This window comes from Thermoplasma sp. Kam2015 (assembly GCF_003205235.1).
GTDB lineage: Archaea > Thermoplasmatota > Thermoplasmata > Thermoplasmatales > Thermoplasmataceae > Thermoplasma.
This window is the reverse complement of sequence record NZ_QJSM01000020.1, coordinates 1-57,671: the sequence shown is the minus strand read 5'-3', so window position 1 is coordinate 57,671 and position 57,671 is coordinate 1. Positions and strand designations below refer to the sequence as shown.

Here is a 57,671-nt window from a genome sequence, read left to right as displayed (position 1 = left end):
GATTGAGATCTTGCCTTCCTCATATCCATATTTGTCGAAGAAGGCTACTGCCGCAGCGGTTGATATCGATTCGCAGATTCTGTCTGGATAGCTTATTATCGCAACCTTCTTGAATCCCTGAAACTCATAGATCCCCACGAGCCTTCCCGTCAATGACCGCAGATACACTTCCTGCTCCAGAGATGCCCTGGATGATGCCATTTCATTTGCCATAGATAAGAATAACTATCATGAATAAAACATTATCTCTTCATAAATATTCAAAATGACATAGACTCACATTTATGATTATGAAAAATCTAGATGAGCCTATGCATTACAGCATATCACTGTGCCATCTTCTTATATTGCTGACTTTACAGGTTGACATAACGTAAGATGGACATTCAAATAATTTAAAAACTCCGTATGTATAATACATCTATGAATACAGAAGTTCTCAGAAAGGAGCTGGAAGAATACAATGAAGAACTCATAAAGATGAGACGCTATCTGCACGAAAATCCAGAACTATCATATCAGGAGATCAATACGGCCAAATACGTTGCTGACAAACTTAGATCCTTTGGAGTGGAGGTCAGGGAACATGTTGGAGGTACCGGCGTTGTTGGTCTCATAAGAGGAAAGACGGGTCGAATAACAATAGGGCTCAGAGCTGATATGGACGCCCTGCCTGTAGAAGAACAGACCGGCCTTCCATTTGCCTCCAAGAATAAGGGGGTCATGCATGCCTGCGGCCATGATTCTCATACAGCAATGCTGCTGGCCGCTGCCTATATTCTTTCCAAGCACAGGGACGAACTTGATGGAAACATAAAATTCCTGTTCCAGCCGGCCGAAGAGGACGGTGGGAGAGGTGGAGCGCTGCCCATGATAGAGGACGGAGCACTTGAAAACCCGCATGTCGATCATGTGTTCGGTCTTCATGTCCTAGGAGATTTTCCAGCGGGTACCTTTGCCATCAGGGGCGGTGCAATAATGGCAGCACCAGATGGATTCAAAATAACTGTGCACGGAAAGGGTGGCCATGGATCCGCGCCTGCAGACGCGATCGACCCAATTTACATCGGATCCAACATAATCAATGCACTCTACGGCGTAAGATCCAGATTCATAGACCAGAGAAAACCAGTCACGATATCGGTCTGTTCAGTCCATTCAGGAACAAAGGACAACATCATACCGGATAATCTGGAGATGCTCGGTACTCTGCGCACTCTTGATGAGGATCTTCGCGCCTTCATAAAGAAGAAGATAGGAGATACTGCCGCTGGCGTGGCAGAAGCATTCGGTGCCAGAGCCGAAACAGAATTTATAGAAAATGCCTATCCGGTGACTTATAACGATCCGAAGATAACAGAAGAGGTCAGGAGCGTCCTTGAAAGTATAAAGGGAATGAAGGTCATAGAAACGGAACCGCTCATGGGAGGCGAGGATGTTTCAAGATTCCTGCAGAAGGCGCCTGGCACCTATTACTTCCTTGGAACAAGGAACGAGAAGAAGGGTATAATTTACCCGAATCACAGCCCAAGATTCACCGTGGATGAGGATTATCTGAAATATGGAGCACTATCTCATGTCTTGGTGGCCATGCATTTTGCGGGAAAGAAATGAAAGAACCGAATGCGTCAGCATTGACCTATGTACAGATGCATGTGCATTCCAAATTTTCCATCAATCCTCTTAGCGGGGAAGGAGCATTTCATCCTTTCCTATGGCCATTGGAAAGACTGGTAATGAAGAAGGCAATGCTGACGCCGAGACAGATTGTACATCTGGCAATGAGGGATGGTATAGACATAGTTGATATAACGGATCACAATACAGTCCAAGAGTTATAGAGGGGTTAGGAGTTAGAGGAAAGCAGTAAAACTCTTTCTTCGGACAGGAGATGCACGGACTTCCCTCAATGGAAATATTTGTAAGCAATTTACCGTATCTATAGATAGTGATAACAGCTGCCAGAGTGAAGCTATATCCAAACGAAGGACCGAAAATATTATTGGAGAAACACTTTGGCAGCTGCAGATTCGTGTACAATCATTTCTTAGCGAAGAGGGACGAGTATTACATAACGCATAAAAATAATGAAAAATCTTCTCTGAACTATTTCGACACAGCGAACATGCTCATCGAACTCAAGAAGGAAAAACCATGGCTGTATGAAATAAACTCACAATCTTTACAGATGTCATTACGCTTTCTTGATAATGCATTCAGGAACTTCTTTCATAAGAACGCAGAACATCCTAAGTTCAGGATCAAGGGAAGGAACGAATACTTCGCAGTACCACAGCACATCAAAATTCAAGGAAACAGGATCTATTTCCCAAAGTTCTCTGAAGGCATATACTTCATGGGATCTAAGGAAAAGTTATCTGAAATCAAAGACATCAATCAAATAATAATAACAAAGGATTCAGGATACTATTACTGCTCTATTATATATGAAAATGAGGAAGAACTACCAGAGAAGAAACCATTATCTGAAGATAACTCCGTTGGCATCGATCTAGGCATCGAGAAATTTGCAACCTTATCGAATGGTATAGCGATAGAGAATCCAGGATTCATAAAGAAGGTAGAGAAAAGGATAAAGCGTCTTCAAAAACAGCTATCGAAAAAGGAAAATGGATCGAAGAATAGAAGGAAGCATATACTTAAATTACAGAAGGAGTACATGAAGCTGAGAAACATGCGTGAGGACTTCGATGATAAAATATCGACTGCGATAGCCAAGCGGTACAATACCATAGTCATCGAAGACCTCAACGTACATGGAATGATGCAGAACCATCATATATCGAAGAGTCTGAACGATGTTTCCTTCTATTCCTTCAAGCAGAAACTTCTCTATAAGTCCGATAAATACGGAAAGAACATGATCGAAATAGGAAGGTTCGATCCATCATCTAAGATATGTCCATCATGCGGTAACATAAAGCATGATCTGAAGTTATCAGATCGCATATATCATTGCAATGTATGCGGATTAACTATAGACAGGGATCACAACGCATCAAAAAATATAAGGAAGATTGGACTTATAAAAGTAGGGCTGGTGCGGTCCGAACTTACGCCTGTGGAGATCGCAACATCGGGCTTGTACGGAATATATCCGTACAGGCAGAGGTCTCTTCGATGGAAGGAAGCTCCGATGCTTTAGCTTAGGAGTAGCTCATCGGAAGATCTTCTGGAATATGTGATACCTGGCGAGGAATGGGAAAATTTCAAGAGACACGCGGATATGATAGGCCTATACAGACCCATAGCTCCGGAAGTAGGGTGTTTCAAGAAATATACTCTAAAGGAGCCCAAAACCTTCTTCGAGGCCTCGAGGATAGCTCATGATGAAGGCGCGTTTGTAACGATCAATCATCCCTTCAAGAGCGATTCTTGGATGTGGGGATCAGAGTCGTATGAAAATGCAGACGCAATTGAAATCTGGAATGGCCCATTGAATGAAGAAGATGAGCTGGCATTGAAAGCCTGGAAGGATCTTCTAATCGCTGGGCTTCATATTCGCTGTATGGCCGGATCGGACTTTCATGGTGAGCTACTTCTCGGCTGAAGCCTAGGAGCTTCCTGCTTCATAAACCGGTCTCTGCCTAAATACAACGTTTCCCATCGTATCGAAAACATATGCCGTGTTGTATATACGCGGTGTTTCTGTTTCCTCAGGAATATTACCGCAGGCCAAAGCATAGACCTGATACTTTCTCGACATTTCGGAGAAAAATGATAAAAAGCTATTCCTCGTTTCTTCTCCGACGGATAAAAAGATAGATCTGAATGTTTCTGCATCGGATGACTTAGGAAATTCTCCTGCATCGGCATTCTCGTCTATTTTCACTCCAAACTTATCGATTACATGTCCCAGGGATATGGGCAGCCCCGTTTCCTCAGGAAAGATCAGGAAATCGCCAGGTTGAGAACGCTTGAAAATATCCTCCAAATGGTTCCGGTATGTTTCCAGATCGAGGTCTCTCGATCCTATCCTGAGCTGAATTGCAAGAATACGCATGATAATATATTGGAATACCTAACTTAATTTTATTCCTGCTTTTCCAAACATGAGCATCCGATTTTAAGATTAGTTATATATGATCTAGATTGATATATATAATTGACAAGGTTTAAGTATGTGATTTATGATATACTAATAGCAGTTAGTATATAACTGTTGGAGACTGTAAAATGGATAAGAAAGCAATAATAGCAATCATTGTTGTTGTGGTCGCAGTAGCTGCTATAGCTGGAGGCATAGAGTATCATAATCTTACTTCTGGACCGGCAAAAACTTCCATAGTCTTTTCTGGCTGGGTCTCTAGCGGTGAGGAGTACACATTCGATGTACAGATGGTGAATGAATTCAATGCCATGCATTCTAACATCTCCGTCAAATTCGTGCCAATAACGAGCAATTATTATGGAACACTGGAGACTGAACTCGCATCCAATTCCGGGCCTGCAGTGTTCTATATGGAGAATGATGTTCTGCCGGAATTCGTCAAGGGAGGCTATCTGCTGAATCTCACACCCGTACTGAGCTCCAACACTACCTACAATCTGACCGGCTTCGCCCCACAGATACTGGATACATTCATGCAGCACAACCAGCTCTACGCTGCGCCTAAGGACTGGAGCCCACTGTTCGTCCTGTTTAACAAGAACATATTCAATGCGGAGCATGTCCCGTATCCCACCAATTACAGTGCATGGAACTGGACAGCTTTACAGCACACGCTGGTCATGCTTAAGCAGAACGAGAGCAAGCTATCCAACGGTGGAACCGGGTACTATCCAATGGTTGTCGGGCCACAGTTCGCAAGGATATTGGCGTTCATGCATGAAGCTGGTGGGCAGTGGATAAACCAGACAGGCACCGGAGCTTCGCCCAACAGCGCTGGCCTGAAGACAGCTATCAACTTCTGGTATGGTCTTTACTCAAGTGGTCTGGCCGGCCTCAACTCCAATCTGAGCGCCGGATGGAACGGCGGTGACTTCGCGTCAGGAAAGGTCGGCATGGTCGTAACCGGCACATGGACGGTACCTGTGCTGCTTGCAAACGGTTCATACTTCAAGAACGATACCTCGGCCATAGGATACGCCTTCATGCCTTACGATGTCCAGAATGCAACCATGATGTTCAACGTGGGCCTTGCGGTCAACAGCCATCTGACGCCCGCTCAGACATGGGCTGCTGAGCAGTTCGTCATGTTCTTCACCGGACCATCTGGAGAGAAGCAGTGGGTATCCAAGGGCCTCGCTCTGCCTTCAAGAACCGCGATACTCGAGAGCAGCTGGTACAAGACGAACTTCCCAATACAGAGCTTTGCCGGAGAGCAGTTCCCGCATGCATACGGATGGAACTACAACACAACCAATTTCCAGGCCACTGAGAGCGCTGCACACAGCATAATAGTCGATCTGTTTGCAGGGAAGATCACACCGAACCAGGCATACGATGAGATCATAAATGAAACGAACACAAACCTTAAAGGTACTTCCACACTCTGACCCCGGTGAGGTCTGTGGAATCAAATATATACAATAAGGAAAACATAAAAGTGGGAGAGAGGAAAAAACGCAAGGACCCGGAGGAGATGACCGGGATCATATTCGTGATCCCGCTCATGATCTTCATAACGGTCTTCACCTTTTTCCCGGCGATATATTCTTTTGCCATAAGCCTGTTTCATTATGATCCGTTCTTCCACAGCATATATTTTGTTGGTATCAACAATTACGTTGATGTAGTAAGAGATCCAGCTTTTTTGATCGCATTGATAAATGTTCTGATATACACCGCAGTGGTAGTCACGATTCAGACCTTCTTGGCCTTCGGTTATGCTCTGCTGTTCAATACGGCATCGAGAATAAGCAGAATCGCAAGAGCCATCGTTTTCATTCCGGCCGTCGTCTCGCCGGTATCAATGTCGATCATATTCATATGGGTATTCTCCAACACGGGGCTGGTAAACTACATATTATCGTTCTTTGGAATCCCTCCGCATAACTGGCTCTTCAGCACCAGATATGCATTTCCAGCCATAATGGCCATGAATATATTCACAACCGCACCCTATTTCATGATCGTATACTCTGCAGGGCTGCAGTCCATACCGCAGGAGGTCATGGACGCGGCCAAGATAGACGGCCTCAAGTCAGGACTCAGGAGGTTCAGATACATATACTTCCCATTGATGAGATTTTCCACCATACTTGTGGTGATCCTTGGGTTGACCGGGGCGATGCAGCTCTTCGATCAGATATACGTTATAACGGATGGCGGACCTGCCAGGGCAACCTACGTGCCGCTCATGTACATATACAACAGAACCTTCGTTTACATAGGCGACATAGGGCTTGCAGCTGCCGCATCCTTTGTCCTTTTCGTGATCATACTCGTGCTGACGATCACCCAGAGAAGAGTCATAACCGAGAGGAGGTGGTGATGTGTTCAGAAGCGAACGAAGAAAAAGGAATATGAACGTTGGTGAAACCGCAAAGACCTATCTTATATATGCCATTTCCATAATTCTTGCCATTGTCTACCTTGTTCCCTTTTACTGGACAGTGATAAAGGCGTTCAGAAACAGCATATTTGCCAATTTCCCGCCCAATATGGATCCGCTGAGCCAGACGAGCATATCGTATTTCATAACAAATCTTAGAACTGTGTGGGGATTTGGCGACTTCCCACTGTGGTATTTCAACAGCGTCTTCGTTTCCATATGCGTTGTAGCTGGAAGCGTATTCGTGGGAATGCTTGCTGGATATGCCTTTGCGAGGCTCAGATTTCCTGGAAGGGATTATCTTTTTTACGCAGTCCTGGCTACACTGATGATACCGTTCCCAGTTATATCCATTGCGTCCTACGTGTTCATGCTTGACCTGAACTGGCTCAGCACGTATCAGGGTCTGATCCTTCCGCAGATTGCCTCTGCTCTGGATGTCTTCATAATGAGGCAGTATTTCCTCACCATACCGGAGGAGGTGGAGCTGGCTGCGAAGATCGACGGCATGAGGCCATGGCAGATATTCTTCAGGGTGAGCGCGCCAATGGCAAAACCGGCAATAGCGGCAGCAACCATATTCTCGTTCATAGGATCATGGAACAATTTCCTGTGGCCTCTCATGGAGGTTCACAGCCTCAACATGTTCACGCTTCCTCTGGTTCTCAACTTTTTCAAGGGTGCTAATGGAACGCAGATATACTGGAATCAGATGATGACTGTAAACATTCTCACCATGATACCTACTATAGTCATATTCGTCGTATTCGAGAAGTACTTCATAAGTGGCATATCCATGAATTATTACAGGTGAATTTATGAGCGTCATAATTCAGAATCTAAGCGTAAGATATGGGGATAAAGAGATATTGAGCAATTTCAATCTCAAGGTGGATGACGGCGAATTCTTCGTCATCCTTGGATCGTCCGGAAGCGGGAAAACAACTCTCCTGAGGAGCATAGCCGGTCTGATACCTGTGGATTCTGGGCGAATATACATCGATGACAGCGACGTAACGGATCTGTATCCTTCGGATCGCAACATAGCCATGGTCTTTCAGAACTTCGCGCTCTATCCACACATGACGGTATTCGATAATATATCCCTCAATCTGAAGATAAAGCACGTACCAAAGGAAGAGATAAGGAAGAAGGTGGAGGAAGTTGCGGAGATCCTGCACATAAGCCAGCATCTTGACAAATATCCAAGGCAGCTCTCCGGCGGTGAACAGCAGAGGGTTGGGATAGCCAGAGCGATGGTCAGAGACCCATCAGTATTTTTGATGGACGAACCGCTGTCCAACCTCGATGCAAAACTACGCCGCGAGATGCTGGGTGAACTTCGTTCGTTTCACGAGAAGGTCAAGAAGACGATCATCTACGTGTGCCACGATCAGGATGAGGCCATGGCCCTTGCGGACAGAATACTGGTCCTGAACCAGGGAAAGATCATGCAGATGGGCACTCCTGACGATCTCTATGATCATCCCGCAAACGTATTCGTCGCAGGATTCATCGGAAACCCACCTATGAATATATTGGAATGTGATCTTGAGCATAAAGACGAGGGGACAAGGATAGGCATCTCCAATGCGGGATACATCGATATTGATGAGATAGTCCCTGACGGCAAGGCATATATTGGCCTCAGACCTGAGATACTGGGTATGTCTGAAAAGGACGGATTGTCCGCAATTTTCGATTATTCCATAAATTCTGGACTCAACGTTGAGGTCCATGCTAAGATAGGAGAGACGCCCATCAGAGCCGTTATTCCAAAGGATGAAGTATCTTCGGAGCTTAGAGATCTGAAGAACGGTGAAATGTTTCACGTAAAGGTAAAGCCAGGCAGAGTGTATCTGTTCGATCGCATGAGCGGTTCGCTGATAAGGGAGGTTGACTATGGTACTTCCAGGAAGGTCAAGGAAGCTGATTGAGGAGGCCAGAGGCCTGAATAATGAAGATAACTACAGGGACATGCGACACTGGGTCTTTACGCCGCATGAATACTTGCAGTCCTATAATTACAGCATGATCAAGGGAACCAAGGCGCATTTCATAGCATATCTGAACGGCACCATAGTTCGATCGGATATGCACAGATCCAGGGTAGGTTACTGGAAGGGGAGTCTAAACCACATTGCTTCAATGGATGGGTATCTGAAAGGGAAACCGCTGTCATCAGTCTTTTCTAAATATGTGAGAGGGCTCGGATACATATACAGGCAGTATAGCGGGATGGAAAGGATAGATTACATATCCGAGGCGGACGGATCACTGCACATACAGATGCTATCTTCCGACAGACAGAATCTATCGCTCTCCTTCCAGATAGGGCACTCGGCAGCGTGGCCTTCCAGATCGACGGCGGAGACCTTTGATTTTGTCATTGATGATAAGCGAGTTTCCGTTTCGTCCGATATCGCTCATACATCGATCACAATAAATTCTCCTGATCGCATCGAAATAACGGCGTCAGATGATACCGTGTTTGTATCGTTTCATGACCTAACTGAGGCTGAGATAATCATATCAGACACAGATAGTGAGGGCAGCGGGGATATGGATGAAACGCTGAAGTACCATGAACAAGTTGCAGATATAGCTGTGCTGGAAACACCGGATCCCAAATTCAACAAACTTTTCCTTTGGGCAAAGCACGATCTCCTTGAGTTCTATTCCATTACCGAGAAGGGAAGCGGTTGGTTTGCAGGGTTTCCGGTGTATTCATGGTTCTTCGGCAGGGATGGCCTCTGGATGGCGCTAGCTGCGAATATGGTTGGCCTATCGGATCTGACGGCCAATCACATGTCCACGCTCTTCAGATATTCCGATCATGGAAGGATTCCGCACGAAATAGGGCTTGGAGATGGCGGCGATCAAGGCTACAGCATAGGTGATGTTCGATTCAACACCATGTACATGTCCATAGACAGCAGTCCGCTCTGGCTAATGGTCAACGCATCGCTTGAGAACTGGAGCCGAAGGTTCTTTTCATCGCAGGACGCGAAAGTAGTTTTTGACTTCTGCAAGACATGCGATGTGGATAATGACGGCCTGCTGGAGAACGATTTCAAGAGGGGGCTGATAGGATGGCCTGAGACATGGGCCAACATCAGAAATGGTAAAACGGTTGATGTGAACGCACTCTGGCTGGAGGTACTCAGGCTGTATGGAAAAAAATTCGGCGGTACAGAGTATGTGAAGGCCAGAGACAGATACATGTCCACCTTCTTCTCAGATGCACAGTCTGTGGATTTTGTTGACGAAGGATCGCATATAATAAGGAGTGCCATGCAATTTGTACCAGGCATATTCATGAAGGATGAGTCCGTCAAGCAGAGGATACTGGACATTTCGCGTGGCGTCATGACGCCATGGGGCATCAGATCAATGTCCGTCTACGATCCCATGTATGATGGCGGATACCATACAGGTACCGTCTGGCCACTGATGACCGGATGGTTCGTCATGGCCGCATACAACAATGGCGCTCCTGATCTGGCATTCGAACAACTTAGATCGTTCGTGGATCTGGCATTTTCAGCCGCAGATCCAGGTAGAATAAATGAGACCTACGACGCCATGTCTCCAACCCCCACTGGACAGTTTGCGCAGGGCTGGTCATCATCCATGTTCGTAATGTCCGTCATGCGCGGCATGCTTAACATGGATCCGATGGAGTTCGATCCGTCCAGATACAGCGGAGGCCATCAGCTCCCCGATAACTGGGATCGGGTTAGAGTATACAACATTCCATGGCGGGATAGGATCTTCGATATGACTTTCACAAGAGATTCATTCTCGTTCAGAGAGATAACGCAGACTGCGTCAGAGGGTGCAAGCAGATGAAGGGCCTGATCAGAGTCGAGAAGGCTGATCATCGGCCATTCACCATATCATGTCCCTATGGATACTTCATCAGCTACCTAGATCTCATACCAGACAGTATGGGATATCACAAGAAGGGTGAGATGAATGGGCTTTGGTATCCGCCTGTCCGATTGCTGAAGAATATTCACCTCAGGGGGCCAGATGGTATCTCTGCGCCATCAAAAACCGTGATAGAGAGCGGATCGGCAAAATTCTTCTATGAAGGATCGACACTGACCCTAGGATTCAACAGGGATCATGATTTCATCATTGCACTTGAAAACCACGACGGATCCGATCGCGATCTTGTCATAGATCTCCTCCCCGAGACCATCTGGTTCAGTATCAACTATACAGCAATCTATGTCAGAAAACGATCAGTGTCTGTGCATAGCCACATGTTTCCAGAAAGCTCCATCATAGTGTCCACGCGGAACGACTTCACGCTGAACGGAAATACATTGATCGTCAGCACAGGAAGACATGCACTTTTGAGAATATACAGTAATACCGTACATGGAAAGAAACCTTTCATTAAGATAAATTCATATGCTGACATATACAGATATTCTAAACTCAGATCCAGCAAGGAAGATATAACCAGAAATTTCTGTATGGCCAAGGAAAACATGATCAGACTTTCGCTTATAGTGCCTGGAATCGGATACGGCATCACCGGTGGGCATCCTGATTTTCCATGGTATTTCGGAATAGACACGCTGCTCTCAATGAATGGGATGATGGATGCTGGCTTCTTCGATCTGGCTTATGGTTCCCTCAACGTACTCGCCAGATTCAGCAGGTCTGGTCGTATACCGCATGAGATCATAACCAGCGGAAAGGTTTACAACGAGGGGGATCTTGAAGAAACCGCACTTTTCCCATATTCTGTCCTAAGATATGTGGAATGGTCGGGTAATCTTGCAGGTTCGACCCATCTCATAGAAACGTCGTATCTATCGATCAGATATCTTCTTGAATCTGGATATCGTGGAAGAGGCATAATGGAAGATGCCAATGCTGGACAGGGTATAGATATTGATACGATAACCTTCGCCTTATTATCGCTCTCCAAACTCAAAGAATTCAGAGATAATGGCTCTGAAACGGCAGCTGAGTTCGCAGACGATATCGAACTCGATGCTAAGATAAAAGATATTAAGAATATGCTTGATTCATTCTGGCTACCAGAACGAAATACATATGCAAACAGGATTGCGGATGGTGTACCCATGGATATGGGTTTCTGGACATCGATCGTACCATTCTATGCCGGATTATCTGATGCCGATACTTACAAAAAATTCACATCTGAAGAGGGGGGGCTCAAACGACTTTCAGGGGAATACGGTATAACGGTAGACGAACACGGAAACTCCATGCCAATAAATACGGGAATGTTTGCCATAGCGGCAGCCAAATATAAGGACGTTGAGAACGCAGCAGAATACTTCAGGAAGCTGAATGCGAGTTTCGGTGCCTTCTCCCCATTCTCCTTCCCGGAGATCGCAAACAATTCACAGGGCTGCTATCTTCAAGCCTGGTCAGCAGCAATATACGTTGAATCTATAGTGGAAGGCCTTTTGGGAATACACGCATCTGGCGACGGACTCGCCTCAGACAGACGATCGCTTGACACCCTGATCGGAACAGGAGAATTGAGGAATCTCAGGTTCAGAGAAAGGGAGTACATGTTCAAATTCTAAAGGCCCGCTTCCAGCATAAACGAGGTTAGCAAGCAAGTGGAGGTATCCCTGATCCGAATGCCGAATTCATCGTTTCGCGTCCTCTATGGACATAACCGTGAACGACTTCATCACTATGTCCTCTATCTGTGAATCATAGCCGCCCACCTTATACTGCCCTTTCTCTGTTTTAAACGTGAAGTTGATGATCTCCGTGTCAGAATCTATCCCTATCACCTCTCCCTCCGACCTGAAATGATCACCGGTTGATCTGAACGTTCCATCAAGCACGCCTTTCATCCTTTTACCACTCCTGAACAGCCTCTTCAGATCATTCACAAGCACCCTCTGGGAATAATAGGTATATGAAGGCCTAACAGGGTGACTCCTTATCTCCTCTCCGCGATACCATCCCACAAAGAAATTATGCGTGATGAACCATGACATGTCCTTGTCCCTTATAACGTATCCATACCTTTCGATCTCCATGTTCATCGCGACGCTTCTCGGCATGAAAACAGAGTTCTTCTCATCCGATATTACGGTGTAGAACTGGCCAGGTGCAACATATTTTATGTCTATATCCAGATCCATGAATTCATTCTCAAGATCAGATTCATGGATATCCGCACCGAAGAAGAGAAGTTCAACGCGGCATCCCTCCCTCACTTTTCTTGCTATTGAGCTGCCTAGGTATCCATAGAGTTCCCACGTCGTCTCTATCTCCAGAGTCCTGCTCGCTTCATTGATAAGTTCTATAGAGTTGTTTATCACACTCCTGATGTTCTTTGCATTGATCAATGCTGTGGTCTCCCTCCTTGTCTCCATTGCACGGTTGGCCCAGTTGAGGAAATATCTTCTGTTCCTGCTTATTATCTGTTCCCTGGCTTCAACGACAGCCTCTGGATCGACAGCCTCGTATTTTTTCGGACGGCCCAGCAGTATGTTTATGAAACCTTTCCTCTCCAGACTCGACGTGATATCGTACAGTTGAGGCTGTCTGAGCGGGAGATATCTAAGTATATCCTGAGCGGCCATGCTGCCATACTCCAGCAGCAGTATATAGACCCTCGATTCATTCTCTGTGAGCCCCAGATCCTGTAATATCGATATTATGTTGGCATGATCTGGATTGCTTCCGAGTTCATTGTCCGTCATGACGTTCCAGATATGACAAGTTTTGATATAATTTTATACTAATAGCAGATTGTATAACTGATACTACAGGACGAGCTGACATACTCTCCTCGCTAAAGCGACGGAGGTTCTGAGGTCTCCGTCGTTCTCGGAGTTGCCCCTCTGGGGGTATCAGTGCTCCCCTTGCACGCATCCCTGTCTGTGTGCAATTGACCTGCGTCTTCCACTAAAGGTGGACGCAACGCTATATTGAACGAAGCGTTGGCGTCGGCGTGGTCAACGTGTCCACAATTAGGACACTTAAATGATTTGTCCTCCCTAATCCCTATGCTTCCACACCGAGAACACTCTTTCGATGTGTATCTCGGCTCAACATAGGTTATGGGAATACCGTCAAGCTTTGCCTTGTACTCAATGAATTTCTGGAGCTGATAGAAAGACCATGAGTTCAGGCCATAGTTGAATGATTTGGTGTGTCTCTTGTTATTCCTTATGCCATCAAGTTTTTCAAGTTTCACTCCAGAGTTCTGTTCTTTGGCTATTTCTATAATCTTCCTTGATACCTTATGGTTCAAATCCCTTATTATCCTGCTTTCCCTGTTCTTAATCTTCTTCAACAGTCTGTATTTCTTTGCTTTCTGAAGCTTCCTCCTAATTTCCCTGTATTTCCTGTGTATGTGTTCCGCACGCTTTCCAAGCTTCCACACCTTCCCTGTTTGAGGTTCGGCAACGACAGCAATGTGTCCTGTTGTATTCCTGTCAATCCCAAGCCATACCTGTGGCTCAATTAATCGTTTATCAGGCACGGTCACAGATACATAAGCGTACACATCGCCTATCTCAATCTGATTAATTTTTTCGAAATCATTTCTGAAGATGTATGGAAAAGTTAGTTTCAAAGAGGGTATGTATATTTCATGCTTCTCCTTATCCACATGAATCCCTTGGTTAGGTATCGTCAGTTTCACGCTCTTAACATTTTTTATCTTCTTGTTCCTCGAATACTTTCTCAATATCTGGTTTGCTATGATGCTCTTCAGACCGAATTGTTTGACGTCCTTCGAAGAAAGAGTATGCGTTTTTATCGCAAAATTAGCAATCAGCTTAGCTTTTTTTAATTCGATGGAGAAATCCCTATTATGCTTGATTTTAAATGTTAAGATCATACACCTTTCTGCTCCTCTATATATTTCTTCACAATCTCAAGTGTCACTGCGCCTACAGAAGAAATGAATTTTGAATGTGTCCACAGGGTTGGAAGCTTTCTCTTCAGTTCTGGAAACTCTTCCCTAAGTACATGCGAAGTATATCCCTTAATTCTGTTCACAACATAATACACACCTCTCTTCGGATTCACGTCTATAAGAAGATGCACATGATCTGGCATCACCTCCATCTCAAGCACCTTGTATCTATAATCATCCTGCTTTTCAAGGATTAACTGTTTCAACCGACCATCAATTGGTGGGTTAAGCACACTTCTCCTATATTTCGGGCAAAATATTACATGGTACTGACAGCTGTACACCATATGATCTTCATAATGGTATTCCTTTTCCTTGTTGGCTATTTCCATCTTCCAAATACGTTATACCTTTATTATTCATATACCTTTCGCAATTCATCTCCTCCCTGAAGGTCGGAGCTTTCTTGCCCATTTTTGTGTAAGAAGAAAAAAATTGAAAACTAAATTGTCGAGTATCAGGCCTTCTTCATTGCGAGCATCTCCTCAAAGAGCTTCCTTGTTCCGCTCATGCCTATCCTCAGCCTCTCAGGATCGATCGGTCTACCACTGGCGTCTATTATCCTTTCCACCTCACTGTACGTGTGGATGCCGCCTGCGGCCTTTATACCGATATCTGATCCAAGTTCGCTGGCCTTGCTAGCCATCAGCCTCACGTTTTCTGGATCTGCACCAGAGACATTTCCCAGAGATCTACAGTACTCCTTATCTGCAAAGCCGGTGCTTGTTTTTATGAAATCCGGGTTCGATCTTATCACCGAATCGTAGATCCTGTCCTTCTCTTCGCGAGTCAGATAACCGTCCTCAGTTATGATCTTTATGACAAGACCCATGTCCTTTGCAGTTCTAACGATACCCTTAAGATCCTGATCGACAAGATCCCAGCGGTGGGATTTCACATACCCCATAGGAACGACGATGTCAACCTCATCGGCGTAATCCATGTCCTCTATGATCTTCTTCCTTGAAGTTGTAGAAAGCGATCCGAATGGGAAATCTAACGTGACGTCAAGCTTTATATGGTACTTCTTGGACTTTATGAGATCAAGAGCTAACTTGCCGTATATGGGCTCGATGCAGACTGCATAATTGCCCATCATATGGGCCTCCTCCACGAGGTTTCTTATGTCGTCCTCGGTCAGATACGGCTTAAGCCCGCTGTGATCAACCAGCCGCATGATCTGTTCTACAGTGTATTTCAAAGATTCACCCCTTGAGGTATGAGTAAGCCTCTTTTGAAAGTTGCTCCTTGTACTCCATCGCCCTTTCCCACGTCTTCTTCCTTATGAGACCAAGATAACCCCCAAGGAACATCAGCATGAATATGATAGAGCTGGTGAATGCAAGGACAGGACCATACTTGATGAACAGTGCACCTTCGATTATGGAGTTGAAAGCGCCGACAAAATTGAGCGAACCGTTGTATATTCCGTATACGGTAGCGGAGGTTCCAGCTGGCGCTAGATCCACCGCATTCACAGCCCATGATCCTACCGTGAGATTCATGAGCCCGCTTCCTATGCCAAGGAATATTGCCGTTCCGACAAGGTTATGCGCTTTCCCGGTGAAGTAGGACATGCCCACCATTATGATCATGAGAACCATGGGTATTATAGCGCCTAGCCTTCTTGCCAGCGGCTTGTTGTCAGGAAATCTCTTCAGAAGACCGTCGTTGAACGGCCCGGAACCGAGGAATCCTGCGATTAGAGCCACATCTATGGCTGCGGAATAGAGCCCGCTTTTTTCAACCGTATGTGCGAAGGTAGAGAACATCAGTGGTGGAAGCCAGTACAGGAAGGTGAAAAGGACATAACCAAATGAGAGAAAAACAAGGAATGTGCCCCAACCTGCCTGCGTTCCGAATATCATCTTGGCTGAGATCTTCCAGCTGATCCTCGATGGCAGAACCTTTTCTTCCTTCTCCTCCTCGCTCTTGCCCTCCCTGATGTACGCTAGCTCCTCGCTGTTGACCTTCGAGTCCTCCGCCGGTCTATCTCGTACGTAGAAATACCAGATGCCGGCAAAGATAAGCCCCAGAACACCGAACAGTATGAAGGCTGCCTGCCAACCAAAGAGCGTGACGAGTATGCCTCCGGCAACAAGGCCGATGACTGGCCCAACCGCCTGTCCAGCACCGGCCAGCGTAAACGACTTTGATTCGTCGTATCTGTTCGCCCAGCCCTTCACCACTTTTGAGTTTATGGGCCAGACAGGCCCCTCACCAGCACCCATTATGACCCTGACGATGGCCATGCTGATGAAATTGAATGTCGCCGCTGTTAGAGCCGTGAAAACTGACCAGATTGCAAACATGGTCGTCATGGATTTTCTCAGACCAAGCTTATCCACTATCCAGCCACCAGGAAAATTGAATATTGCGTATGAAAGAGACCAGAAAAACAGTATCAGGGAAATATTGTGTATTGCAGTGGCAGTGAGAGCCGTTGCTGAATGAGACCACCCAAATGCATAGGCAAAGGCAGGCTCTGACACGATCCATATCTCTCTGTCAGCGTAGTTGAACAGAATGGCCGTGAACAGCAGAGAAACTATGACCCATCTCACCTGACTTCTCTTAACTTCGGTTTTATGAACAACAGAAACCTTTTCTTCGTCCACGGTAGATAAACTCAATGGATATATTTATTAATTTCGTATAAAATATTTTCAATGTCATTCCTATATTTATTATAAACATTGTATATAACGATGGAGGGAATGTCAGAATGATCAGAGGCATCTAAAAATGAGAAATATTATACGCCTCTTTGAAATGCGATATCTATGAATGCTCAGGCGGTGGTCATAGCTTCCACGATATTGATATTCATACTTTCAGCCATTTTATCTATATTTCTCACACTCAACTATGTCAGAAATCACAGAAGATCTTCGCTCTTCTGGTCCATAGGAATGTGGCTCTTTGCCTTCTCCGTTCTGCTGGAAACAGTTTTTGCCTATGGTATATTCAATCAGTCCTTGATAAAGATTTATCTTTTTGCGGTTGCGGAACTTGTCCTCTTTTTATCGTTTGGTTCGGCAAACATTTCCGGCGGAAAATGGTTGAGCTATTATTACGTTTATTCCATGATTGTATCAATTTATCTCATAATATCGCTTATACTGTTTCCTGTGGAGAGAATAGTACTCAATTATGTGGTATTTGGTCCACTGCCATTGAATGATACCATCGCCTCTTCACTGATAACATTTCCAGCAGCGGTGGTCATAATAGCCGTGGCTGTTCTCAGTTACAGAAGAAAGAGGGATTTCAGGCTGTTCTCCATAATTCTGGGGGTCGTAATAGTCAGCATCGCCGGCACCCTATACATAGCGAAATTTCCTGCCTTTCTTTATTATGCAGAATTCATCGGCATCGTTCTCCTTTGGATAGGATTCTTCGACAGGAACGCTGTGTTTAGTAGAACTTCGGTTAAGGCTTGATACTTACGCTGAAATGACTATTTCAAAAGTAATATGTAATGCCATAATCTTATATTATTATGAACGTACTTGTGGTTGGAGCCGGAAAGATCGGCGCAGGCATAGCTCTGAATCTGATTGATGATGGCTACGAAGTTGACATCGCAGACAGAAGCAGGGATTCTCTAAACAAGATAAGGGACAGAATGCCTAAAATTAGGACAATGGAATTCGATGCAATGGATCATACTTCATACGGCATTCTGGGGAATTACGATCTTATAATGAGCGCGCTGCCTGGCAGAATCGGCATGACATTTCTGAAGAATGCCGTGAAAACCAGCAGAAAGATTGTGGACGTTTCATATACGCCAGAGGATCCATATCAGCTTAACAGTATTGCGGAAAACTCTGGTTCTATCATAATACCGGATATGGGATTTGCTCCCGGTCTTACAAATGCCACAGTTGGTTACTTCGCGAGAGATCTGGATATCGTTGAAAATGTACGCATATATGTAGGCGGGATACCGGATCGTCCAGTTCCGCCGATAGACTACACTATTACATGGTCAATAGAGGGGCTTATTGATGAATATACCCGGCCCGTTAATATAGTTAAAGATGGTAAGAAAACACAGGTGCCTCCGCTCTCCGGCATCGATCTGTTGAGTATAGGAACATACGAAAATCTCGAATCATTTTACACTGATGGACTTAGAAGCCTGATCAGGAACATTGCATGCACCGGAGAAATGTTCGAAAAAACCGTCAGATATAAGGGCCACGCAGAAAAGATGGCTACAATCAGAGATCTTGGCTACTTCTCCAGCGAAAGAATACCCGGATGCAATCTCAGCATGTTCGAGATCTCTGAACGTCTTCTGTCAAATACCCTATTCAGACCAGACGTACGTGATGTAGTGCTGATGCGCGTTGAGGTGGACGGTGAGCGATCCGGCCGAAAACTGAAACGAACTGCGGAGATGGAGCTGCACTATTCAGACGAATTGAAGAGAACAGCCATGGATCTTGCCACCTCTTTGCCGGCCAGCATAACTGGAGAATACCTCATGAACAGAAACGTATCCATGTCAGGAGTGATCTTTCCAGAAGTGCTGTCAAGAACGCAGGGCTACTTCGATCAACTAATAAAGAATCTGATCAGAAACAAGATCAATCTCAGGATTACGGAATCATAATCTGAATATACACATAAGCATCCTTTTACCGTGCTCACAGATCAAATATTATTTTTGCATAGCCTTCTTCTGGCTTGACGGCAAGATCACTGTATGTTACAGCCTTTATCACATTCCTGTATTCAATGCCTTCCGGTACCTCAGATCCATAGAAATATACATCAAGCTCCCCATCACTGTATTTCGAGGTTATACGATAATACAGAATGTAATATGTATCCAGATAGAAGAGTACGCGCGATAGAAGATTCACCATTATATCCTCTGGAGTTTTACCGGATATTACCTCATGCATCCTCTTGTTTTCCTTCAATCTGGAAACATCAAGTATTAGATCGGCCATTGCATACACTGCATTCGAGAATAATTCCTCATAACTCTTTCCGTAGACAATCACGCCGATATCGCTCTCATGATCCACAACTTCGTAGCTCAACATACTGGCATCATCAGAATACATAAAAAATTTTCATCATTGGGTCGAAATGCGTTAATTTCGAATGATCCCTTCCAAGTTCAGCCCCGGATCTCAGCCCTTGAAGCGATATAAAGGGATCTTTCTCACTATGGGGATCAAATTGCATTATGGATTTTCATTTTCACGCAGCTTCGAACATGCCGAAGCAATAAAACAGGGAGTAATTTAAATACAGATAGTCTTTGTATACAGCATCATGTGTGATACCATTATTTCTATGCCAAAGAATAACGGAGAGAAGGATGTAGCGTATTTTGGAAAGAATAGCGATAGGGAACCAGGAGAAATTCAGGTTGTAGAATATTATCCTCATAATGAGCGGAAAGGATCGATCAGGGCCACATATACTGAGGTCGAGTATAATGGTGATGTAAATGCCGTGGTTATATCAAGGCCGATCTGGATGTGGGGAGCAGAGATGGGGTTCAATGAATTTGGAGTTGCCATCGGAAATGAGGCCATATTCACGAAGAGGAAATTCGGTGAGCTACTCCTCAGCTAAAGCTTCGGAGCTTCCTGCTTCACCGACCGACCTCTGCCTGTACGGATATATTCCGTACAAGCCCGATGTTGCGATCTCCACAGGCGTAAATTCGGACCGCACCGATCCTACTTTTATAAGTCCAATCTTCCTTATATTTTTTGATGCGTTGTGATCCCTGTCTATGATAAGACCACATACATCACAACGATATATGCGATCTGATAACTTCAGATCATGCTTTATGTTACCGCATCTTGAACATATCTTAGATGATGGATCGAACCTTCCTATTTCGATCATGTTCTTTCCATATTTTTCCGCTTTCCATTCCAGTTTCTGCTTGAAGTAATAGAAAGAAACATCACTTAGACTCTTCGATATATGATGGTTCTGCATCATTCCATGTACGTTCAGATCTTCGATGACTATGGTATCGTACTGCTTGGCTATCGCAGTCGATATTTTATCATCGAAGTCTTCACGCATGTTTCTCAGCTTCATGTACTCCTTCTGTGATTTAAGTATATGCTTCCTTCTATTGTTCGATGTCTTCTCCTTCTTCGATAGCTGTTTTTGAAGACGCTTTATTCTTTTTTCTATCTTCTTTATGAATCCTGGATTCTCTATTGCTATACCATTCGATAAGGTTGCAAATTTCTCGATGCCTAGATCTATGCCAACGGAGTTCTCTGAGGATAACGGTTTCTTCTCTGGGAACTCTTCTGGTATCTCATATATTATGGAACAGTAGTAGTATCCTGAATCCTTTGTTATTATTATCTCGTTGACGTCTTTGATCTTTGAAAGTTTCTCTCTAGATCCCTTGAAGTATATGCCTTCAGAGAACTTTGGGAAATAGATCCTGTTTCCTTGAATTTTTATGTGCTGTGGTACTGCAAAGTATTCGTTAATACCTTTCCTTTTGAATCTTGGATGATCTGCGTTCTTATGGAAGAAGTTTTTGAATGCATTGTCTAAAAAGCGTAGAGACATCTGTAAGGATTGCGAATTAACTTCGTACAACCATGGATACTTCTCTTTAAGTTCGATAAGCATGTTCGCTGTGTCTAAATAGTTTAAAGAGGATTTTTTAGCATTCTTATGCGTTATATAGTATTCATCCCTCTTCGCTAAGAAGTAATTGTATACGAATCTACAGCTGCCAAAGTGCTTCTCCAGTAAAATTTTCTGTCCTTCGTTTGGATACAGCTTCACTCTGGCAGCTGTTATCATTGATTATAGATATGATGAGATTATTTATAGATCTTTCTATGTATTGGGGGGAAGTCCGTGTATCTCCTGTCCGAAGAGAGAGTTTTACTGCTTCCCTCAAACTCCTAACTTTTCTATAAACCTCGATTTGTCTGTTGGGAAATGCCCAATGGCTTTCCTAAATATGGTAATGGACTATAACCCAGATTATAAATTTTCCTTGACATCTTTAATACTCGAATCCCAAGATGGAATAATTTTCCTCACTTTGGATAAATAACAATAGCTGAAAAATGAATCGAAGATTAAAAGAGGGTTAAAAATATTATGAAATTATAATCGCAGTTATACTATTATTCAATTAATGTTTTGACACATTACTGTAATTCCTCTTTCCCAGCGAATATCGATATGTACCAACACCGATGAATGCTCCGGCAACTGCCATAAGCATATCCAGAAGGAATGATATCAGTATCAGCATGCTACCGCTTATTCCTGCTATGGATCCGACATAATACATCAGTCTAAAGAGTCCATGAGAGATCTCAGGTATTTCGAAGATGATTAGGCCGATCAATGAGGCCACTGTAGATACCGGTATTGATAAATATGGCTTCAGATCAAAAAATACGGTAGATAGGAAACCGGCAACTATCACACCGTACCAGAATCCAGAGATAAGGAATACAATCGTGAACACGATGCTCAGAACCGCGACCAGTACAAGCTCATAGTATCTATTCATCCGATCACCTCCAAAGTGGTTACATCAAGGACATGCGCCTTAGGGAATGATGATGAGCTAGGATAGAAGAGCAATGGCAGATACTCTCCGTTTATCCAGTAATCAACGTAATTGGAGTAAAACGGACTCGCTGGATTTTCGCTCTGGCCGCCCGGATAGACGCCGTATGAATCAGAAAGATTCGAGAAGTTGAGTATCATAGTGAAGCTCTGACCGCCGCTTGGCCAGTTGTATGGTCCAACTCCAGATGCATCGTTCGGAGTGTTGTAGTCACCACCTCTTGGTAAAGGCCCAATGCTAAGCTGACTCACGCCAAGGAGACTTGGAAATACGAAGCCATAGAAATGGCCCCATGTGTAGTTTCCGGTGGGATACTGACTTGAAAGATAATTCATGGCCTCTGTGATTGCGTTCGCTATCAGGCTTGTAATGCTTTCATTTGAAAATGGCCTCGCGCTTCCATTTATGAGTATGTATGCAAGATCAAGGTCAAATGAGGCAATACCAATGCTGTTTGGGAAGCTTCCGCCCATTCCCGTGACGTTCAACACACTTCTGTATTCTGGAAATACGCCATGATCTTTCAGGAATGTGTGGAATATCTCATTGAAGAGATACATATAGGTGAAGAACCAGACACTCGCTGCCCTTGAGTTCTCATCCATGCTGTAGTTCCATGCTTTCAGCATGGTTATAGCTTCCTGAACCGTGGAATTGCTGTACGTGGACATGTACTTCAGGATGTACGGCACGGTAAGAAACGCCTCATAGTCCGTATAGTTATGATCCTGCAGGTTCATCATATCCTCAACTGTTAAATTGCTGTGAGATCTTAGGTAGGATTCCTCTAGCATGGCTCTGAAGCCTGGAGATGGAGTCATGGTGTCTCCGAACCAGTATGGATATGCCGGTCCGACCTGCCTCTGATTGGAGCTAACTATGAAGCCGTCAGAAGGGTTCACCGAATGCGGCACCATCGAGTATGGAATGGAACCGATTATGAACTGGGTGCCATTGCCAGGCATTATAGCGTTCGGGTTGTATGGAATTGGATCGCTGGAGGAAAATATCGGATAATAGGCTGGTGAGATGTCGGCAATTGTTCCGTTCACATCAGCAAAGGCAAAGTTCTGATAGGGTGCCTTCCATATCTCAAGGTCTGATGAGAACCGTTTCCAGTCTGTTGCATTCATTACCTCCAGGAGCGCCCCTATATCATTGGAGAATCTGTTACCCATCCAGTCCATGACCAGTGCAGTTGTTCCATTGGTGGCCATGATCGGGCCAAGATTCGTCCAGTTAACCTTGAAGCCATTCATTTCATACGAGGTCACAGGATAATACGTTCCATTCCACAGATATTTTCCATTCATGACGGTCTGCGTGAAGAAGAATGTGCCCCACGATATGGCCTGAGTATCCGTGAGAGTCCATCCTATGTGTTCGTTATATCCTATGACTATTATGGGAGCGCCGGGTAGCACAACTCCGTAAACGTCAAAGGATGGATCAACCAGCTGCACTTGGAACCAGATCGAAGGCAGGGAGAACCCCAGAACCGGACCTCCCACCAGTATGGGTTTTCCTGTGGAAGTTCTGTTGCCAGATACGACCCATTCATTACTGTGATCTGTAGGATTTGGCGGGAATATGTGAAGCGGATCCCAGATCTTCGCAACACTGAAGGCCAGTGAAGCCATCGTGGCGTTGACCGGATAGGTATTTTCTGACATCTTCATCACGTATTGGTTCGGTGTACCGTTATATCCACCATAATAGTACTGCGGAATCGGCGAGAATGGCGTGATCAGATCATTCGTTAGGTTTCCTAGCTTGTAGAAGAGAAGCGAATATAACAGCGGATCGTCGCTGAACTCAAGGGTCTGTATCATGTATTCCTGAACCGCGAATGTATCTACGGGACTCCAGTACCCTGGGGTATATCCCAGAAGTTTGAATTCAAAGGGGAGGACGTGATGAGATATTGAATAGTTTATGTAATCATTTATGCCCTCGGAGTAAGCCGTCACTGCTTCATAAGTCAGACGATCAGTGGCGTTGACGCTCGCATTTCCGGAGATGATGTTCCAGTCCTTTTCGGCCGTTAAGGGAGCACCTGTCATCGTCTGGAACCTATCGTAGTTGCTGTACCCAGAACCAAGCATCTTTGCAAGCTGACCCATGGACGTCAACTTGAAGAGCTGCATCTCAAAGAGCCTGTTCTTAGCCTGAATGAAGCCCAGGGCCAGGAAAAGGTCATGGTTATCCTGAGCGTATATGTGGTACACGCCGTAATTATCCTGTATTATCGTTACTTCGTGCTGAAGTCCTGGTATCGAGATCGTTTCGTTCCCGATTATGAGGTTGGACGTGTTTCTTGGAACTCCTGTCCCTGGATTCAGTATCGATATCAGAGGCGTTATCGTTCCGATTATAACTATGAGAACGACAATAATTGCTCCTACTATTATGTATATTGAATTTTTCATATTTATTGATTACAAAGTTAAGATATAAAAATTTGGTTAAAATGTTAGGATAAAATAGATTATAACAACACTTATGAATCCTTGAATTATTCATACTAGCCGTTCAGATAGGACATTGCAAGCTTGCGCTGCGCCTCTCTCAGATATTGATCCACAGATACCACTGAAACTCCCATTTTCTCAGCTATCTCCTTAAGATGCACATCCTTGGGATAGTTAAAGAACCCCATCTCCAGAGCCTTGCCAAGAACCTTCTCCTGCATTGCTGTCAACCTGGGCTTCCCGTTTATGGATGCGGGATCTAGGCTCTGTATCTGAATCTTCATGATCTTTCCGTAGTTTGATAAATTATCCCTTATCAGATCGAAGTTGTCCGAAGCGGTAACAATTGTTATGACGTCTCCGTCCGCCATCGTGTATTCATCGTACGATACCATTCCTATCCTGTTGCTCAGGAAGAATGGAGAATTATCCGTCCATTCAAGATAACCCACCGTTAAAGTGCGACCTTTCAGAGATCTGTCGAATACGGAGAGAGTCTTTGGGTTACCACGAACCTTGTTTATTATCGACTTTGCCATGATATGAGATTCAGTAGGATACACGCTTTCATAGGTAATCATCCTATCTCCCTTATACGGCATGCTCCACAGCAACTTGACGCTGAGCCCTTCATCGATGAAGTTGAACGTACAATTGTCATGCAAGTAAATAAATCGAGCCTTAATTAATTCTATATCCTTCAATCCCCTTGACACCGAACTCATATATGATCAACATAATCATATACTTAAATTCTCAGCATAACACTAATGGACTGTTATCAAAAATGTGAGGTTCTCCCAGACTAAAGATTTGGATATTCATCTTCCAAAAGCGTATAGCTGAAACACGACGTTCTAATATACCTTCATGAGCGTCTTCACACACGTGCATTAGTACAACACAAGGTCTATTTTTATCGATCCTGCAAACTTTTTGTTGAACTTTATCATTGAGGAAGTTCTTGCATCCCATCGCTGACTATGGGATTTTACAGCTTTCCCAGCCCATAACCTTTCAATAAGCCCCATATCTCAATTTCGACATATTTCGATATAAGCTTTAGATCCCCCTAGCCTCGATGTCAAAACCGCAGATGAACGTTTCACCTGGTTTCAATCTGATCAGACCGATACCATTGTTGAAAGCATCCGGTGATCCCGTCATCGGCTCAACCGCTACTGAGACACCATCTGCATAAACTCCGTCGTACACCTCAAAGAACCGCATCGATCTTCTCCTTATTTGAATTAACCTATCTCTGGTGACAAGTTCGATCTCGCCGCCTCCCATGAAGGCATCGTCATAATAACCGTCGGTCTTCTTTGGAATAAAACTGATATTCCTGCTATGCGCATCTGAATCACTCCTGTCAGCGAATACAGATCTAACTTGGTCATTGAAGTACATGATCCAGAAATCCTCGTAAAGAAAGTATGGATGCGAACCGCAAAGAAGAGGAGCGCTTCTTCTGCCAGTGTTTTCGATCGATATCATGGTGTTCAAAGCTTCACGTGAAAGCGAATAATGGACATGAACATCCAGAGTCGAGGGGTATCCGCTGTGGAACAGAGAATACTTCAGATGAATTGAATCCTCATCATTGTAAACTACAGAGAATGGTGCAGATTTCACTAGCCCATGTATGCTGTCTACATGATTGTTCTCATAGGCCGCGTTCCTTGGAAGAAAGTATCGTTGACCGTCCCACACGTAGGATGCGCCTTTCACTATGTCAGCATATGGTACTAGTATTGACATTCCTCCATGCGTAACATATCCATCAGATGCGGGTTTCAGAATTTGCATTCCTTGCAGGGTGAGGGAGGAGACGAATGCACCCCTTCTCGATACACGGCAGGAAGACTGGCCGGATCTCAGTTCCTCCATCCAGTCTCCTCCTTTTCAGAGTGCAGAGCGTGTGATAGGCCTTCTATGATCAATGGTATATCGTCATCTTCAAGGCACTGCGGATTGATGTACAGCTTGTCCTCCATACAGTAGGTGTATATGGGTATTCTGAACTTCCTTAACCTGAAAGAAACCTCCTTCGCCACTATTCCCTGAGGAAAACTAACCTGTACTCTTGGTATGTTAACAGGCCTGGGATGGTTCCACTGTGGCATAACGACCCTGGCAGATATATCAGGATCAATCCCGGATATCATCTCCGCAATGGTATCCGCCATCTTTATGATCCTTGAGAGCCATGCATCTTCATCGATCCTGAGAAAGTTCTCTATCGCAGCCACCGTAGAAACGATCGTTTCCTTGCTGACTTTCATGGGCCGGCCGATGAATATCCTGGTTCCCTCATCTGTATTCTCCTCGTTCAGCGGCCCAATCTCGTGCACAGCATCGATTATTTCCTTCCTACCTATCATCAGGCCAGAGTTGCTGAGACCCCCCAGCATCTTCCCACCGCTGAAGAGAACAATATCCGATCCCATTTTGTAATATCGCGTTAAACTCTCCTTCGGTGGCAGTTCGGCTGCCGCATCCACGATCACAGGAATCCCGTATGAGTGGGCTATTCTCAGGACTGATTCCAGAGGCAGCGTACCTGGCATAGGCTCAAAGGCATAGTGCATTATCGCCAGTATCCTTCCAGGGTTATCCTCAATAACCTTCCTCATGGATTCCTCCGTTACAATATCCGTATCTCCGAACTCCCTCAGCTCCGGTCCGGCAATGTATATCAGATCCCTGAACTCTGTACGATGGGGCTTCTGAACCGCAATCAGCATTTTTCTGCCCTGTTCCAGTATGTCCCTGGTGTATTTTCCACCCCCTCTGAGGTATATCAATGCGGCTATGCCAAGAACGGTGCCAGAGGCAGCCCCTGCCGTTATGCAGGCTGCATCGACGCCAATCCTCCTGGCAATATACTCCCCAGCCGTCCTTGATAGATCCTGCATGTTCAGAAAAATGTCGTTAACATACTTCATCGATTCAATGACTTCATCCGATACCCTGTTTCCTCCTAGAAATGTCATAGTGCCGATGCCGTTTATGACCCTCATCGATCGTACCAATTTGAGAAAATCTGCCAGTATGGGTTCTTCCTGATCATTCATACTAGAAGCAGGCCTCCATCCACTATTATATCAGCTCCGTTGATATAGCTGGCTGCGCTTGATAGGAGAAAGAGAACAACGGATGCAACCTCTTCAGCTTCTCCACGTCGTCCGAGAACACTTTCCCTTGCGTATTCCCTCTCGACTTCCTCTGGTTTCATCCCTCTGATCCTAGCCTGTTCCTCTATATCTGCATCGTTCATCGGTGTTTTAATGTTTCCCGGACTCACGCTGTTAACCCTTATACCTAGACGGCCAAGATCGGCTGACAGAGCCCTGGTGAGTGCGAGAATGCCGCCCTTTGTCATGGAATAGAGCGGATGTCCGGCTTCTGGGCGCTGTCCCGATACCGATGCCATATTGACTATCGATGGAGAATCTGATCTTTTAAGAAGTGGCAGAATACTCTTGATCATGAAGAAGTATCCTCTGAGATTTATGCTAATTATCCTTTCAAAATCAGAATCCGTTGAATCCTCTATACTCTTGTAGAAATAGATGCCCGCATTGTTAATCAGGAAGTCCACATGATCGCATCTATCCATAAAATAATCTTTAAGATGTTCTACATCTTCCGACGATTCAACACTCCCCCGTATCCCATGGAATTTCTTCACCACCTCGGTGGACTCTGAAAATTTTGGATCGATACCGAAGACCTCGGCACCCGATCTGACCAGCGCATCGGCCACAGATCGCCCTATTCCCTGAAACGCTCCAGAAACGACCGCTATCCGGCCTGTAAAATCAAAACTGAAATCCTTTCGCCTCGCACTAACGCTCATTCGATCACCTCCTCTTTGCTCGATACCATGCTCTCAAGACGATGCGTCATATGCATGTAGATTATGTAAATCAATGACGCGATGAGCAGCGCAAAGATGACATAGAGCCCTGCCAGATACGGTTCACCAATTCCTACGTATGACGTTATATCTGCATAGATGAACAGTGCAGCCGCTGCGACGGTAGGTATGAGCGTGTAAGCAGCGACTCTTGCTGTCAGTTTTCCATGCAGTTTCCTGAAGAATGGCACTGAAGATGCGTCTGCTATCAGATGCTGAAGGATCCACATGAACGTGGTGAGCGCCCCGAACAGGAAGAGCGAATAGAAGATGCCCTGAGAATAACCATAGATCCTTACCAGCACGATCGGGCTCAGTATGGTGAGCAGCGCCGTAACCGTGAGCTCGAACAGCGCCCCATATACCGGCGTATGATATTTTCTATGCGTTCTTGAGAAACTCTTTGGGAAGAGGAATCTATCACGTGCCATCGCGTATATCAGCCTTGCTCCGCTCATTCCACCGACGATGCCGGCCCACATCTGTCCTATAAGCGCAATTATGATGAATGCAAGCGTTCCTATGCTTCCTACATATTCTCCGAATGCCACGACCGCTGGATTCCAGTCCGTAGAAAGAGAGGACGCATTAGACAAACCGACCGCTGCCACCTCAGCGTATGTAACGATCACGCTGACTACGGTTAAAATCACTATTGAGAGTATTATGGATCTCCAGACCGTCCTTTCGCTTGTCTTTGTCTCTTCGGCAAAATAGAATGGCGCCCCATAACCAGTGAAAAACAGGAATCCTGCTGTGACGGAGGCGAACATCACGCCTGTTATGCCGGCAGGCGCCTTTGCTATATTGAAGGCCTGTATACTATTATACGGTGTGCGGGCTATTGTGATCAGAGAAAATATCAGGACTATGATTATCTGAACTGCCACTATCACTAGTACAGACATTCCAGATATCTTGATGTCCAGAACCGTGAAAAGAAACATAAGAAATGTTGATATGAGTGCCACCAGTATGTATATTGCCAGCGGCAAAGTATATCCATAAAGCTCTGATAGAGCTGTCGAGAGTATGTACGATACTGCAACTACAGAAACGACGTCCATAAGTATGTAATAGAATAAGTTCACGAGCGCAACGTATTTACCAGTTGCTGGTCCAAATCCCTTCTCGGCGAAACCGTAATAGCCACCGGCAAAGCTCACGTGCCTGGAAAACATGAGCGCTGGAACGGATACCAACAGTATTGCAAGTGCAGCAAATATCGGAACAACCGGTGCAGCAAACCCCGCATATACAACGGCACCAGCACCGTTTGAAACCGCAAACGCCAGTGGATATATGGAGCCCATGGAGAGCGCCACAAGTGTCCAGAGCCCAAGCTCCTTGCCCTTAAGGGATGTCTCTTCACTCAATTCATCACCGACGTATCATGTATAGATGAGATATGAATGGACATCCTTAACTTTTAATTGACATCTATTTAAGGCGAGTGAGTAAAGATATTCATACAATTAATAGAATTGAACATAATGCCAAAAGAGAATACTGAAAGATGACGTAAAAAGAGAAAAAAATCATCAATCAGATCCTAAAGACCTGATCGATCACATATCCGGGTTCTGCGAAGATATCACTGGTACTGGATCTTCAAGCTTCTGCCCGATCTCTTCCTCTGTCAGCTTTCTTCCTATGCTCCTCTCGTAGAAGGCTATTATCCTCTTCTTATCCTCAAGGCTGTACTCTCTGAAGTACTTCTCTTTCTTGAGGCTTCTTCCGGTTTTCTCCTCGTATACCTTTGCCGGTATCGAATACTTCCTCTGCGTTGAATCTCTGTAAAGCTCAGGGATCACGTTGAATGCGCAGAACGGTATGACCCTTCCGTCAGGCATGGCATAGTGTATATCGCATCTCTCCACACGATCCACATCGTACGTGTATGGATCCTGGAAGTGCATGAAGCCTATGAACATGGACTTGTAGTGGAATGCCTTAAGTCCATGGTAATCACCCTCCGTGAAAGCGTTGTAGACCATATCCTTCAGCTTGAAATCCTTGGGTGCCTTCTCATAATCCACGAACTTCTTGAGGTTGTAGAGCAACTTTGCCGTGCTCTCCATCTTCCTCAGACTCTTGAAAGTTGAATCACCGATCTCGTCCGCCAGCTCCTGTATGTACTCAAACATTCCCTTGACATCCACGAATCTTGTGACCGGTATGACCTTCTCATCGTCCTTGAACAGGTATGTTCCCATACCGCAGGCATAGTGGATCGACAACTTATATGTCGGCCTTCCCTTGAGAGCAGCCACAAAGTTTGATACAGATGCTGTAGAAGGAACGGTGAAGAAGTCCTCTCTGCCTATGAGTCCGTCCGTCTGCTGCTCAATCTTCTTTATGGCACCAGGTATCGTTATTCTCTGCTTCGCCCTTGCCCTGTCAGGCATCCTTCCAACGAGACTCACAGGCTGGAAGTTTACGGCTCTTACGACGTCTATATTCGAGAGTCCGAATCTTATTATATCTCCAAGATACATGTCGTTGACTCCGCCGATGACCGTCGGAACAAGGACGACACCCAGCGGCGCCTTCTTGTAATTCTCCAGGGCAGCCGGTATCTCCCAGAAGTTCTTTGGATTTGATCTGGGTGTAGGCCCATCGAAGCTTGTGTATATGACATTTGATCCGGCCTCTCTGACTCTCCTTACGAAATCAGGATCAAATGCAGCTCTGACGCTGTTCGTGTTCAGCTGCACGTGGTCGTAGCCTTCCTCCCTTGCGATCCTCACGATATCTATGATGTCATCCCTCATCGTTGGTTCTCCGCCAGTTATCTGGACGGCGTTTGCGCCAACCGGCCTCTCATTCTTCATGCGGCGGAGCATCATCCTTATCTGATCCTGAGTAGGCTCATATATGGGTTCATTCTCCTTCGCATAGAAGAAGCAGTACCAGCAGGAAAGATCGCACCTGTTAGTAACCACTATATTGCCCAGACCTGTGTGTGATTTGTGTTTCACACAGAGACCGCAGTGCGTCGGGCATACTATCTTGGAGGCGTAATATGCCACGTTCGGGTTAAGTATCTTGACGCCTGGATCCTGCCACTTTCTTGCTTCCTCGAACATCTCGTAGTCTTCCCAGTATTTTTCAACGGTAACACCATGCTCTGGGCATTCCTTTATGAGCTTAACCTCTCCGGCTTCCTCATAGACTATGGCGGGTATCCTCATCTGATCAAATTTCTCCTCATCAACGCAGCCCGGGCACAGGCTTTCGGTAACCCTCAGAACGAGCATGTCCTCATTTATAAGATGGCCCATTTCACTCACAAATTCATCAACAGTCTTAAATGGAGCGTTTTCGCTTATTTCAAAATCACTGGCGAACCTAATGTTTGGATATTTTTCCTTCTCAACAGACAGCATCTTTTGAATTCACCAACACTATAAAAGTATAGAATATTAAAACTGTTTTGTCTCGGACTTTGCTAATAACGATATTAGCCGAGTAGCATATATAGATACAAATTTAATGCCATTTCGGTATTTAATGTTCCAGTATTTCGTAAAACATTCGTTGTATCGGCTACAAAAATTGTCGTTTCACTCAAAATAAAAATCAGTATTAATTGATATGTATTTCTTAGTTATTTCTATCCATGTCATTCGAAGTGCAAAGCCTCCGCATAATTACCCAGATCAAGAAGTCCATGCCCTGAAAAACTTACCAGAACAGTCTTCTTCTCTCCCTTATTCTCGTCCGCTATCTCCTTCAGTATGGGAAGGGCATGGGATGTTTCTGGTGCTGGTATGTAGCCCTCTGTCTCGGAGAATATCCTTGCCCATCTGAATGCCTCTTCCTGATCATAGTCCCTTGCTGATACTATACCCTTATTCATAAGTAGACTAAGTGTCGGTGCAACCGCGTGATAGCGCAGACCACCTGCGTAGACAGCTGGCGGTATGAAATCATAGCCTATAGTGTACATCTTCAAAAGAGGCAGAACCTTTCCAGTATCAGGATAGTCGTATCTGTATTCCCCTTCTGTCATTTTAGGAACCTCCTTAGATCCGGAGGCTATGTACTTCCTCCTTATCTTGCCGGATGAAAGTTCATCTGCAAGGAATGGAAATGCCAGCGCAGCATAATTTGAACCGCCTCCTACAACACCAACGATATAATCAGGATCTTCACCAGCCATCTCCATCTGCTTCTTTGCCTCCATGCCTGCTATGGTCTTGAAGAGTATATCTGAGTTTATCACACTACCTGCGATGTACTTTCCACCATTGTCCAGAGCATAATGTATGGCCTCGCTTATGGCCAAGCCAAGCGATCCAGGGGTATCCGGCATCTTTTTCAAGACTTCCCTTCCATACTCTGTGAATTCAGACGGACTTGGATGTGGATGTGCACCGTACATGTACATCATGTACTTCCTATACGGTTTTGCGTAGAAACTTGTGCGAACCATGAATATATGAGATTCCATGCGGAAAAGTGCTGATGCAAGTGCAACTGCGGATCCCCATTGGCCGGCACCTGTCTCTGTTGATACAAATTTAGCCCCTTCCTCTCTGGCAAAATAAACATGCGCCAGAGCACTATTTATTTTGTGTGAACCTGAATATGTATATGATTCCATCTTCAGGAATATCTTCAGGTTGCCTCCCAGCAGCTCCTCTAGCCTTTTTGCTCTTATAATCGGCGTTGGTCTACCCACCTGCATGTACCTTTCAAGTATCTCTTCGGGTATTTTCGGATAGCGTTCACCAGAGAACTCATATTCCAGAACCTTAGCGGGAACAGCCTTCTTGAGCGTTTCAAACGCTTTACCGGTCTCGTCCCTCGGTGTTGGAAGTTCTTCCGGCAGATCGGGCAGAATGTTGTACCAGTGGTCTGGCATCTCGTCCTGTTTAAGGTCTATTCTTATCATCGGCATGATCATTGTATTCATGTATAAAATTTATGCTATATGTAATTATTCTCTGTATAGATATTTAATTATGTCACCTTCATTCTTTGATTCAATTGTACCGATGCGATCCATATGCCTTAGATGAGATACGGTTTCCAGAATGGCAAAATTTCTTTCCATAAAATTCATGGTATCCATCTTCCTACCCTTGCTCCAGGATATTTCCCTTGCAACCTCATAGGCCGTCTTAGGGGTTTTGAGGACTGATATCATAGCATGCATTCTTTCCTGATGATGCCTCTCTATCTCCTCGATCCTCAGACGGGGCTCTGTTATCACATTCCCGTGGCCTGGAAATATCCTTTCAACCTTCATCTGCTTTATCTTTTCCAGGCTCATGAGATAATTGCCCAGATCGTCTTCATCACCGTATACGCTTATGTTCGGAGTTATTCTATCGAGAATGTGATCGCCGGAGAACAGGTCATGGCTCTCATGGATATAGACTGCCGTGGATCCAGGGCTGTGACCTGGAACCTCAACAAATTCCAGTTCCTGAACTTTCAATTTATGATAATCCTGGATAAAATCCAGTTTAGAATAATAGTCGAAGTACCTTATAATGGGGTGCATGGTTATTATGTCATTAACCATAGCTTCAGGTACACCATTTATTCTGAATATGTCTGCATGTCTTCGGATATAACCTTCACGATCCTCATTTGCCTTCATTATCAGATCATAATCGAGGGGGTTCATATATGCCGGAATCCCGTATTTTTGATGCATATAGAGTACTCCTCCTAGATGATCTATGTGCAGGTGCGTTACGAAGGCGAAATCTATCCTATGAAGGCTCTGTTCAATTGACCTTATTGAGTTATCCGACATTCCAGAGTCGATCAGAAAAGCTGAATCATCTGATTCAATTCTATATATATTTGCGGTCTTTAGCGCGCGGATCTCTATCGGTACTGTGAATGTCTGAATCAATGACTGCATGGGTTGATATAGGGGAAGTATTGATAACATTTTTGCTGATGAAATATTTATCACTGATCTTATTCAATTGAATTATTCATAATAGTTAGATATTAATCTGAAAAGATTGATATATATGGTGATGCATCTATATAGCATGGGATCGCCCAGATTGATGAATCATGGTTTGACTCTTGATAGATTATTTCACAAGACGATTAGAACAGGAAGAGGAACAGGATTGAAGGACGGGAAAAGCGAGCTAACATATGGTGAATTTTACGATAGGATGCTCAATATTGCTATGAATTTGCATAGGGATTTCGGCGAAAACAGAGTGATATCGGTCATGGACTGGAATACCATTAATTTCGCCTTGCTCATATATGCCATACCGTTATCCGGGAATATCCTTCATCCGGTTGATGTGAGGCAACCGCCTGATCAGATAATCGCTTCTATGAAGGAGGCAGGTAGCAGTTATCTTATATATTCCAGGGACTTCAGAAAACTCGCAGGAGCCGCTGTCAGCTCAGGTATCCTGCCTGAAGACAGAGTATTCGATCAGGAAACCCTCATATCGCAGTATGGAACCTTCGGCGGAGGGAAACTTTGGCTTCCAGAGATACATGAAGATCGTACAGCTTCGATACTCTTTTCCAGTGGAACCACTGGAAAACCCAAGGGCGTGAAATACAGGCACAGGGACATTGTTCTCACCATATGGGCTATGGAAACGAACCTCTCCGCTTTCCCTGGACCGGCAAGACTGACCTCATCCGACACAGTGTTTTCGCTGATACCTTTCTTCCATCTATGGTCATGGGGTACGCTGTTCATTTCCACGCTCATAGGTTCCAACTACATTCTCGGCGGAAGATTTGAACCGACGAATACCATAAAATTGATCAAGGAAAATCGAGCGACGTGGATGAGCATGGTACCGACGATGTTCAATGCAATAGTGGGCACCGATCAGAATGCACTGGATCATCTCAAGATACTGATAGGAGGATCCGCCATACCATCCGGGATAATCAATTTTGCATCGGATCATCGGATAGAGATAACCGGCATATACGGTTTCACGGATGGCCTCGCAGCAGGAATAGGTACTTCAGACATCGCTGACGATTTCGGAGCCAGAAATGCAGACGCTGTGAATTCTATCACCCCCCTTGTATTCACGGAGTTCGATACGGAAGGGGAGAACAAAGAGCTGAAATTCAGATCTCCCTGGATTCCAGATGGCTATTTCAACGCGGAAAGCGAAAAAGCATATAGAGATGGTTGGTTCTATCCCGGTGATTCAGCAGAGGTAACGGAAAATGGAAAGATAAGGATCCGGGATAGGATCAAGGATCTTATAAAGAGCGGTGGAGAATTCATACCGAGCGCGCTTCTGGAATACTATATATCCAATATCGGCGACGTAGGCGATGTTGCCGTAATAGGAGTAAAGGACGAAAAATGGGTGGAGAGGCCAGTTGCATTCTACAGGACGCGGACAGGAAAACCACTTGATGAGGAAGTCATCAGATCCTATCTTCGCGATCTCGCATCGAAGGGTTCGATCAAGGAATGGTGGATCCCGGATCGCTTCATCTTTGTGGATAGCATGCCCATGACCGGTACGGGTAAGATAGATAAGAAGACCCTTCGCGAGTTTGCTGGCAAAGTGCAGGAAAATAAATAACATATAAAGACAGCACGCATACTTGAGGGGAATGAAGAATGACGACCATAAGGGTGAAGAGAGTTTACGAACCATTTTCAAGCGATGATGGGTATCGCGTATTTGTGGAGAGATTATGGCCAAGAGGCATGAGGCGCGAGGAGCTCAGGATGGATCTGTGGGCGAAGGATCTTGCGCCGAGCAATCAGCTGAGAATATGGTATTCGCATGATCCGGCAAAATGGGATGAATTCAGATCAAAGTACAAAGCTGAGCTCTGCGGCAATGAGACTTTAAATGAGCTCAGAAAGATCGATAATCTCACACTGCTTGTGGCATCCAAGAGCGATCTGAATGCTGGTGCCGTTATCAAGGATGTACTGGAACATTGGAATGAATTCATGGAGTTATAGGAAGGTTAGGAGTTTGAGGGAAGCAGTAAAACTCCGACCTTCAGGGAGGAGATACACGGACTTCCCTCAATGGAAATAATTATAAACAATTTACCGTACCTATAGATAGTGATAACAGCTGCCAAAGTAAAGCTGTATCCAAACGAAGGACAGAAAATATTATTGGAGAAGCACTTTGGCAGCTGCAGATTCGTATACAATTACTTTCTAAAAAAGAGGGATGAATACTATATAACGCATAGGGATGCACAGAGATCTTCTCTGAACTATTTCGACACAAATAACATGCTCATCGAACTCAAGAAGGAACATCCATGGTTATACGAGATCAACGCCCAATCACTTCAGATGTCTCTACGCTTTTTAGACAATGCACTCAAGAACTTCTTCCATAAGAATACTGAACATCCTAAATTCAAAAGGAAAGGTATTAACGAATACTTTGCAGTACCACAGCACATCAAAATTCAAGGAAACAGAATATATTTCCCAAAGTTCTCTGAAGGCATATACTTCAAGGGATCTAAAGATAAGCTATCAGAAATAAGGGACATAAATGAGATAGTAATAACAAAGGATTCAGGATACTACTACTGCTCTATTATATATGAAAATGAGGAAGAACTACCAGAGAAGAAGCCATTATCCTCAGAGAACTCCGTTGGTATAGATCTAGGCATCGAAAAATTTGCAACCTTATCGAATGGTATAGCAATAGAGAATCCAGGATTCATAAAGAAGGTAGAGAAAAGAATAAAGCGTCTTCAAAAACAGCTATCAAGAAAGCAGAAAGGATCGAAGAATGGAAGCAAGCATATACTTAAATCACAGAAGGAGTACATGAAGCTGAGAAACATGCGTGAAGACTTCGATGATAAAATATCGACTGCGATAGCCAAGCAGTACGATACCATAGTCATCGAAGATCTGAACGTACATGGAATGATGCAGAACCATCATATATCGAAGAGTCTAAGTGATGTTTCTTTCTATTACTTCAAGCAGAAACTGGAATGGAAAGCGGAAAAATATGGAAAGAACATGATCGAAATAGGAAGGTTCGATCCATCATCTAAGATATGTTCAAGATGCGGTAACATAAAGCATGATCTGAAGCTATCAGATCGCATATATCATTGTGATGTATGCGGTCTAACTATAGACAGGGATCTGAATGCCGCCAAGAACATAAGGAAGATTGGACTTATAAAAGTAGGATCGGTGCGATCCGAATTCACGCCTGTGGAGATCGCAACATCGGGCTTGTATGGAATATATCCGTACAGGCAGATGTCGGTCGTTGAATCAGGAAGCTCCGATGCTTTAGCTGAGGAGTAGCTCACGCTCATCTGTAAAGAATAATGCTGCAAAGATGTAGCTGATACATCTGGTTTGCACTCTGAATTCAAGCAATAGAAGGAAGCAAACATTTATTCATAGTGATACATACTAAAGATAATGAAGACAAGAAGCGTTGAGGGGATAGTTGTCGCGATCGCTATACTAATTATCGTGTATGGCATCGTGCCTCTATTGCTTGCGACGCCACCGAACAATATGAAGTCTGGAGGTACTTACTATCTTGAAGGCAAGATAGTTTCAGAGATAGAATCATCGAACGGCTCCATATTTGTCCTCAATACCTCATCCGGAAATGTCACCGTCTACTACCAAGGTGTAGCACCGGCCGTGGGTTCATATGTGCTCGTCAAGGGAACATATAAAGCTGTATTTCTTATAAGTATATTTGAGGCCAGTGAGGTGTACTACTGGTTGTATATTCTCTGATTGCATTTGAAAGCTGCATACTGCTGGATCATATCGGATTTGATTATTCCGACCAACTTCGCATTCCTGAAAATATATAGAGTTCTGCATCTTGAAATTTGAGTTCGATCATACACTTGAACTGCCCTTTATTACACTGCATTCTACAAGTTTTTAAATATAGAATTGGTTTGATCATACTATGCGGGATCAGACATTTGAAGACCTTCTCGGACTCAGGATCATAGATGAAGTTAGACTGTCTAAGGACGGCGATCTTATTGGTGCTATCGTCTCTGAGAATTTCAGAGAATACAGAAAGAAGGAACAGAGGAAAGAGGTATACCTCTTTGACCGAAACTTCAAAATAATTGCAAAATACGAAGGATATGGACTCCATTCTCTATGCTTCACACCTGCCGGATCTGTTCTTTTCGCTGAGGGTAAGGATATCGTCTCGCTGAAAGGGGATGGCCTGCCCCTGAAATACAGCACAGGGATCAAGGTAAATTCTGTTAGCTTCTTCGGTGGAAAGATAATATTCACGGGTGAAAAGGAAGATAAGAAAGGATCCGACGATGCGTATTTCTTTGAGGAGGAGGATCGGTTCACCGATCTCTACCGCATTGATGAATCTGGAATAGTCCGATTGACTCAGGATCTGCAGATATGGGAATTTGCTTCAGCAGACGATGCCGTATATGCAATAGCATCTGATTGCCCCCAGGAGAGCTGCTGGTACAAGTCCAAGGTATTCAGGATAACAGCGGACGGAAAGCAAGAGCTCATATACGACCCTGGTAGAAGGCAGATCGGAAAGATAACGGCGCATGGAACACGCATTGCCTTTCTAGAATCGGTGATGAGCGATCGCGGAGTCATATCAGGTGATGTCATACTTTACGATGGATCAATAAGGAATATAACCGACGGATCCAATATTAGCTATTCTCATGTGGTTCTGCATGGGGATTCTATATACGTGCTTGGAAATGACAAAACAACGTTCAGCATCATGGATATTTCAAACAAAAGAGAAATATGGTACGGCTTCGGTATAGTTTATCCCGCGTATTCGCCATCCTTCGACACAGCAAATGGATCATTTGTTGTCCCATTCTCGTCTCCGACCGACCCTCCTGAGATATACCGTATTGAAGATGGTATCTCAAAATCCAGTCTAAATTCTCATCTAGCCGATATAGCGGCATATCCAGCTGAAATTGTAGAGTGGCGTTCTTCAGATGGTGAGGATATTTATGGAATACTGAGAGTCAGGAATCCTGAGGATCCGCTCATAGTATACGTTCACGGTGGCCCGACATCGTTCTCGTATGCATCCTTCATCGATCGCACATCCATCTATCTTGGCTATGGATTCAGCGTATTCGCTCCAAACTACAGGGGAAGCGTCGGCAAAGGCAGGAGATTCGCGGAACTCAACGTCGGCGATCTTGGCGGCATGGACTTCGAAGATATTCTTTCCGGTATAGATCATCTGAAAAGATCAGGAAAGATAAGAACCGAGAGGATATACATAACGGGCGGATCCTACGGAGGATACATGTCCGCTCTCGCCGTTATGAAAACGGATATCTTCAAGGCATCAGTCTCACTGTTCGGAATATCTGATTGGATATCCTTCCACGGCACAAGCAATCTTTATCTTTGGGACAGATTGCATATGGATGCCGATCCATGGGACTTCGATAAATATGACAGATATTCTCCAATAAGGATCAGGCACGATCCGAAAACACCCGTTCTGCTGATGCATGGTATACGGGATCCATACGTGCCCATAGGTCAATATTATGAATTTTATAGATTTCTGAAGGAAAAAGGCTGCGAAGTGCGCATGCTGGTTTTTCCAAGGGAAGGCCACGGATTCACAGAGAAGGATCATATCAAGAGGCAGTATCTTGAAACGATCAAATTCATGAAGGATCATAGCTAACCATCGATGAGATAATTTTTTATCTTCCCAAAAATTTCGATTTCCATGAAATTTGAATTCGAATACATGGAAACGCCTGAAGATCTATTGATGTCTCTCTCAGCTGGATTCGCTATGGCCATGCGGAATATTGCAACAGTGTATTCGTACAGAGGGTACCTGTCTTACTATACGCCAGCGATGGCTGATGGCGATGATCTCACAATACTGGTAACACTGACAAAGGGCGAACTGGCACCAGGACTGATAGATTTTGACTCTGAGAATAAGAAGATTGAACATGTGAAGAAGGCAACAAATCCAGAGGCATATCATTTCCTTGTGGTAAGGCCGCAGATCTCAACCATACTGGATAAGGCGATATTTGATTTTGAGAAGTCTAGATCCCAGTCCTAGGATCTGAAGTACACTATTTTTCCTTCAAATATGGTCATTGTCGGCCTGGCATCCTTCAGTTTTTCATGGGCCAACAGTGAAGACTGATCGAACACTGCGAAATCTGCCGAATATCCCGTCTCTATCAGCCCCACCCATTTCTCCAAACCGAGCAGATATGAACCGGCCTCGCTGTAGGATCTGACAGCCTCTTCGAACGTCAACCGCTGCTGTCTGAACTCACTGTTCACAGCATAGTGAATACCGTACATTGGCCCTATGGGCATGGAATCGGATCCGAACGCTAGCCTAATACCGCTGTCTAGTATGTCCCTATAAGGATTATTTCTGTACAGCCATTCACTGCCCAGTCTGTCCTCATACATTCCACCATGGCCAGCCCATTCCAGGAAGTTTGGCTGCGCCGATATTATCGTATTATCATCGATCATATCCAGGATACCATCCTCAACGAGTTCAAAATGCTCTATGGAATTTCGCTGCTTTCCGGCATGCCTGTGCATCGTTTTGGCTGCGACCTCAACTGCGATCTCCCCGATGGCATGCACTGCAAGAGGCAGATTTCTGGACCATATCGTCTGTGCAAATGCCTCAAAATCTCTTTCTTTCATCTTCAGATTCCTTTCGTCCCATCCACCATGCGCTGCAGTTCTGGAACCGAGAGAACCGTCAAGGAATTCCTTGACGCCCCAGTCGAATTCATCAGCACCGAATCCATCGAAGAGTTCGTTTGAGTATATTACCTTGAATATCCTTATTGGGATCTTAATCTTACAATATGTATCATAGGTCATTCTATCGACAATATCCCTCACACCGGTTATTCCAAGCGATACAGCTGTATCCAGTGCCATGCTGAGGGCTTCTGATGCCTCTTCATAGTCTGGCCGGATCAAATCCTTCAGATGTACCATTTCCTCCTCTCTGAAGACCCCGTCCGGCCTGAACTGACCTATTGATCTCATGGCGGCATCGTTTACCACCGCCATATGGGCATCCCTCCTGAACGCAACCACCGGCTTCTCTATGCTGTTCAGATCATGGGCAGTGAGATATGAGCGGTCGTCATCCCATCTGGACTCGTCCCATCTATATGCAATAACCTTATCATGTTTCTCCGCATAGGATCTTATCTCATCTATAGCCTCCTTCTTACCAGGAGCATTGAAGAGATTCAGTCTCGAAAGTTCAAGACCAGTGCTCATCAAATGAGCATGGGAATCTATGAAGCCAGGAAGTACTATCTTACCTGAAAGATCGAGCGTGTTCTTGGATCTGATGCCTCTATCGCGTCCGATGTAAACGATTCTTCCGTGGTCTATGGCTATGGCATCGGCATCTTCATGTCCGAATATAGCAGCGTTGGTGATCAGGGTATCGAATGTTATGGTCATTATTATGCACCAGCCTCATAATTCATTGCTTTATCCATATCTGAAAAGTCTATGTTAGAATATCGGCTCCTTCTGAAATATAGTATCATGATAGATACAATGATCCATCCCAGGAATATCAGAGGCGCTATCAGGAAGGGCATTGACATTCCCAACAGAGAATAGTAGTATGCTATGCCCATCAAGACCGTAGTGGCCGATGGCAGTATCACCCATAACATAATATTTCCTCTTCGCGTCCTGATATGGGATACGGAGAGGGATGTGTTCACAAGCATGTGTATCAGTAACGTTGAGAGAGTTGCGATCGTCCCGAATATTACCCACGCATAATAAAGGCCAAGATAGAAACCATCTGCTAGATAGAAGTAGAGACCGAGTGCAGCTGCCGAGACCGCGGTTATGGCATAGGTGAGGTCAACGCTTTTCACTGGTACGGCCCTTCCGTCTCGATATCCGATCTTCTCTGGAAGCACACCATCCCTCCCCAGTGCATACATCACACGTGTCATGGGCATTCCCATGCCGATGACAGTCCCGTATGTTGACAGGAATGTACTTATCAAAATGAATATTATTGATCCGCCTATGCCTGTGAGTCTCCTGGCAACGATCAAACCTGGTATCACCGCAGATGAGAAATTGCCGAGATTGCCGATGCCAAACCCGACGATCATGGCGTAGGATCCCATCACGAATACAATTCCAGCAATCACAACTATGGCGATTATCGCCTTTTTTATGGTCTTTCTTGGTGATCTAGCTTCCTCGCCCATGGGAACCACTGAGCCATAGCCGGCGAAAGCTAGATACCCGCCCACTATGAATCCGAGGAATACTCCGGTCCATCCAGATCCAGCTGACGGAATGAAAGCAGAAGCTGTGTTGTCTGGTGCAGATGGAATTATTATGAAGGAAAGAAGGATCACAAATGACACCTGTATCGATCCGAGAACCAGTGCAAGTTTTAGAGAAGGTTTTGCCCCCATACGCATGAGGATGTATGAAAGAGCCATCATCGATCCTATCCAGACTATGCCGGTCCATTCAGGAAATGCAGTCCCAAAGGCATAGTTCAAGGACTTAGAGAATCCCCAAACCACTATCAGGTATTCCAATGCAAGATTGGATGCCTGATACAGAAGGTACTGGAGACCCGTGAACTTTCCAATATGTTTTCCGAGGCCGTATTCCACGTAGGAATAGTAGCCGCCGGAATGGCTGATGATCCCTGAAAACTGATATATCGTGTTCGCTGCCATAACCACAGCCAAGAATGATATGATCATAGCCAGCGGTGCGTTTATGCCAGAGAGCCCAACTATACTAACTATGAGTCCTGAGAGTATCGTTATGGGCGTGATCTGTCCAAGACCCTGAAAGACAAGATCCCAGGTGCCAATCTCCCTTGCGCTAGGATTAACAACATTTGCCATGATGGGCCTGAAAAATCATAAATAGATAAATCTTTGTTTTCGTAATATTGATACTAAATTCGTAAAAATATTTCTATCGATCCAATCAACCATGGGAACCTACATGATTACCGATCCAGTATAAACCGATTAATTTTTTCATATATTGTCTTCGCAATGACATATTCGTTCAATTCGTCCCTATGCGATACGATGATCATCTGATCACCGGTTCGCCTATGACCATTATTGAAAGATCGGAGAATTCCATATCCTTAAGTTCTCGAATGCGAGCGGCGAATCTGCGCTCTTCGGATGAAGTCGCCTTCTCGATCACTGTTGCGGGAAGATCTCCAAAGCCTTTATCTGAAAGGAATGCAGCGATATCTCTTGGCATGAAATCGTATGGCCTCGGTATGACGATAGCACCACCCTTATCTGACAGGGCTTCGATGAGGTCTTTCTTTCGTGTTTCAATGTCTCCCGTAACATGAAATGAGACGATTCCTGCTATCTCAAGGGTCATTCCGGTGATACTGCATGCTGCCTGAACGGAGCTTATCCCGGGAATTATCTCAAATTTGCGGCAGGATCCCGTGAATCTTTTCATGAGCTCCGATTCAGTGAAACACGCATCCCCAGTGAAAAGATAGGCGATCCTGTATCCCTGTCTATACAGCGATACGATCTGGTCCACATATCTCTGCTGATCCTTCCAGTGGAACACGACCTTGGGTTTGTTCCATATGAGGCCTCTGGCTATATCAAGTGGTGTCGCATATCCAGCCACTATGTCAGCGGAAACTATAGCTTTTCTCGCCTTCATCGTCATGAGATCCGGATCGGACGGCCCCACACCTACAAATGATATGAACCCGTCAGATAGTTTCCTTCTCCTCGCCGCAGCTATGGTTACCTTTCCTTGGCATGGCCTGAACGGATAGAAGAGCCTCGACGCCGGCCCAAGTGAATAAAGTGCGCAGGGTTCAGCCACGCCGGGGATACCAAATACCTCCATGGCCTTCGGTGAATTGTGTGTCATCTCGTTCTGATCAATCGCCTTCAGATCCTCCAATTGGATCCTGATGAATCTTGTTTTTCGACCATCAATGATGTCAGGCGGAATATCCTTTATGCTCGAAATATAATCTACATCCTCCCATGAGAGCCCGGCTTCATCAAAAAAGTTCTCTATGCAGCTGGACATCGCTGACTCATCGGCCCTTGAATTGAAGCCGATGCCTATGGATATGTCGTCCGGTATTAGATAGCATACGTTATCCGCATCACCCGGCCTATCAGTGATCACTATGGCCGGTCCATCCTCGTATGCTTCGCTTTGGCGATCTTCGAAGATACTCCTGAGTTTTCTCCTCTTTTCAGACCTGAATATAACTGGCACATTATCGCCGTTGGCTATTGCCGCATTGACCGTTAGTATGCATTCCGGATTGGCAATGCTGGAGTAGGTAATCCTTGCTATGTTCTCCACGGACATGCCTCCAGTAGATTCTATTCCGTCCGTTATGACGGCTGTGCATCCAAGGATGCCAGCAACGTATGAGGCGATGCCGTTGGAATTGCCCGCATGACCGGATGCAGCAGCTACAGCGAACCTTGAAGCATCGTCCACAACCACGATAGGAATATCATGGTTCTTTTCTATCATGATCTCCGATGCGATCCTATAGAAACCTGGAAGGGACATTACCATGACGGCTGCATCGTACATGCGCAGATTCTCCATGAGAAATATCTTAAGCGACGAGTCCAGTTTTCTGCATTCTTCATTACCATATCTGCAGAATGCCCTAGCATCTAGGCCTTCCGATCTCATCCTGGATGCGAGCCGAGCAGCAACTTCTGCACCGGATCTTGATAAAGATACGATAAGGACCTTTCTCACGTTATCTGCCGGATGCATTCCTACCACCACGGAATGAATGCACGTACTCTGGATCGTAAAGTCTGCTGTGTCTGACGAACTTCGGATCAACCACATCGCCCACGATTATGATGGCCGTACGGTATATCCTCTTCTCATGGACAAGCGATGCTATATTCGAGAGTTTTCCTTTGATCACGATCTCATCAGGCCATGTCGAACGATATACAACGCCAACGGGTGTCTCTGGGTCGTAACCTCCATCCATAAGGTCCTTCGCTATGCGATCTATTATGTGTATACCAGTGAATATGACCATTGTGCTTCCATGCGCGGCCAGATTCTTTATCTGTTCCTTCTCAGGCACAGGTATCCTGAGGGAACCTCTCGCTATGATCACGGCCTGCGATATCCCGTCCATCGTGAGCTCTATGCCAAGCGACGCCGCTGCAGACGTCAGGACGCTCACGCCAGGAATTACCTCATACGGTATCCCAAGCTGCTCCAGAACGGATGTCTGATCCTTCAGCGCGCCATATATATGAGGATCGCCTGAATGAACCCTTGCTACGTTTTTTCCACGATCATATGCTTCCCTGATTATCCCCATGATCTGATCAAGGTCAAGCTGAGCGCTGTTGTAAACCTCCGCATCTGGCTTTGCGAGCTTTATAATCTCAGGATTCACCAGAGATCCTGCGTATATTATCACATCACACGATTCTATTATTCTCCTTGCCTTGACGGTCAGGAGATCAGGATCTCCTGGCCCGGCACCAACAATGTATACCTTCGCCATTTCATCACCTCCTCAATATGATCATCGAAAAATAATCGGCCTGATCTTCCCCTGGCTGATCTCTTATGATCTGCTGTGGCATCGTGCATCTCCTAGCATAGACGCATGATCTGAATTCTGGAAACCGCCTTCTGGCCTCCTCAATCATGGCGGATCCGCCGGGAACCTTCATGATTATGACGGTATCAAAGTCAAGCCGCTGCCGCTTCATGAAATCATTATACGTTATGATGGCTATGCTCTCGTCGCCCTTCGCAAGATTCATGCCTGCAACTGATGAACAGGCGTCCAGGGAACTAACACCAGCCACAAATACAACCTCCACGCCCTGTTTCCTCACGTCCTCGAGTATGTTGCTGAATGTGCTGTAAAGCGTTGGATTGCCAAGTACAGCATAGGATACCGTTTTGCCAGAGGAAACCGCTCCAATTATCATTGAAACGTTCCTTTCCCATGCCATCCTGTTGAACTCTCGATCTCTGGTCATGGGGAATTCCAGATCAACCGTTTCAGTATCTGAAAAGCCGTGCCTTTCCGCAAGATCCCTTATTATGTTCTTCGAGATGCTGCGATCAGCGGAGGATCCAGGTACGAATATGATATCGCTCTGTTTCAGAACGTTTACAGCTTTCACGGTTATGTACTCGGGATCCCCGGGACCAAGACCGACGACGTACATCTTCATGGGGATGCACCCGATATTACAAAGATTGGATTCCTCGCTATCATAGCATATCCCTCTGATGTGCGCATGCCCTTGCTTATCATCGCCTGAACAACATCCACATCGCTGTATCCACGCCTAATCATCTCGTCCAGGGATTGATAAGCTGTGTGAAGCTGGATCGCGTTCACAACAACCCTGGAACCACCATGTGTTATCTCAGTTATCTTATCGAAGAGTCTCCCTATTTCGACCGTTCCGCCGCCGACGAATACAGCATCGAACTTTCTATCGCCTCGAAAGTCATAAATATCGGCCATCTCCACAGTGTAATTTCTGTAGCGACATAGTGCAGCACAGTTTTTAGCGGCCAGATCAACGGCATCCTCTCTGATGTCTATGCCCATCACGCTGCCATCCGGACCCACGATGTTGGATATCTCAACGGTCATCGATCCAGATCCACAGCCTATATCCATGACGCTCATTCCACGCCTGAGCATCAGATTCGAAAGGCTAAGTATGCGTATTTCCCTCTTCGTCATCGGTATGCCCTCCGATCTGAAAAAAACCTCGTCAGGGATCCCGTAGACATCATAATCCCATTGCTTCAGATCCATATTTACTCACCAGAGCCTTTATACCGTCGCTCAAACGCAGTGCATACGGCTTTCCATGCGAATCGATCATTATGCATGAGAATGCTGTACTCTCTCCGAAAAGAGTATGCAGCCTCTGCACTATGCGATCCACCAATAGATTGGCTACCTCATCCATCACGCCCTCATCACGCAGAACTGAAAATGCGCTTTCAACTGTGTTTGAATCCAATACTTTCGCAATCGTATCCCTGCTCACCCCCACCAGAGCCGCATAGGCTGCTATGGTCTCGAACCTCGCATCTGCAATGCGACTGTGCGTATTCGTCACTCCGGCGGCAAGCTTGACAAGTTTTCCCGGCAGGCCAAATATCAGTATCTCTCTGAATCCATTTTTTAGAGCAAGTGTTATTGCGTCCCCTACTCTATCACCGATCAGAATGAAGGAGGACGGTGGCAGTGTAAGATACATTTCCGCAAATTTAAGGGCGGTATTTCCTGGACACAATACTGCTACGCTGCTGGCGCACCTGCCTGTCTTCAGAAGATATTCAAGATGGGATGAGTAATCTGGGCCGGACACTGGCTCCTCGATTCCTGTCGTTCCAATTATGGATATTCCGCCGATTATTCCGACCCTTGGATTCATCGTGGATCTGGCAAGATCCTCTCCTTCAGGAACGGACAGAAATATGTCGCAGCCTCCTGACGATATCGCTTCGCGAACTGCATTCTCGATCATCATCCTAGCGATGGGGTTGATGGCGTATTCACCTTGGCCAACAGGAAGCCCGCCTGAAACAACCTTCCCTATACCTTTCACTGCATGTATACGTATTCCCTCCTCTGAACGAAGAACTGCCACGCTCTGAAATACCGCGTTATTGAGAATGTCCGGGTTGTCCCCGGAGAACTTCCTGACGCGGGCCATACCTGATCCGGTCTTCAGCTGTCTCATCATCTCAACCCTTATCTCTATCCTGATGCCTATCGGCGTCGGTATACCGACGTATTCCACGACCGATCCGCCTGCGGCCAGAGCGGACGCTTTCGCTGCGGCTGCAGCAGCCGATCCGCTGGTTATGCCATACTGCTGGAATGGATTTGACTGAGTCATGCGTCGATGCTGTATTTCTTGCTGTATCCACGCCTAGTAGCCATCATATCTCTGTAAACGAAGGTCTCAGAATTACCCACAATGACGGTAGTCAGCATATCGATCTCCTCCGGGACGATCTCAGAGAGCTTCGTTATTTTAACAGACTGGCCTTCCCTGTAGGCATTCCTAACTATACCGACCACCGTGTTCGGATCTCTGTACTTTGCGAATATGTCTATTGCCTTCCTAAGGTTGTCTGGAAATCTGGAACCTCGCGGGTTGTATATCACGGTGACTATGTCTGATTTCGCAAAGATCTCAGCACGTTTCATTACAACCTCGAGAGGTGTCAGCAGATCGCTCATGCTTATGACCGCAAAGTCGTTTGTCAACGGAGATCCAAGGAGAGAGGCGGCAGAAGATAATGCTGAAATACCCGGCACTATTTCCACTTCAACATTGGATCCCCTTCTCTGCATCATCTCCAGTGTTGGTGCCGCTATACCGTATATTCCTGCGTCGCCACTTGATATGACCGCAACGGTCATACCCTGATCCGCCAGATCGATTGCACGCCTTGCTCTTGCAAGCTCGTTCTGCATTCCACTGATCTCGTATTTCTTTTCCGGGAATTCTTCCCTCACGAAGGAGACGTACAGCGAAAAACCGATTATAACATCGCTGCTGGCTAACGCCTTCCTTGCCGCGGGCGTCATGTGATCGGGGCTGCCCGGGCCAATGCCAATTATGTATATTTTTCCATACATCACAGAAACCTCCCAAATCCATTCACTATGGAAGCTGCTACGGAACTACCACCACGGTGGCCATAGACCGTGAAATGCTCGATTGAGCTTGACATGAGTCGATCCTTCACGCTCTTTGCATTCACGAATCCGACGGGTACACCGACTACAGGTACGTCATACCATCCATTTTCTTCGATCATCGTTATCGCCTGATCAAGCGCAGTTGGAGAATTACCAATCACGATGGCCGAATTCCTGTTCTTCAGAAGACCCTTCATGATCCCAGCGGCGGATCTCGTTATACCTCTCTGTTCCGCTATTTCCGCGGTTTCATCATCATTCAGATAACAGGCGATCTTGTTCTTATTGAGAACCGGTTTAGCGTATATGCCGGACCTCACCATCTCGCTGTCCACGATTATAGTAGTTCCTGCTCTCAACCTGGAGACCATGGATTGGAAGAATCCTTCGCTGTATCTCACAAGATTTACCATGGCGAAGTCCGCCGTGGAATGCACAATCTTCATGACTATATGGCGCATGGGATATCCGATATCCCGTGGAAGCATCGAATCTATTATGGAAAAGCTTCTCTTCTCTATCATCTTGAAATCATGTTCCCTACGATCGCTTCCCATCTGATTCAGAACTTCGGCATATATAGCGTCAAATATGATTTTTTCGAGATCTCCGGCAATCACTGCATTCAATCCCATGTTTATCACCGCGGAATGGTTTGGAGAACTCAGGCGCATGGATCCGGAATCAAATTCAATTTCGTATCTTATCCTCATCTTTCTTACCCACCTCCCTGAGGTTGATGATCTGACCGGTCACTATCAATGCTGGTGAATTTGCATACTCTGCAGTTATATCCAGCGGCTGTCTGAAGAACGACACATTCTGATCCGGCCTCGTTCCGTTCTCTATTACGACGACAGGCTTTCGGTAATCCATTGAAACCAGAAGATCCCTGATCTTTCCCAGATATCTCGCACCCATCATTATGACCACGGATCCTGATGCAGCCATAGCCGATCTTATCTCAGCTTCATTGAAATTTCCGCTGGCATCACTCGCGGACACTATGGTGAACGATTCCGAAAAGCCCCGTCCAGTAAGTGCGATTCCGGCCATCTCTGGCACGGCAATCGCCGATGATATGCCGGGAACGATCTCATAGCTTATACCGCGATGAACCAGCATATCGACCTCCTCATGAAGATGAGAAAATACTGCAGGATCGCCGGATTTAAGATGGGCAACCACAGCATCTTCAGTATTATCGAGGATGTCCGATATCCTCTCCATGATGTCATGATGGTCCTTTGAGGATCTGTGACCCACATGGATCTTCTTCTTTTCTGAGCAGAAACGGATCAGGATATCTTCTGGAATAAGGCTGTCGTAGAGTATGAGATCCGATTCCTGAATAGATCTGACGGCGCGAATACTCATTAGATCTGGATCGCCCGGTCCAACGCCTATTATATAGTATTTTCTTGCTGTCATTGTCCATCGATCAGACTTTCCAGCATCTTATCCGGATCACCTGTACCAGATGCAACCATGCTTCTCATGTTCCTGTCAACGGCGATCTTGTACATCATAACGCGGCGCCTTCTTCTGTCACGTATTCCTGAAATTATCTTAGTTCTGTTTCTGGAGATAAAATCTATCATCAGGGCATCCTCTCTGGTGATTATGCCATATTTATCGATGCATGCATTGAGCCTCTTCTTTATCATGACGGTCATAGCCGGACTCTTCCCCTTTGTCGATATGCCTATCGATACAGGCCCTTTCTTTATCAACGCGCAAAGATTTATATCGCTCAGCATCACGCGATCCGGTATGTAAACCATGGTTGAATACAGAGATGCCATGCTGGCGAGCTGCGCGTCTAGAACCTCATCCTCGGTGGAAATGAAGGTGATGATGGGCCTAACATCCCTGACGGTCTCTATTCCATCCTCAAATTTCCCAGAGACAACTGAGACATGTGGATCGACGATCCTCTCATCGGTGAATGCATAGATGATCGAAGCTTCTTGGGAAAAAGCCACTATCTTCTCATCAAATTCATGCCCATGGCCTATGAAGACCAGAGGATGTCGATCGAGTTTTATGTCCATGATCATGGATGATGGAATTGTGAAGTTTATTTAAATTTTTTTAAACTAACTTCACCAAATGAAAAACAATAAAGAATCGAAAACTTAGGAGACGACAGACCTTGAATGAAAAGATATATCATAATTGTAGGAGATGTGGAGCCCGTGACCGAAGATTGTCAGACTCCGTCGATCTTAATCCTGTTATTCCGATAGAAAGATGACGGCCGCATAATGAATTCGATCAGTAGGCTGTCAGCGCAGAATAAGCCTTGACTGCATCCTCCCTATTTACGACTATCATGGTCTCATTGGAACATGATATGAGCTGCAATATGTTTATTCCCGCAGCGTATATTCGCTGAACAACATTCAACGCGAAACCAGGGGTGGAAACTATGTCATAGGGCGAAAAGATGTGGATCAGGCTGACATTCCTTTCAACATTCGCATCCCGGGGTATGTTCTTGGATCTTGTTTCATCGACGATATAAACCACAGAATCCGTAAGGAACGTTACGGAGAGAAAATCCATATCTAGCTTCCTCTTGGCCGTTATAACGGATACCTTATCCTGCAGAGTCACTTTGCTTTTCCTTAAAAGATCATCAGTAGCCTTGCGATAATCAGTTATCCTTCCGCTTTTCATAATCTTCTGCAGCGCCGACCTGACCGAAAGCGGATTTAGATCTCCATTTTCTCTGCTTATGAGAGCTGCCAGTCCATTGAGATTGACTATGCCGGTATTGAGCAACGTGAATATCTCTGGCCTTTTCACAAGATAATCCATCGTCCTCTCTTCCACATCTCCCCTTATTCTTCTATTCATAATATGTAATATTAGTTTTGAATATAATATTTTTTACTTAATGACAAAATAATGTTGAATTGTTTTTAAAAATTCAAATATCAACGAAAAATTGTTTATATCGAATATAAATGGATGCCCATGGAAAAAGCTCTTCTGCTTTATTCTGGAGGTCTTGATACATCCGTAATGATAAGCTGGCTTCAGGAGAAATTGTCGCTTAGCGTCTCAACGCTCACTCTTGATGTGGGCAATACGGATTTGAACGCGATTGCTGCCAAAGCCGAATCGCTGGGTGCGTATCCAGTTTTTGTTCATGATGCCAAGGATCAATTTGCAGACAGATTCATCGCAAAATCGATTATGTCCAATGGAAACTACGAAGGATATCCTCTTTCAACTGCTTTAGCAAGGCCCCTCATGGCAGAAGAGGCTGTTCATTATGCGCATAAAATTGGAGCCAAATACATAGTCCATGGGTCTACTGGCAGGGGAAACGATCAGGTGAGGTTCGAGGTTTCCATAAAGGCATTTGATCCCTCCATAGAAGTTCTGGCTCCTGTGAGGGAATGGAACATGATGCGCAGCGACGAGATAGAATACGCAAAAACCCATGGGATACCTGTGAAGCTGGACGGCAAATATTCCATAGACGAGAACATTTGGGGGAGATCCGTTGAGGGCCCCGATATTGAAGATATCGGAAAGGGGTTGCCTGAGGATGTCTATGAATGGATCGTTCCACCATGGAAGGCGGAAAAGAATGTTGAGATCACGCTTGCCTTCGACGGTGGCATTCCCACGGAGATGAATGGTGAAAAGATGAAGCTCTCGGATCTGATCATGAAGCTGAATGCCCTCGCTGGATCGGCCGGGATCGGACTCATCGATCACGTGGAAAACAGGGTCGTGGGACTCAAGAGTCATGAGGTTTATGAATGCCCTGCCGCAGCTGTGATCACCCACGCCCACAGATATCTGGAGTCCCTGATCCTCAACAGGAATGAAGCAGAGGTAAAGATGATGCTAGACTGGCATTTTTCAAAATTCGTCTATGGTGGACTCTGGCATGATCCAGTTATGAACGCCATAAATGCAGCAGAAGCCGAATTCAACAGAGACATAACGGGAGAGATTAGGATGAAGCTATTCGGTGGACATATCTTCAATGAGGGTGCCTGGGGAAGCACGTTCATATACAACAGGGATCTGATAAACTACAGTTCCAGTAAATTCGATCAGAGGGTATCAAAGGGCTTCATAGAGGTATACGGAAATGCCACCGTGCACTCGCATAACAGAAAAACAGCTGTTGATCAAGAGATGGCCGGATCTTATTTTGATCTATAAGAAAGAAAAAGAATCTAGCGGGATGATGGAATGAAGCTCTGGGAAGGGGGATTGCATAAGGATCATGGATGGAACGCGACGGAGCCTTTTGTGAAACGCGATATCGATGCAGAACGCCAGCTGTTGAAGTATGAAATACTATCGCTGATAGCCTATCATCTGGATCTTTATGAGAAATGCGCCATCGACAGGGATGAATCAATATGCATCATTCATACGCTCCTATATATTCTGAGGGATCCACCGTCGATCACCATCGACTATGAGGATGCACATACCGTTGTTGAGAATGCAGTTGAGGACGGGTGCGGAAAACTAGGTCATAATCTTCGTCTCTATCTCTCAAGGAATGAACAGGTTCACAACAACGTTCTCATGTTCACGGTTGAGAGAACTGCTAAGATTGTTTCGGATATGCTGCAGTGCATAAAAGTGCTAGAAAAACTGGAAACAGATGCTTTGCTGCCTGGATCTACACATTTTATGCCAGCGATGCCGATATCTGCCAGAACCTATCTCAACTACATAGAGGAATCGCTTGCTTTCCATATCAAAGCGATCGATCATTCCGTATCCATCGTCTCTGATCTTGCCTACGGATATGGATCCGGGTATGGAAGCCCTTTCTCCGGATCGCTTTACACCATGGCTGTGATGCTTGGACTTGGACAGCCTCATAAAAACCCTATGTTTGCCGCATCTCTTTACCAGTACGTGTTCACATCAGTCGTGAATTCAATAACGCAGACCGCGGTGTTCATCTCTAGGATCGCGATGGATCTCATTGATTATTATAGAATGGGTTACGTTACTTTGCCTGATGCATTCACAACGGGGAGCTCACTGATGCCAAACAAGAGAAATCCTGATTATTTAGAACTTCTTCAGGGTATAGCCTCACTTTCAATGTCAAATGCGGTTATGATCTGGTCCACGTTTTTGAACAAGACCTCCGGATATCATAGAGATTTTCAGATAATGAAAGATTCATTTGTAGAATTCATTGATTATTTTTCAGATGCCCTATCGCATTTCAAGACACTTATAGAAAACATTCGCTTCATCTCTAATATACAGAAGCTCCCGGATGAGATCTTTGCAACCGGAAATGCGTGGAACGCCTTCAAGATAAAGCATGACTGGAGAGAAAGCTATATTGACATAGGAAAAATGTTGAAAGATGGTGCGAATATAAAACCCTATGAACCCGAGAATTACATCGACGTGGTGGAGATGCAGGATCTTGAGACGATCGCGGAAAAGTATTCCGACATATTGAAAAAATGGGAAAACCTCATAGAAAAGGCCGAAAAATTTGCAGAAGGAATTTCAGGGAACGCTGAATACAAAGGTCCTTGATCCTGTGTATTCAGTTTTCACGCGGAAGAGACTTCCACCGAGATCGTCCGCATTTCCATTTGAAGCGGATGAAACGTAAAGGTCATGCAGCCCATCACCTGCAAACACGCATGATGTTATATTCTGGGCTGGGAACTTTATCTCATCTATCTTTTTCTGCTTTTCCGGATCATGAACCGTTATCCTGTTACCCCCCCAGTGCGCAACCCATAGATTACCTTCAGCATCGATGGTCATGCCGTCTGGATTTCCCACCTCGTTTCTGAAATCCACAGCCGTACCCATCCTCTCTATGTTCATCCTGCTGTCATATGAGTAGGCCTCGACCCTTCTCTTCGGCGTATCGATGTGATAGAATACTTTCTTCTTCGTGTTCCAAGCTATGCCGTTTGATATCGTCAGATTATCGAGAATACGCCTGATGGTCTTTCCTGTCAGAACGTAGAGTGATCCTATGGGCCTCTTTTCCTCAAGATCCATGGTGCCGGCAACATAGTTACCGAACGGATCTGCCTTGCCGTCGTTGAACCTTGTGGACTTCTGTTCCTTTTCAACCTCAATCAGCAGTGTGTGCTTTCCGTTATCGTCAATAAGATACAAACCATGATCGACTGTGGCAGCCATCATATTGCTGTCAGTTGGCACTATGGACGATATCATCCCGATGGAAGCGAAAGTCTTCATCTCAGAATTATCAAGATTCAGGTAGTGAAATTTCTTACCTCTTATGTCAACCCAGTAAACTCTGTTCCTCTTTTCGTCAAAAGTAGGGCCTTCGCCCAGATCGTCTATCTTCTTAAAAATAATTTCTGGATCCATGCATAAGTATGCCTGTTTGATATAAATTTATGCGCATTAGGATCACACGTAACTGCTCATATAACCGTTCCTGCAATCAGGGTGTAGAAGATCTTGGGAATATGTATATGGTATCGCCGTCCTTAAGCACATACTGATCGTCTTCTGGCCTCATGTTTGCATACATTCCAATTTCTATTGGACGTATAAAAGTACTGAAGCGATCAATCAGGGTTTCCTTCATCTCACCGAATGTAATGCCTTCTGGCACAATGAAGGATGATTCATCGAAACCCAAAGCGATGGAAAAATGGGATAATACTCGTATCCTTATTCGCATGATTCTGCAATCATTTTACCTCTATGACCTTTTCGCCACCACCTATGTTCATCCAGTCAACGACCCTGTGCAGATCCCCGAATGGAATATCAGGTGGCAATGATCCCAGAAAATGCCTATAGTAATATATCCTTGCGGCCATCTGCATTCCAACATTCCCTGTTTTTTCAGATACAGAAAACATGTACGCGAGAGAGGAGAGGTAGCCGAAGAGGTTGAGCATGTCCTTGGCAAAATACTCCACATTTCCAGAGTTCCTATATGCCAGAACCCTTTCACGGACGGAATCGAATGCCGACTTTACTATGGCCGCATTGTCAGATGAGAGATTCTCCATAATGTTCCATATCAGCGTGAAGATCTTTTCGTCTATACCCTTCTTCTGCATAAGCTCCAGAAAATCAAGCGCCTGGATGTTGCTCGTCCCCTCCCATAACGATGTAACGATCGAGTCCCTGTGGAACTTCTCTATGGGGAATTCCTTCAGGAAGCCCTTTCCACCAAAGACCTCCATCGCATATCTTGTGACATAATCGCTGGACCATGATGCCACGTTCTTTGCCATGTGCGTAAAGGCCCTGGCCATATGGTACTGATCGTCGTAGGGAGGCTTCAAATGTGATGCCCTGCTGAACATGTCGGCCGCAACCATTGAGAGCACAGTCGATGCCTCCACCTCAGATTCCATCTCCGCCAGATCCCTCAGCATGAGGGGATGATCGATTATGGGCTTTCCGAATGCCGTCCTTCTTTTGGAATAGAGATATGCCTCCCAGAGGGCTTTTCGCGCTATACCCACCGCAGCTATGGCGTCATCTATTCTTGAAACTTCAAGTATCTCCAGCGCTATGTATATGCCATTCTTCTCATCGCCAATCAGATATCCTTCAGAATCTTTGAGCACCACCTCGCCAGTTGGCACCATTATGGTGCCCAGCTTGTCCTTTATCCTTCGTATCTCATAGTTACGCGTACCGTCGGATCTGATCGTGGGCACGAAGAAGACTGATATGCCCTTTGCACCTGGCTTCGCACCCTGCATTCTTGCTGTGACCACTGCACCATCGGCCAGGCCCGCATTGCTTGCGAAGTACTTGTTCTCACCGTTCAGTATATATTTCTTGCCAGATTTAACCGCGGTGGTTTGGTTTGCGCCGAGATCACTTCCACCCTGTATCTCCGTGTAATAGGTGGCACCAAGCCAGTGATCTCGGTTAGCATAGTGCTTCAGAAAGACCTCGAGATCCTCTCCTCCGTATTTCTTAAGACCGTATGCAGTCTGCCCCGTCAGTGTCAGAGTGCAGAACAGACCGGAATCAGATATAAGATATCCAGAGATGAAATGGTACATGAGATCGTCTTTCTCAACGATGCGAGATACAACACCCATATCCAGCAATCTATCGATCATGTTCTGATGCGTTCTTGATATCCATATTCCATCCGTACGGTTATCGAGGATACCCCAGGTCTGCAGGGCGGGCTCACCGTAATGATCAATGAATATCGAATCCTCTATCATCTCCGTGCTGACGTACCTACCCATCTCGGAGAGTTTCTCATCAGCATCGTATCCCAGATAATTCAGAACATCTTGCAGAACCAGATCATCGGAGAAATAATCCAGCCCCTTGCTCAGAAATATATTTGAGAAATCAAATTTCATAATGATAGATCCTGAAAATACATATAAATATTATCAATCTTTTCAGAATAAGAAACCTTAAACTCGTCCTACTGAACCATGCTATATTTTTCTTATATATAATAT

At 45.2% G+C, this 57,671-nt stretch carries 56 protein-coding genes (1 of these 56 running past the window's edge); 21 read left to right on the top strand and 35 right to left on the bottom strand.

The annotated features are described in order from the left end of the window. Positions 1-213 carry the 5' end (the start) of a hypothetical protein gene (locus tag DMB44_RS03510; RefSeq protein ID WP_201796925.1) on the bottom strand. It extends 417 nt beyond the left edge of the window, so only the first 213 of its 630 coding nucleotides appear in the window; it begins with the start codon at positions 211-213; its stop codon lies off the left edge, out of view. A 210-nt stretch (positions 214-423) separates the two neighbouring features. Here DMB44_RS03510 and cpsA point away from each other — a divergent pair, with 210 nt between their 5' ends. The 4 genes from cpsA (at position 424) to DMB44_RS03490 (ending at position 3,571) form a co-directional block, all read left to right on the top strand. Further along, complete coding sequence (gene cpsA, locus DMB44_RS03505; protein WP_110640890.1) at positions 424-1,614, top strand: carboxypeptidase CpsA; 1,191 nt, start codon at positions 424-426, stop codon at positions 1,612-1,614. After that, a complete protein-coding gene (locus DMB44_RS03500; protein ID WP_110640888.1) occupies positions 1,611-1,841 on the top strand; it encodes a hypothetical protein in 231 nt (76 codons plus the stop codon). Before cpsA ends, DMB44_RS03500 begins: the two co-directional genes overlap by 4 nt. A 107-nt stretch (positions 1,842-1,948) precedes the next feature. After that, positions 1,949-3,166: an RNA-guided endonuclease TnpB family protein gene (locus DMB44_RS03495; protein ID WP_110640886.1), complete on the top strand. Its 1,218-nt coding sequence runs from the start codon at positions 1,949-1,951 to the stop codon at positions 3,164-3,166. 36 nt (positions 3,167-3,202) lie between these two features. Continuing rightward, positions 3,203-3,571, top strand: a complete 369-nt coding sequence (locus tag DMB44_RS03490; RefSeq protein ID WP_110640884.1) for a hypothetical protein — start codon at positions 3,203-3,205, stop codon at positions 3,569-3,571. Between the two features lie 3 nt (positions 3,572-3,574). Here the strand turns inward: DMB44_RS03490 and DMB44_RS03485 are convergent, their stop codons facing one another. Next, complete coding sequence (locus DMB44_RS03485; RefSeq protein ID WP_110640882.1) at positions 3,575-4,024, bottom strand: nitrilase-related carbon-nitrogen hydrolase; 450 nt, start codon at positions 4,022-4,024, stop codon at positions 3,575-3,577. A gap of 173 nt (positions 4,025-4,197) precedes the next feature. Between DMB44_RS03485 and DMB44_RS03480 the strand changes: the two genes are divergently transcribed. From DMB44_RS03480 to DMB44_RS03455, 6 genes are read left to right on the top strand one after another with little or no spacing between them, the layout of a single operon-like run. Next, positions 4,198-5,520: an extracellular solute-binding protein gene (locus tag DMB44_RS03480; RefSeq protein ID WP_110640880.1), complete on the top strand. Its 1,323-nt coding sequence runs from the start codon at positions 4,198-4,200 to the stop codon at positions 5,518-5,520. Between the two features lie 14 nt (positions 5,521-5,534). Then, positions 5,535-6,458, top strand: a complete 924-nt coding sequence (locus tag DMB44_RS03475) for a carbohydrate ABC transporter permease (RefSeq protein WP_237265273.1) — start codon at positions 5,535-5,537, stop codon at positions 6,456-6,458. Position 6,459: 1 nt separating this feature from the next. Continuing rightward, positions 6,460-7,332, top strand: coding sequence for a carbohydrate ABC transporter permease (locus DMB44_RS03470; protein ID WP_110640876.1), 873 nt, complete (start codon positions 6,460-6,462; stop codon positions 7,330-7,332). A gap of 4 nt (positions 7,333-7,336) precedes the next feature. After that, positions 7,337-8,455, top strand: a complete 1,119-nt coding sequence (locus DMB44_RS03465; protein WP_110640874.1) for an ABC transporter ATP-binding protein — start codon at positions 7,337-7,339, stop codon at positions 8,453-8,455. Continuing rightward, on the top strand, positions 8,421-10,370 hold the full coding sequence (locus tag DMB44_RS03460; protein ID WP_237265272.1) for an amylo-alpha-1,6-glucosidase: 1,950 nt from the start codon (positions 8,421-8,423) through the stop codon (positions 10,368-10,370). Before DMB44_RS03465 ends, DMB44_RS03460 begins: the two co-directional genes overlap by 35 nt. Then, complete coding sequence (locus tag DMB44_RS03455; RefSeq protein WP_110640870.1) at positions 10,367-12,097, top strand: hypothetical protein; 1,731 nt, start codon at positions 10,367-10,369, stop codon at positions 12,095-12,097. Before DMB44_RS03460 ends, DMB44_RS03455 begins: the two co-directional genes overlap by 4 nt. A 66-nt stretch (positions 12,098-12,163) precedes the next feature. Here the strand turns inward: DMB44_RS03455 and DMB44_RS03450 are convergent, their stop codons facing one another. The 5 genes from DMB44_RS03450 to DMB44_RS03430 all read right to left on the bottom strand — a co-directional run bounded on the left by DMB44_RS03450 (position 12,164) and on the right by DMB44_RS03430 (position 17,075). Beyond that, complete coding sequence (locus DMB44_RS03450) at positions 12,164-13,234, bottom strand: TrmB family transcriptional regulator (RefSeq protein WP_110640868.1); 1,071 nt, start codon at positions 13,232-13,234, stop codon at positions 12,164-12,166. 92 nt (positions 13,235-13,326) lie between these two features. Beyond that, a complete protein-coding gene (locus tag DMB44_RS03445) occupies positions 13,327-14,379 on the bottom strand; it encodes an RNA-guided endonuclease TnpB family protein (protein ID WP_110640866.1) in 1,053 nt (350 codons plus the stop codon). Beyond that, the gene (tnpA, locus tag DMB44_RS03440; protein ID WP_110640864.1) at positions 14,376-14,789 is read right to left on the bottom strand and encodes an IS200/IS605 family transposase; all 414 of its coding nucleotides are present in this window, start codon (positions 14,787-14,789) and stop codon (positions 14,376-14,378) included. Before tnpA ends, DMB44_RS03445 begins: the two co-directional genes overlap by 4 nt. Before the next feature lie 125 nt (positions 14,790-14,914). Further along, positions 14,915-15,658 (bottom strand): deoxyribose-phosphate aldolase, encoded by a 744-nt coding sequence (gene deoC / locus DMB44_RS03435; RefSeq protein WP_110640862.1) that lies wholly within the window; start codon positions 15,656-15,658, stop codon positions 14,915-14,917. A 4-nt stretch (positions 15,659-15,662) separates the two neighbouring features. Next, the gene (locus DMB44_RS03430; protein WP_110640860.1) at positions 15,663-17,075 is read right to left on the bottom strand and encodes an MFS transporter; all 1,413 of its coding nucleotides are present in this window, start codon (positions 17,073-17,075) and stop codon (positions 15,663-15,665) included. 165 nt (positions 17,076-17,240) lie between these two features. Here DMB44_RS03430 and DMB44_RS03425 point away from each other — a divergent pair, with 165 nt between their 5' ends. Both DMB44_RS03425 and DMB44_RS03420 read left to right on the top strand, forming a co-directional pair. After that, positions 17,241-17,900 carry a hypothetical protein gene (locus tag DMB44_RS03425; RefSeq protein ID WP_110640858.1) on the top strand — a complete coding sequence of 220 codons (660 nt, stop codon included), beginning with the start codon at positions 17,241-17,243 and terminating at the stop codon, positions 17,898-17,900. A 59-nt stretch (positions 17,901-17,959) separates the two neighbouring features. After that, positions 17,960-19,081 (top strand): saccharopine dehydrogenase family protein, encoded by a 1,122-nt coding sequence (locus DMB44_RS03420; protein WP_110640856.1) that lies wholly within the window; start codon positions 17,960-17,962, stop codon positions 19,079-19,081. 34 nt (positions 19,082-19,115) lie between these two features. On the opposite strand, the gene DMB44_RS03415 is transcribed toward DMB44_RS03420, so the two are convergent. Further along, on the bottom strand, positions 19,116-19,520 hold the full coding sequence (locus tag DMB44_RS03415; RefSeq protein ID WP_237265271.1) for an archease: 405 nt from the start codon (positions 19,518-19,520) through the stop codon (positions 19,116-19,118). 256 nt (positions 19,521-19,776) lie between these two features. On the opposite strand from DMB44_RS03415, the gene DMB44_RS03410 reads away from it, so the two are divergent. Further along, a complete protein-coding gene (locus tag DMB44_RS03410) occupies positions 19,777-20,061 on the top strand; it encodes a hypothetical protein (protein WP_110640852.1) in 285 nt (94 codons plus the stop codon). On the opposite strand, the gene DMB44_RS03405 is transcribed toward DMB44_RS03410, so the two are convergent. The 12 genes from DMB44_RS03405 to DMB44_RS03355 form a co-directional block, all read right to left on the bottom strand. After that, on the bottom strand, positions 20,047-21,276 hold the full coding sequence (locus DMB44_RS03405) for an RNA-guided endonuclease TnpB family protein (protein WP_110640850.1): 1,230 nt from the start codon (positions 21,274-21,276) through the stop codon (positions 20,047-20,049). The genes DMB44_RS03410 and DMB44_RS03405 overlap by 15 nt on opposite strands. A gap of 340 nt (positions 21,277-21,616) precedes the next feature. After that, on the bottom strand, positions 21,617-22,003 hold the full coding sequence (locus DMB44_RS03400; RefSeq protein WP_110640848.1) for a hypothetical protein: 387 nt from the start codon (positions 22,001-22,003) through the stop codon (positions 21,617-21,619). Continuing rightward, positions 22,000-24,492 (bottom strand): penicillin acylase family protein, encoded by a 2,493-nt coding sequence (locus DMB44_RS03395; protein WP_110640846.1) that lies wholly within the window; start codon positions 24,490-24,492, stop codon positions 22,000-22,002. The genes DMB44_RS03400 and DMB44_RS03395 overlap by 4 nt, the downstream gene beginning before the upstream one ends. 95 nt (positions 24,493-24,587) lie before the next feature. Beyond that, positions 24,588-25,199, bottom strand: coding sequence for a helix-turn-helix domain-containing protein (locus DMB44_RS03390; protein WP_161952084.1), 612 nt, complete (start codon positions 25,197-25,199; stop codon positions 24,588-24,590). Positions 25,200-25,427: 228 nt separating this feature from the next. Then, positions 25,428-25,565, bottom strand: coding sequence for a hypothetical protein (locus DMB44_RS09255; RefSeq protein ID WP_153280117.1), 138 nt, complete (start codon positions 25,563-25,565; stop codon positions 25,428-25,430). A gap of 31 nt (positions 25,566-25,596) precedes the next feature. After that, positions 25,597-26,424, bottom strand: a complete 828-nt coding sequence (locus DMB44_RS03385) for an aldose 1-epimerase (protein ID WP_110640842.1) — start codon at positions 26,422-26,424, stop codon at positions 25,597-25,599. Next, the gene (locus DMB44_RS03380) at positions 26,412-27,611 is read right to left on the bottom strand and encodes an aminotransferase class V-fold PLP-dependent enzyme (RefSeq protein ID WP_110640840.1); all 1,200 of its coding nucleotides are present in this window, start codon (positions 27,609-27,611) and stop codon (positions 26,412-26,414) included. The genes DMB44_RS03385 and DMB44_RS03380 overlap by 13 nt, the downstream gene beginning before the upstream one ends. Next, on the bottom strand, positions 27,608-28,396 hold the full coding sequence (locus DMB44_RS03375) for an SDR family NAD(P)-dependent oxidoreductase (protein ID WP_110640838.1): 789 nt from the start codon (positions 28,394-28,396) through the stop codon (positions 27,608-27,610). The genes DMB44_RS03380 and DMB44_RS03375 overlap by 4 nt, the downstream gene beginning before the upstream one ends. Further along, positions 28,393-29,832: an APC family permease gene (locus DMB44_RS03370; RefSeq protein WP_237265270.1), complete on the bottom strand. Its 1,440-nt coding sequence runs from the start codon at positions 29,830-29,832 to the stop codon at positions 28,393-28,395. The genes DMB44_RS03375 and DMB44_RS03370 overlap by 4 nt, the downstream gene beginning before the upstream one ends. 192 nt (positions 29,833-30,024) lie before the next feature. Beyond that, entirely contained in the window at positions 30,025-31,740 is a 1,716-nt protein-coding gene (gene tes, locus DMB44_RS03365; RefSeq protein WP_110641189.1) for a tetraether lipid synthase Tes, read from the bottom strand. A gap of 341 nt (positions 31,741-32,081) precedes the next feature. Then, positions 32,082-33,356, bottom strand: a complete 1,275-nt coding sequence (locus tag DMB44_RS03360; protein WP_201796924.1) for a TrpB-like pyridoxal phosphate-dependent enzyme — start codon at positions 33,354-33,356, stop codon at positions 32,082-32,084. A 45-nt stretch (positions 33,357-33,401) separates the two neighbouring features. Beyond that, positions 33,402-34,340 carry an MBL fold metallo-hydrolase gene (locus tag DMB44_RS03355; RefSeq protein WP_237265268.1) on the bottom strand — a complete coding sequence of 313 codons (939 nt, stop codon included), beginning with the start codon at positions 34,338-34,340 and terminating at the stop codon, positions 33,402-33,404. 136 nt (positions 34,341-34,476) lie between these two features. Here DMB44_RS03355 and DMB44_RS03350 point away from each other — a divergent pair, with 136 nt between their 5' ends. The 6 genes from DMB44_RS03350 to DMB44_RS03325 all read left to right on the top strand — a co-directional run bounded on the left by DMB44_RS03350 (position 34,477) and on the right by DMB44_RS03325 (position 40,527). Beyond that, entirely contained in the window at positions 34,477-36,015 is a 1,539-nt protein-coding gene (locus DMB44_RS03350; protein ID WP_161952083.1) for an AMP-binding protein, read from the top strand. Positions 36,016-36,053: 38 nt separating this feature from the next. Beyond that, positions 36,054-36,407 carry a DUF488 domain-containing protein gene (locus DMB44_RS03345; RefSeq protein ID WP_110640834.1) on the top strand — a complete coding sequence of 118 codons (354 nt, stop codon included), beginning with the start codon at positions 36,054-36,056 and terminating at the stop codon, positions 36,405-36,407. Positions 36,408-36,515: 108 nt separating this feature from the next. Beyond that, entirely contained in the window at positions 36,516-37,745 is a 1,230-nt protein-coding gene (locus DMB44_RS03340) for an RNA-guided endonuclease TnpB family protein (RefSeq protein ID WP_110640832.1), read from the top strand. A gap of 120 nt (positions 37,746-37,865) precedes the next feature. Then, positions 37,866-38,195, top strand: a complete 330-nt coding sequence (locus DMB44_RS03335) for a hypothetical protein (protein ID WP_110640830.1) — start codon at positions 37,866-37,868, stop codon at positions 38,193-38,195. A 181-nt stretch (positions 38,196-38,376) separates the two neighbouring features. After that, the gene (locus DMB44_RS03330; protein ID WP_110640828.1) at positions 38,377-40,131 is read left to right on the top strand and encodes a S9 family peptidase; all 1,755 of its coding nucleotides are present in this window, start codon (positions 38,377-38,379) and stop codon (positions 40,129-40,131) included. 45 nt (positions 40,132-40,176) lie between these two features. Further along, positions 40,177-40,527: a hypothetical protein gene (locus DMB44_RS03325; protein ID WP_110640826.1), complete on the top strand. Its 351-nt coding sequence runs from the start codon at positions 40,177-40,179 to the stop codon at positions 40,525-40,527. On the opposite strand, the gene DMB44_RS03320 is transcribed toward DMB44_RS03325, so the two are convergent. The 12 genes from DMB44_RS03320 to DMB44_RS03265 all read right to left on the bottom strand — a co-directional run bounded on the left by DMB44_RS03320 (position 40,524) and on the right by DMB44_RS03265 (position 52,074). Next, positions 40,524-41,921, bottom strand: coding sequence for an amidohydrolase (locus DMB44_RS03320; RefSeq protein ID WP_110640824.1), 1,398 nt, complete (start codon positions 41,919-41,921; stop codon positions 40,524-40,526). The two genes, DMB44_RS03325 and DMB44_RS03320, sit on opposite strands and share 4 nt — an antisense overlap. Before the next feature lie 2 nt (positions 41,922-41,923). Continuing rightward, positions 41,924-43,357 carry an amino acid permease gene (locus tag DMB44_RS03315; protein ID WP_110640822.1) on the bottom strand — a complete coding sequence of 478 codons (1,434 nt, stop codon included), beginning with the start codon at positions 43,355-43,357 and terminating at the stop codon, positions 41,924-41,926. A 196-nt stretch (positions 43,358-43,553) separates the two neighbouring features. Beyond that, on the bottom strand, positions 43,554-45,260 hold the full coding sequence (gene cbiE, locus DMB44_RS03310; protein WP_161952082.1) for a precorrin-6y C5,15-methyltransferase (decarboxylating) subunit CbiE: 1,707 nt from the start codon (positions 45,258-45,260) through the stop codon (positions 43,554-43,556). After that, the gene (gene cobM, locus DMB44_RS03305; RefSeq protein ID WP_110640818.1) at positions 45,244-46,020 is read right to left on the bottom strand and encodes a precorrin-4 C(11)-methyltransferase; all 777 of its coding nucleotides are present in this window, start codon (positions 46,018-46,020) and stop codon (positions 45,244-45,246) included. The genes cbiE and cobM overlap by 17 nt, the downstream gene beginning before the upstream one ends. Positions 46,021-46,024: 4 nt before the next feature. Next, positions 46,025-46,705, bottom strand: coding sequence for a precorrin-2 C(20)-methyltransferase (gene cobI, locus DMB44_RS03300; protein ID WP_110640816.1), 681 nt, complete (start codon positions 46,703-46,705; stop codon positions 46,025-46,027). Beyond that, positions 46,702-47,304, bottom strand: coding sequence for a precorrin-6Y C5,15-methyltransferase (decarboxylating) subunit CbiT (gene cbiT, locus DMB44_RS03295; protein ID WP_110640814.1), 603 nt, complete (start codon positions 47,302-47,304; stop codon positions 46,702-46,704). The genes cobI and cbiT overlap by 4 nt, the downstream gene beginning before the upstream one ends. Further along, positions 47,279-48,400 (bottom strand): cobalt-precorrin-5B (C(1))-methyltransferase CbiD, encoded by a 1,122-nt coding sequence (gene cbiD, locus DMB44_RS03290; protein WP_237265267.1) that lies wholly within the window; start codon positions 48,398-48,400, stop codon positions 47,279-47,281. The genes cbiT and cbiD overlap by 26 nt, the downstream gene beginning before the upstream one ends. Next, positions 48,397-49,149, bottom strand: coding sequence for a precorrin-3B C(17)-methyltransferase (cobJ, locus tag DMB44_RS03285; RefSeq protein ID WP_110640812.1), 753 nt, complete (start codon positions 49,147-49,149; stop codon positions 48,397-48,399). Before cobJ ends, cbiD begins: the two co-directional genes overlap by 4 nt. Next, positions 49,149-49,925 (bottom strand): precorrin-8X methylmutase, encoded by a 777-nt coding sequence (locus DMB44_RS03280; protein ID WP_110640810.1) that lies wholly within the window; start codon positions 49,923-49,925, stop codon positions 49,149-49,151. Before DMB44_RS03280 ends, cobJ begins: the two co-directional genes overlap by 1 nt. Then, positions 49,903-50,643, bottom strand: a complete 741-nt coding sequence (locus DMB44_RS03275) for an SAM-dependent methyltransferase (RefSeq protein WP_110640808.1) — start codon at positions 50,641-50,643, stop codon at positions 49,903-49,905. Before DMB44_RS03275 ends, DMB44_RS03280 begins: the two co-directional genes overlap by 23 nt. Beyond that, positions 50,640-51,266, bottom strand: coding sequence for a bifunctional precorrin-2 dehydrogenase/sirohydrochlorin ferrochelatase (locus tag DMB44_RS03270; protein WP_237265266.1), 627 nt, complete (start codon positions 51,264-51,266; stop codon positions 50,640-50,642). The genes DMB44_RS03275 and DMB44_RS03270 overlap by 4 nt, the downstream gene beginning before the upstream one ends. A gap of 223 nt (positions 51,267-51,489) precedes the next feature. After that, positions 51,490-52,074 carry an ACT domain-containing protein gene (locus DMB44_RS03265; RefSeq protein WP_110640804.1) on the bottom strand — a complete coding sequence of 195 codons (585 nt, stop codon included), beginning with the start codon at positions 52,072-52,074 and terminating at the stop codon, positions 51,490-51,492. Between the two features lie 120 nt (positions 52,075-52,194). On the opposite strand from DMB44_RS03265, the gene DMB44_RS03260 reads away from it, so the two are divergent. Then, positions 52,195-53,403, top strand: a complete 1,209-nt coding sequence (locus DMB44_RS03260; protein ID WP_110640802.1) for an argininosuccinate synthase — start codon at positions 52,195-52,197, stop codon at positions 53,401-53,403. 30 nt (positions 53,404-53,433) lie between these two features. Further along, positions 53,434-54,762: a lyase family protein gene (locus DMB44_RS03255; RefSeq protein WP_110640800.1), complete on the top strand. Its 1,329-nt coding sequence runs from the start codon at positions 53,434-53,436 to the stop codon at positions 54,760-54,762. Here the strand turns inward: DMB44_RS03255 and DMB44_RS03250 are convergent. From DMB44_RS03250 to DMB44_RS03240, 3 genes are all read right to left on the bottom strand, one after another. Beyond that, positions 54,733-55,581 (bottom strand): SMP-30/gluconolactonase/LRE family protein, encoded by an 849-nt coding sequence (locus DMB44_RS03250; protein WP_110640798.1) that lies wholly within the window; start codon positions 55,579-55,581, stop codon positions 54,733-54,735. The genes DMB44_RS03255 and DMB44_RS03250 overlap by 30 nt on opposite strands. Before the next feature lie 76 nt (positions 55,582-55,657). Next, complete coding sequence (locus tag DMB44_RS03245; protein ID WP_153280116.1) at positions 55,658-55,831, bottom strand: MoaD/ThiS family protein; 174 nt, start codon at positions 55,829-55,831, stop codon at positions 55,658-55,660. Positions 55,832-55,910: 79 nt separating this feature from the next. Then, the gene (locus DMB44_RS03240; RefSeq protein WP_237265265.1) at positions 55,911-57,566 is read right to left on the bottom strand and encodes a DNA alkylation response protein; all 1,656 of its coding nucleotides are present in this window, start codon (positions 57,564-57,566) and stop codon (positions 55,911-55,913) included. Between the last annotated feature and the right edge of the window lie 105 nt (positions 57,567-57,671).

Coding starts and splice junctions, on each gene's coding strand:
- cpsA (WP_110640890.1), top strand. CDS start 424: ATGAATACAGAAGTTCTCAGAAAGGAGCTGGAAGAATACAATGAAGAA.
- DMB44_RS03500 (WP_110640888.1), top strand. CDS start 1,611: ATGAAAGAACCGAATGCGTCAGCATTGACCTATGTACAGATGCATGTG.
- DMB44_RS03485 (WP_110640882.1), bottom strand. CDS start 4,024: ATGCGTATTCTTGCAATTCAGCTCAGGATAGGATCGAGAGACCTCGAT.
- DMB44_RS03480 (WP_110640880.1), top strand. CDS start 4,198: ATGGATAAGAAAGCAATAATAGCAATCATTGTTGTTGTGGTCGCAGTA.
- DMB44_RS03465 (WP_110640874.1), top strand. CDS start 7,337: ATGAGCGTCATAATTCAGAATCTAAGCGTAAGATATGGGGATAAAGAG.
- DMB44_RS03460 (WP_237265272.1), top strand. CDS start 8,421: ATGGTACTTCCAGGAAGGTCAAGGAAGCTGATTGAGGAGGCCAGAGGC.
- DMB44_RS03455 (WP_110640870.1), top strand. CDS start 10,367: ATGAAGGGCCTGATCAGAGTCGAGAAGGCTGATCATCGGCCATTCACC.
- DMB44_RS03450 (WP_110640868.1), bottom strand. CDS start 13,234: ATGACGGACAATGAACTCGGAAGCAATCCAGATCATGCCAACATAATA.
- DMB44_RS03445 (WP_110640866.1), bottom strand. CDS start 14,379: ATGATCTTAACATTTAAAATCAAGCATAATAGGGATTTCTCCATCGAA.
- tnpA (WP_110640864.1), bottom strand. CDS start 14,789: ATGGAAATAGCCAACAAGGAAAAGGAATACCATTATGAAGATCATATG.
- DMB44_RS03425 (WP_110640858.1), top strand. CDS start 17,241: ATGAATGCTCAGGCGGTGGTCATAGCTTCCACGATATTGATATTCATA.
- DMB44_RS03420 (WP_110640856.1), top strand. CDS start 17,960: ATGAACGTACTTGTGGTTGGAGCCGGAAAGATCGGCGCAGGCATAGCT.
- DMB44_RS03415 (WP_237265271.1), bottom strand. CDS start 19,520: ATGTTGAGCTACGAAGTTGTGGATCATGAGAGCGATATCGGCGTGATT.
- DMB44_RS03410 (WP_110640852.1), top strand. CDS start 19,777: ATGCCAAAGAATAACGGAGAGAAGGATGTAGCGTATTTTGGAAAGAAT.
- DMB44_RS03405 (WP_110640850.1), bottom strand. CDS start 21,276: ATGATAACAGCTGCCAGAGTGAAGCTGTATCCAAACGAAGGACAGAAA.
- DMB44_RS03400 (WP_110640848.1), bottom strand. CDS start 22,003: ATGAATAGATACTATGAGCTTGTACTGGTCGCGGTTCTGAGCATCGTG.
- DMB44_RS03395 (WP_110640846.1), bottom strand. CDS start 24,492: ATGAAAAATTCAATATACATAATAGTAGGAGCAATTATTGTCGTTCTC.
- DMB44_RS09255 (WP_153280117.1), bottom strand. CDS start 25,565: ATGGGGCTTATTGAAAGGTTATGGGCTGGGAAAGCTGTAAAATCCCAT.
- DMB44_RS03385 (WP_110640842.1), bottom strand. CDS start 26,424: ATGGAGGAACTGAGATCCGGCCAGTCTTCCTGCCGTGTATCGAGAAGG.
- DMB44_RS03380 (WP_110640840.1), bottom strand. CDS start 27,611: ATGAATGATCAGGAAGAACCCATACTGGCAGATTTTCTCAAATTGGTA.
- DMB44_RS03375 (WP_110640838.1), bottom strand. CDS start 28,396: ATGAGCGTTAGTGCGAGGCGAAAGGATTTCAGTTTTGATTTTACAGGC.
- tes (WP_110641189.1), bottom strand. CDS start 31,740: ATGGGCCATCTTATAAATGAGGACATGCTCGTTCTGAGGGTTACCGAA.
- DMB44_RS03360 (WP_201796924.1), bottom strand. CDS start 33,356: ATGATAAGAATAGACCTTAAACAGGACGAGATGCCAGACCACTGGTAC.
- DMB44_RS03355 (WP_237265268.1), bottom strand. CDS start 34,340: ATGCAGTCATTGATTCAGACATTCACAGTACCGATAGAGATCCGCGCG.
- DMB44_RS03350 (WP_161952083.1), top strand. CDS start 34,477: ATGGGATCGCCCAGATTGATGAATCATGGTTTGACTCTTGATAGATTA.
- DMB44_RS03345 (WP_110640834.1), top strand. CDS start 36,054: ATGACGACCATAAGGGTGAAGAGAGTTTACGAACCATTTTCAAGCGAT.
- DMB44_RS03335 (WP_110640830.1), top strand. CDS start 37,866: ATGAAGACAAGAAGCGTTGAGGGGATAGTTGTCGCGATCGCTATACTA.
- DMB44_RS03330 (WP_110640828.1), top strand. CDS start 38,377: ATGCGGGATCAGACATTTGAAGACCTTCTCGGACTCAGGATCATAGAT.
- DMB44_RS03325 (WP_110640826.1), top strand. CDS start 40,177: ATGAAATTTGAATTCGAATACATGGAAACGCCTGAAGATCTATTGATG.
- DMB44_RS03320 (WP_110640824.1), bottom strand. CDS start 41,921: ATGACCATAACATTCGATACCCTGATCACCAACGCTGCTATATTCGGA.
- DMB44_RS03315 (WP_110640822.1), bottom strand. CDS start 43,357: ATGGCAAATGTTGTTAATCCTAGCGCAAGGGAGATTGGCACCTGGGAT.
- cbiE (WP_161952082.1), bottom strand. CDS start 45,260: ATGCATCCGGCAGATAACGTGAGAAAGGTCCTTATCGTATCTTTATCA.
- cobM (WP_110640818.1), bottom strand. CDS start 46,020: ATGGCGAAGGTATACATTGTTGGTGCCGGGCCAGGAGATCCTGATCTC.
- cobI (WP_110640816.1), bottom strand. CDS start 46,705: ATGAAGATGTACGTCGTCGGTCTTGGTCCCGGGGATCCCGAGTACATA.
- cbiT (WP_110640814.1), bottom strand. CDS start 47,304: ATGGATCTGAAGCAATGGGATTATGATGTCTACGGGATCCCTGACGAG.
- cbiD (WP_237265267.1), bottom strand. CDS start 48,400: ATGACTCAGTCAAATCCATTCCAGCAGTATGGCATAACCAGCGGATCG.
- cobJ (WP_110640812.1), bottom strand. CDS start 49,149: ATGTATGGAAAAATATACATAATTGGCATTGGCCCGGGCAGCCCCGAT.
- DMB44_RS03280 (WP_110640810.1), bottom strand. CDS start 49,925: ATGAGGATAAGATACGAAATTGAATTTGATTCCGGATCCATGCGCCTG.
- DMB44_RS03275 (WP_110640808.1), bottom strand. CDS start 50,643: ATGACAGCAAGAAAATACTATATAATAGGCGTTGGACCGGGCGATCCA.
- DMB44_RS03270 (WP_237265266.1), bottom strand. CDS start 51,266: ATGGACATAAAACTCGATCGACATCCTCTGGTCTTCATAGGCCATGGG.
- DMB44_RS03265 (WP_110640804.1), bottom strand. CDS start 52,074: ATGAATAGAAGAATAAGGGGAGATGTGGAAGAGAGGACGATGGATTAT.
- DMB44_RS03260 (WP_110640802.1), top strand. CDS start 52,195: ATGGAAAAAGCTCTTCTGCTTTATTCTGGAGGTCTTGATACATCCGTA.
- DMB44_RS03255 (WP_110640800.1), top strand. CDS start 53,434: ATGAAGCTCTGGGAAGGGGGATTGCATAAGGATCATGGATGGAACGCG.
- DMB44_RS03250 (WP_110640798.1), bottom strand. CDS start 55,581: ATGGATCCAGAAATTATTTTTAAGAAGATAGACGATCTGGGCGAAGGC.
- DMB44_RS03240 (WP_237265265.1), bottom strand. CDS start 57,566: ATGAAATTTGATTTCTCAAATATATTTCTGAGCAAGGGGCTGGATTAT.